Origin of the sequence: Cedecea davisae DSM 4568 (assembly GCF_000412335.2) — a bacterium.
Lineage (GTDB): Bacteria > Pseudomonadota > Gammaproteobacteria > Enterobacterales > Enterobacteriaceae > Cedecea > Cedecea davisae.
On record NZ_KE161030.1, the window covers coordinates 1630240 to 1687028 of the forward strand.

General features: G+C 53.4%; 57 protein-coding genes, 1 pseudogene and 1 other annotated feature (1 of these 59 running past the window's edge). Of the genes and pseudogenes, 42 read left to right on the forward strand and 16 right to left on the reverse strand.

Translation table 11 applies throughout. The features are described from left to right. Positions 1–316 (forward strand): annotated as a pseudogene (locus HMPREF0201_RS07655) (CDP-alcohol phosphatidyltransferase family protein); the annotation flags it as partial. A gap of 346 nt (positions 317–662) precedes the next feature. On the opposite strand, the gene HMPREF0201_RS07660 reads toward HMPREF0201_RS07655, so the two are convergent. The 7 genes from HMPREF0201_RS07660 to xthA form a co-directional block, all read right to left on the reverse strand. Further along, positions 663–1952, reverse strand: a complete 1290-nt coding sequence (locus HMPREF0201_RS07660) for a sulfurtransferase (RefSeq protein WP_016535975.1) — start codon at positions 1950–1952, stop codon at positions 663–665. A gap of 84 nt (positions 1953–2036) precedes the next feature. Continuing rightward, a complete protein-coding gene (locus tag HMPREF0201_RS07665) occupies positions 2037–2660 on the reverse strand; it encodes an ATP-binding cassette domain-containing protein (RefSeq protein WP_016535976.1) in 624 nt (207 codons plus the stop codon). Beyond that, positions 2660–4234: an ABC transporter permease gene (locus tag HMPREF0201_RS07670; RefSeq protein ID WP_016535977.1), complete on the reverse strand. Its 1575-nt coding sequence runs from the start codon at positions 4232–4234 to the stop codon at positions 2660–2662. The genes HMPREF0201_RS07665 and HMPREF0201_RS07670 overlap by 1 nt, the downstream gene beginning before the upstream one ends. Beyond that, on the reverse strand, positions 4231–5355 hold the full coding sequence (locus HMPREF0201_RS07675) for an ABC transporter substrate-binding protein (RefSeq protein ID WP_055696352.1): 1125 nt from the start codon (positions 5353–5355) through the stop codon (positions 4231–4233). Before HMPREF0201_RS07675 ends, HMPREF0201_RS07670 begins: the two co-directional genes overlap by 4 nt. An 84-nt stretch (positions 5356–5439) precedes the next feature. Continuing rightward, complete coding sequence (locus HMPREF0201_RS07680) at positions 5440–6102, reverse strand: TVP38/TMEM64 family protein (RefSeq protein WP_016535979.1); 663 nt, start codon at positions 6100–6102, stop codon at positions 5440–5442. A gap of 203 nt (positions 6103–6305) precedes the next feature. After that, positions 6306–6974, reverse strand: coding sequence for a TVP38/TMEM64 family protein (locus tag HMPREF0201_RS07685; protein ID WP_016535980.1), 669 nt, complete (start codon positions 6972–6974; stop codon positions 6306–6308). A 78-nt stretch (positions 6975–7052) separates the two neighbouring features. Further along, the gene (gene xthA, locus HMPREF0201_RS07690; protein ID WP_016535981.1) at positions 7053–7859 is read right to left on the reverse strand and encodes an exodeoxyribonuclease III; all 807 of its coding nucleotides are present in this window, start codon (positions 7857–7859) and stop codon (positions 7053–7055) included. Between the two features lie 444 nt (positions 7860–8303). Here xthA and astC point away from each other — a divergent pair, with 444 nt between their 5' ends. From astC to hutH, 8 genes are all read left to right on the forward strand, one after another. Next, a complete protein-coding gene (gene astC, locus HMPREF0201_RS07695) occupies positions 8304–9524 on the forward strand; it encodes a succinylornithine/acetylornithine transaminase (RefSeq protein WP_016535984.1) in 1221 nt (406 codons plus the stop codon). Continuing rightward, positions 9521–10555 (forward strand): arginine N-succinyltransferase, encoded by a 1035-nt coding sequence (astA, locus tag HMPREF0201_RS07700; protein ID WP_016535985.1) that lies wholly within the window; start codon positions 9521–9523, stop codon positions 10553–10555. Before astC ends, astA begins: the two co-directional genes overlap by 4 nt. Next, the gene (gene astD, locus HMPREF0201_RS07705) at positions 10552–12030 is read left to right on the forward strand and encodes a succinylglutamate-semialdehyde dehydrogenase (RefSeq protein ID WP_016535986.1); all 1479 of its coding nucleotides are present in this window, start codon (positions 10552–10554) and stop codon (positions 12028–12030) included. Before astA ends, astD begins: the two co-directional genes overlap by 4 nt. Then, positions 12027–13358, forward strand: coding sequence for an N-succinylarginine dihydrolase (gene astB, locus HMPREF0201_RS07710; RefSeq protein ID WP_016535987.1), 1332 nt, complete (start codon positions 12027–12029; stop codon positions 13356–13358). Before astD ends, astB begins: the two co-directional genes overlap by 4 nt. Before the next feature lie 11 nt (positions 13359–13369). Beyond that, entirely contained in the window at positions 13370–14335 is a 966-nt protein-coding gene (astE, locus tag HMPREF0201_RS07715; protein WP_016535988.1) for a succinylglutamate desuccinylase, read from the forward strand. Positions 14336–14673: 338 nt separating this feature from the next. Beyond that, the gene (spy, locus tag HMPREF0201_RS07720; RefSeq protein WP_016535989.1) at positions 14674–15159 is read left to right on the forward strand and encodes an ATP-independent periplasmic protein-refolding chaperone Spy; all 486 of its coding nucleotides are present in this window, start codon (positions 14674–14676) and stop codon (positions 15157–15159) included. A gap of 336 nt (positions 15160–15495) precedes the next feature. Next, positions 15496–16041 (forward strand): environmental stress-induced protein Ves, encoded by a 546-nt coding sequence (ves, locus tag HMPREF0201_RS07725; RefSeq protein ID WP_016535991.1) that lies wholly within the window; start codon positions 15496–15498, stop codon positions 16039–16041. Between the two features lie 206 nt (positions 16042–16247). After that, entirely contained in the window at positions 16248–17792 is a 1545-nt protein-coding gene (hutH, locus tag HMPREF0201_RS07730) for a histidine ammonia-lyase (protein WP_016535992.1), read from the forward strand. Positions 17793–17823: 31 nt separating this feature from the next. On the opposite strand, the gene cho is transcribed toward hutH, so the two are convergent. The 3 genes from cho to nadE form a co-directional block, all read right to left on the reverse strand. Beyond that, positions 17824–18687, reverse strand: a complete 864-nt coding sequence (gene cho / locus HMPREF0201_RS07735) for an excinuclease Cho (RefSeq protein WP_039898101.1) — start codon at positions 18685–18687, stop codon at positions 17824–17826. Positions 18688–18753: 66 nt separating this feature from the next. Beyond that, the gene (gene yddG, locus HMPREF0201_RS07740) at positions 18754–19644 is read right to left on the reverse strand and encodes an aromatic amino acid DMT transporter YddG (RefSeq protein WP_016535995.1); all 891 of its coding nucleotides are present in this window, start codon (positions 19642–19644) and stop codon (positions 18754–18756) included. Between the two features lie 66 nt (positions 19645–19710). Next, positions 19711–20538 carry an ammonia-dependent NAD(+) synthetase gene (gene nadE / locus HMPREF0201_RS07745; RefSeq protein ID WP_016535996.1) on the reverse strand — a complete coding sequence of 276 codons (828 nt, stop codon included), beginning with the start codon at positions 20536–20538 and terminating at the stop codon, positions 19711–19713. 267 nt (positions 20539–20805) lie between these two features. Between nadE and osmE the strand changes: the two genes are divergently transcribed. Both osmE and cedA read left to right on the forward strand, forming a co-directional pair. Next, positions 20806–21147 carry an osmotically-inducible lipoprotein OsmE gene (gene osmE, locus HMPREF0201_RS07750; RefSeq protein ID WP_039899236.1) on the forward strand — a complete coding sequence of 114 codons (342 nt, stop codon included), beginning with the start codon at positions 20806–20808 and terminating at the stop codon, positions 21145–21147. Positions 21148–21318: 171 nt separating this feature from the next. Next, positions 21319–21555 carry a cell division activator CedA gene (gene cedA / locus HMPREF0201_RS07755; protein ID WP_016535998.1) on the forward strand — a complete coding sequence of 79 codons (237 nt, stop codon included), beginning with the start codon at positions 21319–21321 and terminating at the stop codon, positions 21553–21555. A gap of 46 nt (positions 21556–21601) precedes the next feature. Here the strand turns inward: cedA and HMPREF0201_RS07760 are convergent, their stop codons facing one another. The 3 genes from HMPREF0201_RS07760 to hxpB form a co-directional block, all read right to left on the reverse strand. Beyond that, positions 21602–22993, reverse strand: coding sequence for an L-cystine transporter (locus HMPREF0201_RS07760; RefSeq protein WP_016535999.1), 1392 nt, complete (start codon positions 22991–22993; stop codon positions 21602–21604). 132 nt (positions 22994–23125) lie between these two features. Further along, complete coding sequence (locus tag HMPREF0201_RS07765) at positions 23126–23716, reverse strand: metal-dependent hydrolase (protein WP_016536000.1); 591 nt, start codon at positions 23714–23716, stop codon at positions 23126–23128. A 118-nt stretch (positions 23717–23834) separates the two neighbouring features. Further along, positions 23835–24503, reverse strand: a complete 669-nt coding sequence (gene hxpB, locus HMPREF0201_RS07770; protein WP_016536001.1) for a hexitol phosphatase HxpB — start codon at positions 24501–24503, stop codon at positions 23835–23837. A gap of 168 nt (positions 24504–24671) precedes the next feature. Here hxpB and HMPREF0201_RS07775 point away from each other — a divergent pair, with 168 nt between their 5' ends. Continuing rightward, on the forward strand, positions 24672–25208 hold the full coding sequence (locus HMPREF0201_RS07775) for a YniB family protein (protein WP_016536002.1): 537 nt from the start codon (positions 24672–24674) through the stop codon (positions 25206–25208). Positions 25209–25243: 35 nt separating this feature from the next. On the opposite strand, the gene HMPREF0201_RS07780 is transcribed toward HMPREF0201_RS07775, so the two are convergent. The 3 genes from HMPREF0201_RS07780 to pfkB all read right to left on the reverse strand — a co-directional run bounded on the left by HMPREF0201_RS07780 (position 25244) and on the right by pfkB (position 27516). Then, positions 25244–26104: a fructosamine kinase family protein gene (locus HMPREF0201_RS07780; protein ID WP_016536003.1), complete on the reverse strand. Its 861-nt coding sequence runs from the start codon at positions 26102–26104 to the stop codon at positions 25244–25246. Positions 26105–26212: 108 nt separating this feature from the next. Then, positions 26213–26497, reverse strand: a complete 285-nt coding sequence (gene ghoS / locus HMPREF0201_RS07785; RefSeq protein WP_039898102.1) for a type V toxin-antitoxin system endoribonuclease antitoxin GhoS — start codon at positions 26495–26497, stop codon at positions 26213–26215. Between the two features lie 89 nt (positions 26498–26586). Next, the gene (gene pfkB / locus HMPREF0201_RS07790; RefSeq protein WP_016536005.1) at positions 26587–27516 is read right to left on the reverse strand and encodes a 6-phosphofructokinase II; all 930 of its coding nucleotides are present in this window, start codon (positions 27514–27516) and stop codon (positions 26587–26589) included. 293 nt (positions 27517–27809) lie between these two features. Here pfkB and HMPREF0201_RS07795 point away from each other — a divergent pair, with 293 nt between their 5' ends. The 30 genes from HMPREF0201_RS07795 to pheS all read left to right on the forward strand — a co-directional run. Next, positions 27810–28568, forward strand: a complete 759-nt coding sequence (locus tag HMPREF0201_RS07795; protein ID WP_016536006.1) for a DUF481 domain-containing protein — start codon at positions 27810–27812, stop codon at positions 28566–28568. A gap of 2738 nt (positions 28569–31306) precedes the next feature. Beyond that, a complete protein-coding gene (locus tag HMPREF0201_RS07805) occupies positions 31307–31837 on the forward strand; it encodes a fimbrial protein (protein WP_016536011.1) in 531 nt (176 codons plus the stop codon). Positions 31838–31966: 129 nt separating this feature from the next. After that, entirely contained in the window at positions 31967–32530 is a 564-nt protein-coding gene (locus HMPREF0201_RS07810; RefSeq protein ID WP_016536012.1) for a fimbrial protein, read from the forward strand. Between the two features lie 54 nt (positions 32531–32584). After that, on the forward strand, positions 32585–35113 hold the full coding sequence (locus HMPREF0201_RS07815) for an outer membrane usher protein (protein WP_016536013.1): 2529 nt from the start codon (positions 32585–32587) through the stop codon (positions 35111–35113). Between the two features lie 119 nt (positions 35114–35232). Then, a complete protein-coding gene (locus tag HMPREF0201_RS07820) occupies positions 35233–36003 on the forward strand; it encodes a fimbria/pilus periplasmic chaperone (RefSeq protein ID WP_016536014.1) in 771 nt (256 codons plus the stop codon). A 63-nt stretch (positions 36004–36066) separates the two neighbouring features. Continuing rightward, positions 36067–36714, forward strand: coding sequence for a fimbrial protein (locus HMPREF0201_RS07825; RefSeq protein ID WP_147293932.1), 648 nt, complete (start codon positions 36067–36069; stop codon positions 36712–36714). 11 nt (positions 36715–36725) lie between these two features. Next, on the forward strand, positions 36726–37304 hold the full coding sequence (locus HMPREF0201_RS07830) for a fimbrial protein (RefSeq protein ID WP_016536016.1): 579 nt from the start codon (positions 36726–36728) through the stop codon (positions 37302–37304). Between the two features lie 65 nt (positions 37305–37369). Further along, positions 37370–37963 (forward strand): fimbrial protein, encoded by a 594-nt coding sequence (locus tag HMPREF0201_RS07835; protein ID WP_147293931.1) that lies wholly within the window; start codon positions 37370–37372, stop codon positions 37961–37963. A 21-nt stretch (positions 37964–37984) separates the two neighbouring features. After that, positions 37985–38509: a fimbrial protein gene (locus HMPREF0201_RS07840; RefSeq protein ID WP_167344787.1), complete on the forward strand. Its 525-nt coding sequence runs from the start codon at positions 37985–37987 to the stop codon at positions 38507–38509. A gap of 237 nt (positions 38510–38746) precedes the next feature. Next, the gene (locus HMPREF0201_RS07845) at positions 38747–39688 is read left to right on the forward strand and encodes a hypothetical protein (RefSeq protein WP_016536019.1); all 942 of its coding nucleotides are present in this window, start codon (positions 38747–38749) and stop codon (positions 39686–39688) included. Positions 39689–39772: 84 nt separating this feature from the next. Continuing rightward, positions 39773–40051, forward strand: a complete 279-nt coding sequence (locus tag HMPREF0201_RS07850; RefSeq protein ID WP_016536020.1) for a hypothetical protein — start codon at positions 39773–39775, stop codon at positions 40049–40051. After that, complete coding sequence (locus HMPREF0201_RS07855) at positions 40048–41892, forward strand: PglL family O-oligosaccharyltransferase (RefSeq protein WP_016536021.1); 1845 nt, start codon at positions 40048–40050, stop codon at positions 41890–41892. Before HMPREF0201_RS07850 ends, HMPREF0201_RS07855 begins: the two co-directional genes overlap by 4 nt. Continuing rightward, positions 41889–42269 (forward strand): cupin domain-containing protein, encoded by a 381-nt coding sequence (locus HMPREF0201_RS07860; protein WP_016536022.1) that lies wholly within the window; start codon positions 41889–41891, stop codon positions 42267–42269. The genes HMPREF0201_RS07855 and HMPREF0201_RS07860 overlap by 4 nt, the downstream gene beginning before the upstream one ends. Further along, on the forward strand, positions 42269–43030 hold the full coding sequence (locus tag HMPREF0201_RS07865) for a glycosyltransferase family 2 protein (protein ID WP_016536023.1): 762 nt from the start codon (positions 42269–42271) through the stop codon (positions 43028–43030). The genes HMPREF0201_RS07860 and HMPREF0201_RS07865 overlap by 1 nt, the downstream gene beginning before the upstream one ends. Continuing rightward, positions 43027–44766 carry a hypothetical protein gene (locus tag HMPREF0201_RS07870; protein WP_016536024.1) on the forward strand — a complete coding sequence of 580 codons (1740 nt, stop codon included), beginning with the start codon at positions 43027–43029 and terminating at the stop codon, positions 44764–44766. Before HMPREF0201_RS07865 ends, HMPREF0201_RS07870 begins: the two co-directional genes overlap by 4 nt. Further along, positions 44753–45226 (forward strand): hypothetical protein, encoded by a 474-nt coding sequence (locus HMPREF0201_RS07875; protein ID WP_016536025.1) that lies wholly within the window; start codon positions 44753–44755, stop codon positions 45224–45226. Before HMPREF0201_RS07870 ends, HMPREF0201_RS07875 begins: the two co-directional genes overlap by 14 nt. After that, positions 45226–46242 carry a WavE lipopolysaccharide synthesis family protein gene (locus HMPREF0201_RS07880; protein ID WP_016536026.1) on the forward strand — a complete coding sequence of 339 codons (1017 nt, stop codon included), beginning with the start codon at positions 45226–45228 and terminating at the stop codon, positions 46240–46242. Before HMPREF0201_RS07875 ends, HMPREF0201_RS07880 begins: the two co-directional genes overlap by 1 nt. A gap of 10 nt (positions 46243–46252) precedes the next feature. Further along, positions 46253–47071 carry an ABC transporter permease gene (locus HMPREF0201_RS07885; protein ID WP_016536027.1) on the forward strand — a complete coding sequence of 273 codons (819 nt, stop codon included), beginning with the start codon at positions 46253–46255 and terminating at the stop codon, positions 47069–47071. Continuing rightward, complete coding sequence (locus HMPREF0201_RS07890) at positions 47068–47781, forward strand: ABC transporter ATP-binding protein (RefSeq protein WP_016536028.1); 714 nt, start codon at positions 47068–47070, stop codon at positions 47779–47781. Before HMPREF0201_RS07885 ends, HMPREF0201_RS07890 begins: the two co-directional genes overlap by 4 nt. 16 nt (positions 47782–47797) lie before the next feature. Further along, entirely contained in the window at positions 47798–48430 is a 633-nt protein-coding gene (locus tag HMPREF0201_RS07895) for a PI-PLC domain-containing protein (protein WP_016536029.1), read from the forward strand. After that, positions 48427–49059, forward strand: a complete 633-nt coding sequence (locus HMPREF0201_RS07900) for an HAD family hydrolase (protein ID WP_016536030.1) — start codon at positions 48427–48429, stop codon at positions 49057–49059. Before HMPREF0201_RS07895 ends, HMPREF0201_RS07900 begins: the two co-directional genes overlap by 4 nt. Further along, complete coding sequence (locus HMPREF0201_RS07905; RefSeq protein ID WP_016536031.1) at positions 49056–49532, forward strand: hypothetical protein; 477 nt, start codon at positions 49056–49058, stop codon at positions 49530–49532. Before HMPREF0201_RS07900 ends, HMPREF0201_RS07905 begins: the two co-directional genes overlap by 4 nt. Further along, positions 49525–50241, forward strand: a complete 717-nt coding sequence (locus HMPREF0201_RS07910) for a LuxR C-terminal-related transcriptional regulator (RefSeq protein WP_016536032.1) — start codon at positions 49525–49527, stop codon at positions 50239–50241. The genes HMPREF0201_RS07905 and HMPREF0201_RS07910 overlap by 8 nt, the downstream gene beginning before the upstream one ends. A 134-nt stretch (positions 50242–50375) precedes the next feature. Then, on the forward strand, positions 50376–51914 hold the full coding sequence (locus tag HMPREF0201_RS07915) for an SgrR family transcriptional regulator (protein ID WP_016536033.1): 1539 nt from the start codon (positions 50376–50378) through the stop codon (positions 51912–51914). 938 nt (positions 51915–52852) lie between these two features. Then, the gene (gene thrS, locus HMPREF0201_RS07920) at positions 52853–54781 is read left to right on the forward strand and encodes a threonine--tRNA ligase (protein WP_039898108.1); all 1929 of its coding nucleotides are present in this window, start codon (positions 52853–52855) and stop codon (positions 54779–54781) included. A 3-nt stretch (positions 54782–54784) separates the two neighbouring features. After that, complete coding sequence (gene infC, locus HMPREF0201_RS07925) at positions 54785–55327, forward strand: translation initiation factor IF-3 (protein WP_071704088.1); 543 nt, start codon at positions 54785–54787, stop codon at positions 55325–55327. 92 nt (positions 55328–55419) lie between these two features. Then, positions 55420–55617, forward strand: a complete 198-nt coding sequence (rpmI, locus tag HMPREF0201_RS07930; protein WP_006118955.1) for a 50S ribosomal protein L35 — start codon at positions 55420–55422, stop codon at positions 55615–55617. Between the two features lie 46 nt (positions 55618–55663). After that, on the forward strand, positions 55664–56020 hold the full coding sequence (gene rplT / locus HMPREF0201_RS07935) for a 50S ribosomal protein L20 (protein WP_000124850.1): 357 nt from the start codon (positions 55664–55666) through the stop codon (positions 56018–56020). A gap of 118 nt (positions 56021–56138) precedes the next feature. Continuing rightward, positions 56139–56262 (forward strand) — a sequence feature (Phe leader region). Beyond that, complete coding sequence (gene pheM, locus HMPREF0201_RS23015; RefSeq protein WP_106120997.1) at positions 56144–56188, forward strand: pheST operon leader peptide PheM; 45 nt, start codon at positions 56144–56146, stop codon at positions 56186–56188. (Overlaps the previous feature by 45 nt.) Before the next feature lie 60 nt (positions 56263–56322). Continuing rightward, positions 56323–56789: the 5' end (the start) of a phenylalanine--tRNA ligase subunit alpha gene (pheS, locus tag HMPREF0201_RS07940; protein WP_016536038.1), read on the forward strand. Its footprint extends 517 nt past the window's final position; only the first 467 of its 984 coding nucleotides appear in the window; it begins with the start codon at positions 56323–56325; its stop codon lies beyond the right edge, outside the window.

Below are 56789 nucleotides of genomic sequence, written 5' to 3' on the forward strand. Positions count from 1 at the left end.
TGGTTTTATCCTCGCAGATCCGGTGCAAAGTGCGCTGGCGGGTGCATGGCTGCTGTTTGCGTTCATCGGCACCGGCAGCAGCTTCCTCGCCTTTGCCGCGCTGGCGCAAAAACACAACATCGCCAACCCCGGTTACGCCCATAAATCATTTTACTACCTTGGCGGGCTGACCGAAGGCAGCGAAACCATTCTGCTGTTTGTGCTGAGCTGCCTGTTCCCCGGCTGGTTTACCCTACTGGCGTGGGTATTTGGCGCACTATGCTGGCTGACGACGCTGAACCGCATCTGGGGTGGCTATCGGACGTTGAAGCGGTAAACCTCCGTTTTATCTCCCAGCCCTGGGTCGGCTGAGATGCGTTCCCGACGCTCACAGCCTCCGCCCGCTCCCGGCGTCCGGACCCTGGTCAGTCGGAGAGAAAACGGAGGCGATTTAAGCCGGAACAACGGCCACGCTTTTGTCTCTCAGCCACATTCAAACCCCACGTCGCGTTAAATCTAAAAGCCACGATCTTGTTCCCGGCGCCGGGGGCTGTCAGGGGGAATGGCGTATTTCCCCCTGACACGTTCACCGTTCGCGGCAGTGACAGAGATAATCTGCTGTGCGGGTGAACGGAACAACTGCGGGCTGACAGATTTCCCTCTGATAGAGGGTAGAGTGAAGGTTACTCTGGCTTACGTTCCCCGCTAACCACCGGGTTTTTAGGATCGGCGCTCCATTCATACCAGCCGCCGTCGTACAGGCTGACGTTCTTCCAGCCCATTGCCCGGGCATACATCAGCGTTTCTGAGGCGCGCCAGCCGGTGCCGCAGTAGAAGGAAACCTGCTGCTCCGGTGTGATATTCCACTCTTTCCACATCGCCGCTATGTCGCTCCCGGTGCGCATTGTGCCGTCCGGGTTGTGGAAATCTTCCATATGCGTGGAGTCCGAACCCGCGTGGCCCCAGCGTGCGCCGGCAATTTCACCTTTTGGTTTGATGTAGCTGTAGCCGCTGGTGGTGCCGATAAACTCAGGCCAGGAACGAATGCTGACCAGCGAGGCATCTTTGCGGTGTAGCAGGGCTCGGGCCTGTTCCATGTCCAGCACCAGCTGCGGCTGGCCGGGGATGGCGGCCCCGAAATCAGGTGCCGGTTCGACCTTCTCAGGCAGTCCGCGTTCAACCGGTAAATCAGCCGCGCTCCAGGTCGTCCAGCCGCCGTCCAGCAGGCGAACATCTTTCACCCCGGCGTAAAGCATGATCACCGCTACTCGCGCCGCGGCGTAGACATCGCGCCCGTACAAAATCACCGTTGTGTCGTGGCGGATGCCGTGTTTTGCCAGCATCTCTTTGAGTTTCTGGTCAGAAACTTTGTTCCACAGCGGCTCGCTTTCCACCTCTTCGGTATTGATATAGTCCGCGCCCGGAATATGGCTGAGCAGGTATTTCTTCGGCTTGCCCCAGCCCGCTTCTATAACCTTCCAGTCCCCAGCTGGAGCGGCAGTAACCGGCTTTTTATTCTGTAAATCATGGAGCCACCGGGGGTAAACCAGCTGTTCAAAATGTGCCAATTTTTGCAGGCGGGAAGGCTCTTTCAGGCCATCTGCGAGCATCGCAACGTGGCTGAAGCCCAGTTTTTCGAGGCGGTTTTTTACCGCCTGAGCGTTATCGCCGTAAAGTGCAATGAGGCCGGTTTTATCCAGCTGATGCTGTTTCACCCACTGCCCGAGCTGCTCATCGTTCATCAGCGTAAGCCAGCTGGCTGAAAGATTGAGCGCGGCCGGTTCATGCCCGCCCGTGCCGTTAAGCGACTGAGGCCAGCCGTTGTAAAACGCGCTCGGGCGCGTATCGATAACGGTGCCGTTTTCAGCTTTTACGCTGGCGAAGTTAAGGCTGGATGGCATAGCGGCGGCGAAGGAACATTGTGACAGCCCGGCAAGCAGCAGGGCGGTGGTTAACTGAGAAACACGTTTCATCTAATAACCTGAAGGATAGCAAAAGAGACGCCATTCTATTCACCCCCGGTTCTGGCTTCTTTGCGATATCTCATGTTCGGTTCCTTAAAGCCGGATAACCTGGCTGCCCGCTGGGATATCCTGAGGATCGTGGGTGACCAGCACCACCGGCAGCCCCAGACGTTCGGCTTCCTGCCAGACAAATTGCCGGAATGACTGGCGTAGCGGCAAGTCCAGCCGGGAAAATGGCTCATCCAGCAGCAGCGCTTGTGGCTCGGCCAGTAACGTGCGCAGCAGGCTTATTCGTGAACGTTCGCCGCCGGAAAGCGTAGCCGGATCTCTGCGTTGATAGTTTTCCAGGCCAGCACTCTCCAGCGCCTTTGCCACCAGGCTTTGCCGGTGCAAGCGCCCCCTTGCGGCTGCCGGAAGCGCCATCATTAAATTTTGCTCGACGTTAAGATGCGGAAACAGCAGCGCATCCTGAAACAATATCCCCGTGCGGCGGCGTTCAACCGGGAGCGTCTCTATCCTGCGCTGGTTTAGTAGCAGCGTTCCGCTGGCGCTAAAGGGTGGGTGTAAATCCCCGACCATCCAGTTTAAAAATGTTGATTTCCCGGAGCCGGACGGCCCCATCAGGGTGACGACTTCGCCTGCGGCGACCGTAAAACTGATGCTCCCGAGCAGCGGAAAACCGTCTTTAAAAATGGAGCAATCTTGCACGCTGAGCATTAGCGTAATCCTTTTCGATAGAAACCGGCCAGGCGGCTTAGCTGGGCCGTGGCGATAAATACCAGCAGCGGAAGCAGGGTTTGCAGCAGCGCCTGGATAGCAAATTGCTGCGGATCGCCGCCGCTGCTGAGTGCTACGGCTTCGGTAGTCGTCGTGGTAAAGCGCCCCGCGCCCGCATACAGCGTGGGGAGATATTGTGCGATGCTTACCGAGAAGCCTACCGCCAGAGCCGCCAGCAGGGGGCGAATCAGCAGGGGGATTTTTATCAGGCACAATATTTTGCCGCGTGACCAGCCAAAAGTTCTCGCCGTAAGCACTGAACGAGCGTCTATGCCCTGCCAGGCGGGGCGGAGAATAATCAAAGTATAGGGCACGACCCAGAGAAGATGGCTCCAGATAAGCGCGCCCGGGCTGCCTTCCAGCCTCAGCCTGAGCAGCAGCTGATATTGCCCTGCGGCCAGAGGGAGCGCGGGAAGCAACAAAGGAAGCAGCAGCCAAAAATCATGGTGCCGCTCGCCACCTTCCAGCCACAGCAGCACGATAATGACCGCAAGCAGGGCGCTGACCAGCCCGGTAAAAAGGCTGGTAATGAGCGGCGAAAGCGCGGCCTGCTGCCAGCCGCCCAGGGAAAAGGCTTCGGGGAACAGCGCCGGGTAAAACCATCCTTCCGCGCAGGACCATACGGCTAAAATAGCGGCGGCACACAGCCCGATGAGCGATAAGGTTCGGGCTAAGGTCCGGGCGAAACAATTGAGACTGAAATCACTACGCCGCCCGGAGAAATGCGCGCCGGTTTGCCTGACCAGGCTCCACAGTAAGCGCCCGCCAAAAATAAAACCGCCCAGCAACAGCAGTAAAATGCAGGATGCCGCCAGGCCCATTGCCTGCCGTTGGGTATCGCTGTCGGTCAGCCATTGCCAGGCCAGCACGGCGAAGGTCGGCGGATTATCGGGGCCGAGTATCAGCGCGACGTCGACAACCGAAAGGCTATAAGCCGTAATTGCCACCAGCGCCCAGCCAAGCCGGGGTAACAGCTGCGGCACCAGCACCCGCAGGCGCGATTGCAGCTCGCCGTAGCCGAGGGAGCGGGCGACGGTTAGCTGCTGGCTTATCCGCTGCGCTCCGAGCTGAGCGCCCGCAAACCACAGCAGAAACCAGGCTTCTTTCAACGCCAGCATCAGCCCCAGGCCCACGCCGTAATTATCCGCTGGCAGGGAGAGGCCGAGCGCCCTTGGCAGCCAGCCGCCATCCGCAAACAGAAAGTAAAAGCCGCTGGCAAAAGCTACGTGGGGAAAGGCCAGCAGCGGCGGGAGGCGGCGAAGATAGCGTTGCCAACGCTCTCCCGGATAGAGGCCGCACAGAATAATTAGCGCCAGCAGCAGCGCCCCGGAAACGCTAATTAAAGTTGAGACAAGCGTTGTCTCCAGCGCCTCGGGCCACTGGGAGTCGCGCCATAAAGCCAGCCATATTTCGCCCGCCAGCAGCGGTTTCGCCATCAAAACGAATCCGGGCAACAGCGGCATAAATACGATGCCAGCCGCCAGCCATGCCGCGCAGGCAAAGCCCTTTTTCATCGGGAACCGTAACGCCGGAGCCAGGCCTGCTCAATCGCCGTCACCCAGGCTGCATGAGGTTCAGCGAGGAACGGCACCGGGCGCTGGCTGCGCGGTGCCAGTTTTTCCAGCTGTGTTTTTTGGGCGGCGGGCAGGCTGCTGCTATCCAGCACGCTCGCGTCCCCCCAAACGGCGGGATCGGCCTTGCGGATTTGGGCTTCCGGCGACATCAGAAAATTCGCCACTACCTGAGCGCCCGCTTTGGCGCTGCTGTTGGCCGGAATAGCAACAAAATGCACGTTCCCCAGCATGCCGTTGTTAAAGCCAAACGAGCGCGCAGAAGCCGGGAGCTGGCGGCGGCCGATCAGGTTGTCAACGTGGGCCGGGTTGAAGGTCAGGGAAAACAGAAGCTCGCCGTCGGCCAGCATGCGATCCATCCTGGCCGGGGTTGGCGGGAAGCTTTTTCCTTCGCGCCACAGGTAAGGGTGAAGCTGGTCGAGATAGTGCCAGAGCGGGGCGGTAACCTGCTCAAAAGTCGCCGGATCGGGCGCGGCCTTCAGCGTATCGGGCGTTTTGGTCAGCACAATCAGCAGTTGCTCCAGGAACGCGGTGCCGGTGAAATCCGGCGGACGTGGGTAGCTGATTTTCCCTGGATTAGCTTTGGCAAACGCCAGTAGTTGTAAGGGCGTTTGCGGGAAAGCGGGCGTGCGCTGTTCGTCGCCGATAAACATCAGTTGGGCGCTGCCCCAGGGGGCTTCTGAGCCGTCAACCGCGACGGAGAAATCTTCCCGCACCGGTTTTTTGCTGTCCACATAGCGCCAGTTGGGCAGGGTTTCGGCCCAGTTTTCGCTGAGCAAGCCCGCCTGCTTGAGCACGCTAAAGTTTTCGCCGTTCACCCAAAGCAGGTCTACCGAGCCACCGTTTTTTCTTCCGGCGGCGGCCTCGCTCTGAATGCGCCTCACCGCATCTGCGGCGTCCGCCAGCTTGACGATTTTAAGGTTCACGCCGTAGTGGGTTTTTACCTCAGCTTTTACCCAATCCAGATAGCTGTTTACGGCGGGGTCACCGCCCCAGGCATTGAAGTAAACCGTCTGGCCATTTGCCTGCTGGCTGAGGTTTTGCCAGCTGCCTTGCCCGGCCATAGCTCCGAAGCTGGTCAGCGTCAGGGCGAGGAGTAAGGCTCTTATTCCAGGAGCAAAAAGTTGCAAGATAAAGTCCTCAGTACGTTATTTAGCGGTTCGCTTTACCAGCCAGCGCGAAGCCAACGGCAGCAGACCGAGCAGGGTGAACATCAGCATCATGCCCGGAGAGACAATATCCCGCAGGCTCTCAATCTGGCTAAGCTGCCTGCCGGTATTGATATACACCACGATGGCGGGGAGCATGCCCAGCAGGCTGATAAAGGCATAGCGCGTGATGCTAATCGGCGTCAGCCCCATTAATAAGTTCACCAGTACAAAAGGGAAAACCGGCGTCAGCCGCAGCGCAAAGAGATAATGCCCGCCGTCGCGTTCCACCCCCTGACTCACTCTCTCCATCATGCGCGAAAAGCGCCTCTGCACCCAGTCGCGCAGCAGGTAGCGGCTTAGCAGCATGGCTACTGTCGCGCCGCAGGTTGCCGCCGTTGCGACGAGCAGTGTACCGAACGCCAGGCCGAATAATGCTCCGCCCATCAGCGTGAGCAGCGTTGCGCCGGGGATAGAAAATGCCGCAATAAGAAAATAGCTGATGAAGAAAGCGCTCGCCGCCAGAATGGGATGTTCGGCATGCCACAGCGTGAGCTGAGCCTGAGAGTGCTGAAGCGCCGCCAGGCTTAGGGTTCCGGGAGGCAGCCAGACCAGAAACAACGCCACAACAAGCACCAGCAGCAGGAAGATGATTTTACGCACGCGTCGTCCTTGCTTCTCGCCCGATGGTATCCATTTTTATCTTCTCTGTACTTTAAAGGCAGGGAGTATAGCGGAGTGTTTGAGGGGTTGAGGAGGCATGGTTTTCACAACTTTCCCGCTTCTTGAGTTATGTCATGAAGCGGGCAAAAAGCGGATACAGGATTATACATTTCTGCACGCACGCCTGCGCTCAGCCCGGGCGTTTAGTTTGCTTTGGACATTTGTTTAATCAGCCAGTGGGAGACCAGCGGCAGCAGGCCAATCAGGGCAAAAAGCAGCAGAATACCGGGAGATAAAATATCCCGCAGGCTCTCTATCTGGCTAAGCTGGCGGCCGGTGCTGATGTAAAGCACGATGGACGGCAGCAGCCCGAGAAGGGTGATAATAGCGAAGCGGGCGGCGGAGATAGGCGTCAGCCCCATCGCCAGATTAATGATTGAAAAAGGCAGTACCGGCACCAGCCGCAGGGCAAACAGATAGTGCGTAATATTGCTTTTTAAACCCTGGTTCAGCTTTGCCATCGTCGTTGAAAACCGGGTTTGCACCCAGTCATGCAGAAAATAGCGGCTCAGCAACATGGCAACGGTTGCGCCGCTTGCCGCCGCGGTCGCCACCAGAGCTGTCCCTTCTATCAGGCCAAACAGCGCGCCGCCCATCAGAGTCATTATCCGGGTGCCGGGAACGGAAAGGGCGGAAATCAGGAAGTAGCCGAGGAAAAAGGCGCTCATCACCAGCGCCGGGCGCTCGGCATGCCAGAGCGCGAGCCGGGCGTGATATTTTTGCAGCGTTGCCAGGCTGAGCGTGCCCGGCGGCAGCATAATGAACAGCAAGAGCAGCAGCGTGGCCAGCAGCAAAAACAGGAATTTACGCATTCTGTTCGCTCCTCGTCAGGGTAATAAACCGCATCTTGCTGTCCTTTTCAGGTGACCATTTGAGCTTTAGTATTCCTCTTACAGCTTAAACTGCGCCCAAACAGGCGCGTGGTCGGACGGTTTTTCCATGCCGCGGATCTCGTAATCAATGCCGGTTGCCACGCAGTGCGGTGCCAGTCCCTTGCTTGCCAGCAGCAGGTCGATACGCAGGCCGCGGTTATCGTCAAAGCCTTTTGAGCGGTAGTCAAACCACGAGAATTTATCCTGTGCTTCCGGGTTCGCGTGGCGATAAGTATCTACCAGCCCCCAGCCGAGCAGGCGTGCCATCCACTCGCGTTCTTCCGGCAGGAACGAGCATTTGCCGGTACGCAGCCAGCGTTTGCGGCTCTCTTCGCCGATACCGATATCCAGATCCGTTGGGCTAATGTTCACATCACCCATAATCAATACCGGATTTTCCGGGTTTAACTCGGTTTGCAGGAAGTTTTGCAGATCCTGATAAAACTTAGCTTTGGCCGGGAATTTGGTCTCATGATCGCGGCTTTCACCCTGCGGGAAGTAGCCGTTGATAACGGTAAGGTTGCCAAACGGCGACGGGATTTCCGCCATGATAATGCGGCGCTGGGCGTCTTCTGCATCGCCGGGGAAGCCTTTGCGCACCGAAATTGGTTTTTCTTTGGTCAGGAGCGCTACGCCATAGTGGCCTTTCTGGCCGTGATAAAAGACGTGATAGCCGAGCTTAGCCACGTCTTCCAGCGGGAACATATCGTCATGCACTTTGGTTTCCTGCAGACCGATAACGTCCGGCTGATGCTGTTCCACGATGGCTTCAAGCTGATGCGGACGGGCGCGCAGGCCGTTGATATTAAAAGAGACAAATTTCATAGTCGCTGCCAGGTTGTCAGGTTAATTGTTGCAGGATGGTAGCAGAAAACGGCGCGTGTTGCTGCGTTGTGGGCAATCGCTGTCATAGGCGCGCAGGGTGAGCGAAAATAAAGCAACAATTGCACCAAAATTGATCCATATGCGCAAAAAGGGGGCGAAAACGGCAGGCAAATCCCGAAGGCGATCACAATTCCAGCATTATATTTTACCACTGCATAATATTTCGTGTTTTCGTGTCGCGATTCAGGCGTCACGTTAAAACTATGCACTTTCTATTCATTTTTTATGAATAACGCTAATTCCTAACTCCTTGATTTTTCGTTTCACCCCTCGGTTTATGCAATTTTAGCGCTGGCTGGCACGAAGCCTGCAATCTACATTTACAGCGCAAACACTCAATTATTTAACATTTAATAAACTTTTTGTTTACCGTGAGGGGTCACTATGTCGCAGTCAATTACACGCCAAAATTTCGACGAATGGATGATGCCGGTTTACGCCCCTGCGCCTTTTATTCCGGTACGCGGCGAGGGTTCCACGTTGTGGGATCAGCAGGGTAAAGACTACATCGACTTCGCGGGCGGTATTGCGGTTAACGCCCTGGGGCACGCTAATCCAGAATTGCGTAAAGCGCTGGAAAGCCAGGCGGCGAAGTTCTGGCATACCGGCAACGGCTACACCAATGAGCCGGTTCTGAAGCTAGCTAAACAGCTTATCGACGCGACATTTGCCGACAAAGTGTTCTTCTGCAACTCCGGAGCAGAGGCTAACGAAGCCGCGCTGAAGCTGGCTCGTAAATACGCGCATGACAACTTCGGGGCGCAAAAGAGCGGCATCGTAGCGTTCAAAAATGCGTTCCATGGCCGCACTTTGTTTACCGTTACCGCCGGCGGGCAGCCTGCATACTCCCAGGACTTTGCGCCATTGCCGCCGCAAATCAACCATGCGGTATTTAACGATCTACAATCCGCCCGCGATCTGATTAATGATGATACCTGCGCGGTGATCGTGGAGCCGATGCAGGGAGAGGGCGGCGTAGTACCTGCCACGCCTGAGTTCCTTCAGGGGCTGCGCGAACTGTGTGACAAACACAATGCGGTACTGATTTTTGATGAGGTGCAAACCGGCGTGGGCCGCACCGGCTCGCTGTACGCGTACATGCATTACGGCGTAACCCCTGACGTGCTTTCTACCGCGAAAGCGCTCGGCGGCGGCTTCCCGATAGGCGCTTTGCTGGCGGGTGAGCGTTTTGCCAAAGTGATGACCGTGGGCACCCACGGCACCACGTATGGCGGCAACCCGCTGGCGTCTGCCGTGGCGGGTCGCGTGCTGGAAATCATCAATACGCCTGAAGTTCTGAACGGCGTGAAGCAGCGCCACGAATGGTTTGTGGAACGCCTGAATCACATTAATCAGAAACATCAGCTGTTCAGCGAAGTGCGCGGTCTGGGCTTGTTAATCGGCTGCGCGCTGCGGCAGGAACACGCCGGTAAAGCTAAACTTATTTTGCAGGCCGCCGCGCAGGAAGGTCTGATGATGTTGATAGCCGGAGCCAACGTGCTGCGTTTTGCCCCGGCGTTAACCGTCAGCGAGGCGGAAGTTCAGCTCGGTCTGGATCGCTTTGAACGTGCCTGCGAACGCTTCCTTGCGGGAGTCTCATCATGATGGTTATCCGCCCGGTTGAAAGAGGCGATCTGTCGGGGCTGCTTGCGCTTGCCGGGAAGACCGGCGGCGGGCTGACCTCGCTGCCCGCCGATGAAAAAACGCTGGCCGACCGAATCGAACGCTCGCTGCAAACCTGGCAGGGCGGGCTGCCGAAAGGAGACCAGGGCTATGTTTTTGTGCTGGAGGATTCCGCCAGCGGCCAGGTGGTCGGCATCTGTGCGATTGAAGTTGCCGTCGGGCTTAATGACCCCTGGTACAACTACCGGGTCGGCACGCTGGTGCATGCCTCTAAAGAACTGAATATCTACAACGCGCTGCCGACGCTGTTTCTGAGCCACGACCATACCGGGAGCAGCGAGCTATGCACGCTGTTTCTCGACCCGGCATGGCGCAAAGAGGGCAACGGCTACCTGCTGTCTAAATCGCGTTTTCTGTTTATGGCCGCCTTCCGTGAGCGGTTTAACGAGAAAGTGGTCGCCGAGATGCGCGGCGTGATTGACGAGCACGGGCATTCCCCCTTCTGGGAAAGCCTTGGCAACCGCTTCTTCTCGATGGAGTTTGCCCGCGCCGACTATCTGTGCGGCACCGGGCAGAAAGCTTTTATTGCCGAGCTGATGCCGAAGCATCCGATTTATACCGACTTTCTGTCTAAAGAAGCGCAGGCGGTTATTGGTCAGGTGCATCCTCAGACTGCACCAGCCCGGACCGTGCTTGAGGCCGAAGGGTTCCGCTACCGCAACTATGTCGACATTTTCGACGGCGGCCCGACGCTTGAGTGCGATATCGACCGCGTGCGTGCCATCCGCAAAAGCCGTCTGCAAACACTCGCTATCGGCCAGCCCGCGACGGACGAACTGCCGCTTTGCCTGGTTGCCAACGAAAATTACCACCAGTTCCGCGTGATGCTGATTAAGGCCGATCCGAAAGGCGAGAAACTGGTGATTGATGCCGCCACCGCCGATGCGCTGAAGTGCGCAAGCGGTGACACCGTACGCGTGGTGCGCCTGTGCCCCGAGGAGAAAAAAGTATGACTAACTGGATCAATGGACATTGGGTTCCCGGACGCGGCGAAGCTTTATTAAAACACAACCCGGTAAACGGCTCGCTGCTGTGGGAAGGGCTGGTGGCCGATAAGGCGCAGGTGGATGAAGCCTGTAAAGCGGCGCGAGCGGCTTTCCCCGGCTGGGCAAAACGCCCGTTTGCCGAGCGCCAGGCGATTGTTGAGCGCTTTGCTTCGCTGCTGGAAGCTAATAAAGAGGCGCTGGCCGAAACCATTGCCCAGGAAACCGGCAAACCACGCTGGGAAGCGGCTACTGAAGCTACGGCGATGGTGAATAAAATCGCTATCTCGATTAAATCGTATAATACGCGCACCGGCGAAACTCACTCCACCCTGCCGGACGGAGCGGCAACGCTGCGCCACCGTCCGCACGGCGTGCTGGCTGTTTTTGGCCCTTACAATCTGCCGGGGCACCTGCCGAACGGTCATATCGTGCCGGGGCTGCTGGCCGGGAATACCATTATCTTTAAGCCGAGCGAGCTGACGCCGCGTATTGGCGAGCAGGTGATGAAACTTTGGGAAGAGGCGGGCATACCTGCCGGGGTGCTGAACCTGGTGCAGGGCGGGCGTGAAACCGGGCAGGCGCTCTCCGCCCAGACGGATCTTGACGGCCTGCTGTTTACCGGCAGCGCGGGCACCGGCTACCAGCTTCACCGCCAGTTTGCCGGGCAGCCTGAGAAGATCCTCGCCCTGGAAATGGGCGGCAACAACCCGCTGATCGTTGAAGATCCTCAGGACATCGACGGCGCCGTTCATGTTGCTATCCAGTCTGCATTTATTACCGCCGGGCAGCGCTGCACCTGCGCCCGCCGTCTGCTGGTGAAGCAGGGCGCTCAGGGCGATGAATTTATTCGCCGGCTGGTAGAAGTTTCAGCCCGCCTTCAGCCGGGCGAGTGGGATGCCATGCCGCAGCCGTTTATCGGCGGGCTGATTTCGGTACAGGCCGCAGAGCGCGTGCTGACAGCCTGGCAGGAGCATCTGGCGCGCGGCGGAAAACCGCTGCTCGAACCCAAAATGATGCGCCCCGGCACCTCGTTGCTGACGCCCGGCATCGTCGATCTTAGCGGCGTGGCTAACGTGCCGGATGAAGAAGTCTTTGGTCCGCTGCTGGCGATCTACCGCTATGAGAGCTTTGACGACGCCATCCGCATGGCTAACAACACCCGTTTTGGCCTGGCAAGCGGGCTGATTTCGCCTTCGCGCGAGCAGTTCGACCAGCTGCTGCTGGAGGCTCGTGCCGGGATTGTGAACTGGAATAAACCGCTGACCGGGGCGGCCAGTACCGCACCGTTTGGCGGAGTCGGGGCTTCCGGCAACCACCGGGCAAGTGCCTGGTATGCGGCAGATTACTGCGCCTGGCCGATGGCTTCCCTGGAGAGCACCGGCTTCCCGCTGCCGCAAACGCTTAGCCCGGGGCTGGATTTTAGCCGCGAGGAGCAGCCATGAAGAAAGCGCGTGAAGCCAATTTCGACGGACTGGTGGGCCTGACCCACCATTACGCCGGGCTGTCGTTTGGGAATGAAGCCTCCACGAAGCACCAGTTTCGCGTTTCTAATCCGAAGCTGGCGGCGAAGCAGGGGCTATTGAAAATGAAGGCGCTGGCGGATGCCGGTTATCCGCAGGGCGTGATTGCCCCGCAGGAACGGCCAAACGTTGGCGTGCTGCGCCAGATTGGCTTTAGCGGCAGCGATGAGCAGGTAGTAGAGCGGGCGGCTCGCCAGGCTCCGCAGTTGCTGTCTGCCGCCAGTTCGGCTTCTTCTATGTGGGTGGCGAATGCCGCCACCGTTGCGCCCTCCGCCGATACGCTCGACGGCAAAGTACACCTGACTGTTGCCAACCTTAATAATAAATTCCACCGCGCCAGCGAAGCGCCCACGACGGAAAACGTGCTGCGTGCGATGTTCCGGGACGGCAGGCATTTTAGCGTTCACGCCGCGTTGCCCCAGGTTGCGCTGTTCGGCGATGAGGGGGCGGCAAACCATAACCGCTTCGGCGGGGAATACGGCGAACCCGGCACGCAGCTGTTTGTTTACGGGCGCGAGGCGATGCAGAGCGGCCACGCTCCTGCTCGCTACCCGGCTCGCCAGACTTTAGAGGCCAGCCAGGCGGTAGCGCGTTTAAATCAGGTGCGGCCGGAGCAGGTTATTTTTGCCCAACAGAACCCGGCGGTTATCGACCAGGGCGTGTTTCACAATGACGTGATTGCGGTTTCGAACCGGCAGGTGTTGTTCTGCCATCAGCAGGCGTTTGTTGAGCAGCAGCAGCTTTATCGCCAACTGGGTGACAAAGTGCCGGGCTTTTGCGCCATTGAAGTTCCGACGAGCAAGGTTTCAGTTGCCGATGCGGTAGCCACTTATCTATTTAACAGCCAATTGCTCAGCCGCGATGACGGCGGTATGACGCTGGTGTTGCCGGAAGAGTCACGCCAGCATCCGGGCGTCTGGCGCTACCTTAATGAGCTGCTCCTGGCCGATAACCCGATTAGCGAGCTGAAGGTTTTTGACCTGCGTGAAAGTATGGCTAACGGCGGCGGTCCTGCCTGCCTGCGCCTGCGCGTGGTGCTGACCGAACAGGAACTGGCGGCGGTGAACCCGGCGGTGATGATGAACGACACGCTATTTATGACGCTCAACGGTTGGGTCGACCGCTGGTATCGCGATCGGCTAACTCAGGCAGATTTAGCCGACCCTCAGCTACTATTTGAAGGCCGCGAGGCGCTTGACGAGCTGACGCGGATCCTCGACTTAGGCCCGGTATACCCATTCCAGCAGTAGACGGAGGCACAATGATGGATTTTCTGGCGCAGACCCTGGAAGGGAAAGCGCCTAAACAGAGCGAGGGGGCAAATGCGCACCTGAGCTGGCGCTGGTGGGACGAGGGGATATTGACCCTGACGCCGCACCGGCAAACCGGCAAAGCGCTGGTGCTCTCGGCCGGCATTCACGGGAATGAAACCGCCCCGGTAGAAATTCTTGCCCAACTGGTGGATGCCCTGCTGGCGGGTGAACTGCCGCTGGAGTGGCGGCTGATGGTTATTCTCGGCAACCCGGCGGCGCTGCGCGTGGATAAACGCTATACCCACAGCGATATGAACCGCATGTTCGGCGGGCGCTGGCAGCAGTTCCCGGAAAGCGTGGAAACCCAGCGTGCCGCCAGGCTTGAGCACGCGCTTGAGCAATTCTGGTCGCGAAGCGAGGAGCAAACCCGCTGGCATCTCGATATGCATACCGCCATCCGCAGCTCGTACCATCCGCGTTTTGGCGTGCTGCCGTCGCGGCCGCTGCCGTACGGTGAAGATTTTCTGCACTGGCTGGGCTGCGCAGGGCTACAGGCGCTGGTCTTTCACCAGAAGCCCGGAGGCACGTTCAGCCACTTTAGCAGCGAGCACTTCGGGGCTCTGAGCTGCACGCTGGAACTGGGCAAGGCGCAGCCGTTTGGCGCAAATGACCTGAGCCAGTTTGCGGTTACCAAAGATGCTCTGGCGGCTTTATTGAGCGGAGGAGAGCAACCTGCAATGGAAGCGGAGCCGCTGCGTTACCGGGTGGTGCAGCAGTTAACGCGGCTTTCAGACCACTTTGTGCTGCACATGTCCAGGCAGACGCAGAACTTCACCGCATTCCCACGCGGTACGCTGCTGGCGGAAGACGGCGATAAGCGCTTTGTGGTGAATGAAGATAAAGAGTTCGTATTATTTCCCAATCCTGACGTTGCCCCGGGCCTGCGTGCCGGATTGATGCTTCAGGAAATTTAATATTTAAGCAGCTCTTCATTGCCGGGCTGCTTAATCTTTTTGTGTTATTTTAATATTTACAGAAGATTCCTGGAATGCTGCTTTATTCAGCGAGTGGATTGCTGTACACTTTCTTCATATTATCTTTAAAATCAGCGCGTTGTTATATTTTGTTTCAATAATCCCCGCCTTATTCCTTATTTTCTCCATAATTGATGCATTCTTGTTTTATACCCTTGCAATGATTTACCGATGGCATCGCTTCCTTGACGATAAGGCTCGTAAACTCATTCTCGTCAACACGGCGATGCATCTCACTGCGGGTCGTAAATTTAATTAAGAGAGAGAAGGTTAATATTATGCGTAAATTAACAGCACTGTTCGTCGCTTCTACTTTAGCTCTGGGCGCCGCTAACCTGGCTCACGCAGCAGACACCACTCCGGCTACCGACGCTAAAACCGATGCGCCGATGATGCACCATAAAATGATGCGCGGCCCGATGCATGAAATGATGTTCAAAGACCTGAACCTGACCGACGCGCAGAAACAGCAAATTAAAGACATTATGAAAGAGCAGCGCGGCAACATGCAGCGTCCGTCGGTTGAAGAACGCCGCGCAATGCATGACGTGATTGCCAGCGACAGCTTCGACCAGGCCAAAGCTCAGGCTCAGATAGATAAAATGGCCGAGCAGAATAAAACCCGCATGCTGGCCCACATGCAGACTCAGAATAAGATCTACAACATTCTGACCCCGGAACAGAAAAAACAATTTAATGCCAATTTTGAGAAGCGTCTGACAGAACGCCCGACTCACGAAGGTAAAATGCCAGCAGCTCAGTAAGCCTGAGCGAATAAATTAAGACCGCCGGTCCTGTTCACAATAGCGATGTACGCTGTGGACAGGACCGGCGGTTTTCTCATTTCTGCAACATGAGGAGAAAATTGCAGGCTGCTCCGCAGTTTTTTTAGCCCGAACCTGACGATGAAAAATTTGCATTGATCCGCAGGAAAAAAATCGCTAAATCATTGCTACCAAAAATAAAAATGAAACCAGGCGCGGCGTTTTTTTGTGCGGCCTGGGCAGGTGTCATCTAAGGCTACAGCTACGGACACACTCTGCCGATAACAATGATTCAGGGCTAATTGCGCAGGCGATGCGCGAACTTCAGGAGTGGTGATGGAATTCTTTGATATACGGAAAGTGCCGGTCAGTTTATGGCGCAACGGCGCCGGGGAAACCCGGGAGATTTGCTGCTTTCCGCCCGCAACCCGGGATTTCAACTGGCGAGCCAGTATCGCGTCCCTGGCTAACAGCGGAGACTTTCCGGTGTTCCCGCAGGTTGACCGGGTAATGACGCTGCTTGAAGGCAGCGAAGTGGTGCTGGATGCCGGTAAGGCTTTTCGCCATACGCTAAAGCGCTACCAGCCGTTTACCTTTGCCGGTGACCAGCAGGTCAAGGCCGAGGTGACGCGCGGGATGTCGATGGATTTTAATATTATGACCCACCGCGACCGCTGCCGGGCGAAAGTTCGGGTTGCCGACCGCACCTTTACCACCTTCGGCACGCGGGGCGGCGTGGTCTACGTGCTGAGCGGGGAATGGCAGCTTGAAGATAAGCTGTTGTCGCCGGATCAGGGGGCCTGGTGGCAGCAGGGCACCCATACGCTGCGGTTGTTAAAAAATGAAGGGCAACTGCTGTTTAGCGAAATTACCTACCTGTAAATCCTGAGTTTTCTTCTTTTTCTGGCCCGGAAACAGCCGCCGGGCTATGGCCTGTTCTTTAGTTGCGAATAAATTTCACAAGCGCGATCCTGCTCACCGTTCGATAAAAAAGTCCTATGACCAACTGGCGGATTTTTTGGTTTATTAGTTAGCTTGTATATACAAATACATACAGAACAGACTTTTCGACGCCACAGGATGCTGACATGTCAACGCAAAAGAAGTTATCCAGCCTTACCCCCGGTTCCGTTTCGCTAGCGATGCTGCGTGAAATTTACCATGGCACCGTGCTGCTGCGGCTTGACCCCGGCGCGGTAGCGGCCGTTGAGCGGGCGCTTGGCACGGTAGAGGCCATCGTTGCGCACGGAGATGTTGTGTACGGCATCAATACCGGCTTTGGCAAACTGGCGCAAACCACTATCGCCGCCGATAACCTTGCCGAATTACAGCGCAACCTGGTGCTTTCCCACAGCGTCGGTCTCGGCGAGCCGCTGCCGGACGATGTTGTGCGCCTGGTGATGGCCGGCAAAATAATCAGCCTGGCGCGCGGGCATTCGGGCGTACGCATGCTGCTTATCGACAGCCTGATTGCGCTGTTCAACGCGGGCGTGATGCCGGTTATCCCTGAAAAAGGCTCGGTTGGTGCATCCGGCGACCTCGCTCCGCTGGCGCATCTGTCGCTGATGCTGCTCGGCGAGGGCAATGTGCGGGTCAATGGCGAAGAAATTCCGGCTACCGAAGGGCTTAAGCTTGCTGGCGTTGAACCGCTGGTGCTTGGGCCGAAAGAGGGGCTGGCGCTGCTGAACGGGACTCAGGTTTCCACCGCTCTGGCTTTACGCGGGCTGTTTGAAGGCGAAAAATCTTTTGCCGCCGGGCTGGTGGCGGGCGCGTTGTCGCTCGAAGCCATTAAAGGTTCGGTGAAGCCGTTTGACGCACGTATTCATCAGGCTCGCGGTCAGGCCGGGCAGATAGATGTTGCGGCGGCGGTGAGCGAACTGCTTGCCGGGAGTGAGATTGTTGACTCGCACCAGCATTGCGGGCGAGTGCAGGATCCGTATTCCATCCGCTGCGTCCCGCAGGTGATGGGAGCCTGCCTCGACAACCTGCGCCATGCCGCGCGTATTTTGCAGATTGAGGCGAATGCCGCTTCCGATAATCCGCTGGTCTTCAGCGATACCGGAGAGGTGATTTCCGGCGGTAACTTCCACGCCGAGCCGGTGGCTTTTGCCGCCGACATTATTGCCCTGGCGGTTGCGGAGATCGGCGCTATTTCCGAGCGGCGTCTCGCGCTGCTGCTGGACACCGGGCTCTCCGGCCTGCCGCCGTTCCTGGTGAAAGAGGGCGGGATTAACTCCGGCTTTATGATTGCCCAGGTCACCGCAGCCGCGTTGGCTTCCGAAAACAAATCCCTTGCTCACCCCGGCAGCGTTGACAGCCTGCCGACCTCCGCCAACCAGGAAGACCATGTTTCAATGGCGACCTATGCGGCGCGCCGCCTGGGAGCGATGTGCTTTAACACCGCAGCGGTGGTTGGTATTGAGGCGATGGCTGCCGCCCAGGGCATTGAGTTTTACCGGCCGCTGCGCAGTTCGCCGCAGCTGGAGAAGGTGTTTGGTGAGATACGCGAGCGCGTTGCCTTCCTGGAAAAAGATCGCCTCCTGGCACCGGATATCGAGCAAATGCGCCTCTGGGGCGCCAGTGATAACTGGCCTGAGATGATCACCCGCCTGCTGCCTTCTTCGTCGGCGTAAAGTTTAGCGCGCCTCTCTTCCCCGGGAGGCGCTAACCCAGCTCGATGACTTCGTATTCCCCGCTCAGCATCAGCTTGCAGAGAATTTTGTAGCCGTCATTATCGAAACCGTCCGGCGGCTGCCGCAGCGTTCTTGCCTGCTCAAGCTGTTCGACGGACCCCAGATAAAACCAGTGATCGATGATGTGATACTGCGTCAGCTCCGGGCCGCTCTCCACGATAGCCACGGCCTGCTTCCACGGCCAGCAAATCAGCCTTACCTGCTCAAGCGCCATCAGCAGCCGTGAGTGATGATCCTCATGCGTTTCCCTCCCGCAGCAGGCTCCGGCGCAGCGTTTTAGCGCCGAGCGAAAGCAGGCTCTCCCTTTGCTTAGCGGCTCCAGCCCAAGCAGCCCGTAGCAAAGCTGATGTTCGTCGGCCAACTGCTGGAGGATCTGAAGTGCCGCTCTGCGGTTGGCGTACAGCCCGTAAAGGCCAGGCTGGCGAGAGAAATCAACATCTTTGGCATAAACCACCTGAGGGATATCGCCCTGCAAAGAAAGGGAGCAAAGCTGGCGGTTACGGCGCAGGCGCTTGTTGAACAGCGGCTGCTGCTCTTTGATCATCCTTGCTTCGAGCAGCAGCGCTCCCAGTTCTCCCGCGGTGCGCGTAAAGGTTATGCGGCGCGACTGGCGCAGAAGGGGCGCTTCATCCGGGGTGCGGAAGTGGGACATCACGCGGGTGCGAATGTTGACGCTTTTACCGATGTAGAGCGGCATAACGTCGCTCTCGCCGTGGAAAACATAGACTCCCGGCTGCCTGGGCAGGCCGTCAAGCCATGGCCTGAGGTGTTCCGGATATTCATAGACCGCCGCGGCTTCGAACTCCAGCCGCGGCGAATTTGCTCGCCTTACCACATCTGACTCCTGAGTGCTGTTTATATGTCCAGTATAGCAGCGGGTAAGGCGAGGGGGAAATAGCCGTTAGCCGTAACGGCGGGTAGCGAGCCAGCAGAGCAGCGAGCCGCCCACAACCATCAGCACGCCCTGCCAGAAGGCAAAGCCAGGATGCAGGCCCAGCCAGAGCGTTGCCAGCAGGGCAGAGAGCACCGGCGTGAAGTAGGAGGCGGTAGCCAGCAGGGTCATATTCCCGCGCTGAATGCCGTAGTTCCAGGCGGAGTAGGCAACGGCGGTAGAAATGCCCATAAACAGCAGTTGCCCGCTACCCGACAGGGTGAAGTGCATGGGGGGCTGGGCGGTGAAAATAAACTTAACCCACAGCACAACGGCGGTTGCGCAGAAAAACAGGCTGACGCCGCTTTTCCCTTCGCTCCAGCGGCGGGTCAGGTTGCAGTAGAGCGCCCAGACAATGGCTGCGGCAAAGGCCAGCCCGTAAGCCAGCGGATTATCCTGAATATTGTGCCACATGGTTATCGGCGACCAGTCGCCGTCGCCCTTCATGACCTGAACAATTCCGGCAAGGGAGAGCGCCAGCCCCGGCCACAGCCAGAGATTACTGCGCTGGCCGTTGATAAACAGCGCGAAGAAGACGGTCAGGCACGGCCAGAGGTAGTTGATCATGCCCAGCTCAAGAGATTGGGCGCGGGTATGGGCCAGGCCTATTGAGAGCGCCAGGCTGATTTCATAGCCAACAAATAAAGCGCCGCCAACCCAGAGATACCGAAGCGGCAGGTCGCGAATGTTGGGTAAGCCGCGCACAATGCACAGGCAGACCGAACTGACGGTGTACAGCAGCGCCGCGCCGCCGACCGGGCCAAAATGTTCGCTGATGCTGCGCAGCAGGCCTACGGAGGTGCTCCAGAGCAAAATCGCGACCAGGCCGATAACCGTGGCCCGCTGCGGTGAGTTTTCCATGCTAATCCCGTAAAAAAGGCGGCAAATTGCCGCCCTGATGATTTATCTAAACTGAGTCTGAGGCGACTATTTCTTCCAGAAGTCGTCGAACACGGTAATCGGAGGGCGGCGTTTATGCTCGGTTTTCAGATACCAGCCTTCGATAATTTTGGCGGTCTCCGCGGGCAGCGTTTTGCCTTCCAGATAGTCGTCAATTTGCTGGTAAGTTACGCCCAGAGCGGCTTCGTCCGGCAGAGAAGGGCGGTCGTCTTCCAGGTCAGCGGTTGGCGCTTTCAGGTAAAGGTGTTCCGGGCAGCCCAGCGTTTTTAACAGCTGTTTCCCCTGGCGCTTATTCAGGCGGAAGATTGGATTAATGTCGGTGCCGCCGTCGCCGTATTTGGTGAAGAAGCCGGTCACCGCTTCGGCCGCGTGGTCGGTGCCGACAACAACGCCTTTGCTCATCCCGGCGATGCTGTATTGAGCTTTCATGCGCTCGCGGGCTTTTTCGTTGCCGCGCACAAAGTCGCTAAGCTCAATACCCGCCTCACGCAGCGCCTGCTCGCTGGCAAGTACCGAGCCTTTAATGTTTACCGTCAGCACGCGGTCGGGCTGGATAAAGGTAATCGCGTCCTGGCAATCCTGCTCGTCGGCCTGCACGCCAAACGGCAGGCGCACGGCGATAAACTGATAGCTCTCGTCGCCGGTCTCTTCGCGCAGTTCGCTGATGGCCAGCTGGCACAGTTTGCCGGTCAGGGTTGAGTCCTGGCCACCGCTGATCCCCAGCACCAGAGATTTAATGAACGGGAAAGTTTTAAGATATGTTTTCAGGAAATCGACGCTGACGCGGATCTCCCGGGCGGCGTCTACCTGCGGCTTAACGCCCAGTGCCTGAATAATCTCTTGTTGCAGAGCCATTTAACCCCTCCGATTACCGAGTGCCCGCAACGCGCAGGCAGAAAATTTTGCTGCCTTAAAACTTACCCTGTTGCGGTTAAAACGACAAGGCTCAAAGGGTTAGGCACGCCTCGGGCGGCGACTTTTAGCGCAAACCAGCGGTTAATCTCGTGGATACTCCATTTGTCCGAATTTCAGATCATTAACGGTAACAAGTTGAAAAATGTTCTTTAATATTCCAGGCTTATCTAACACGCAGGATCAACACGTTGATTGATGAGGATGATTATGAATAATAAATTTGCAGGTTTTTTAGGCGCGGCAGCAGTAATGACTATGTTGGCAGGGTGTACGGCTTACGATCGTACCAAAGATCTGGTCACCGAGCCGGTGGTAAAAGATGTTAAAAAGGGCATGACCCGTGCTCAGGTACAGCAGATTGCCGGGAAGCCTTCTTCCGAAGTGACGATGATCCACGCCAAAGGCACCTGCCAGACTTATATTCTTGGCCAGCGTAACGGTAAAGCGGAAACCTACTTTGTCGCGCTGGATGACGCAGGCCGCGTGATGAACTCTGGCTACCAGAGCTGCGCCGAATACGATACTGACCCGCAGGCACCAAAAGCTTAATGCACAATTGAATACCGGCCCGGTCGCTTTTGCCACCGGGCTTTTTTATGGCCCAAATATTTTGCCTGACGGCGTGGGTGTGGAAAGGGCTGAGATCGGGGGCGACGAGCCGACATGAAATCCGCTATTATGGGGATGTTGTTAACTAATCTTCTTTGAATTTCGTAGCCTATGAAACCACTTCGCCAACCGAATACTCGCCCGATAATTACCTACAAGCCTCGCGTGGAACCGGCACCGCCCGCTCATGCCTGGCGCGTGGATGGCTTCAAAGATGTCTATCTGCTGCGCGGGCAGTACATCGCGTTTGTGCTTTTGGGGGACGCCTTCCGCCAGTCGCCGCCGTTTACGCTGCCGGAGTCGGCGCAGCGCTGGGCAACGCAGGTTCGCCAGGAAAACGAAGTATAAAAAAAGGCCGCTAAGAATAGCGGCCTTTTTTTATACTTACGGTGGATTAGCGGTGGGCTAATTCCACTTCTTCATCGCTGTTCAGGATCTCTTTATCAGTCTGCTTCATCAGCTGGCTGGTGATTGTCCCGGCGGTCATCGAGCCGCTTACGTTCAGGGCGGTACGGCCCATGTCGATAAGAGGTTCAACGGAAATAAGCAGCGCGACCAGCGTGACCGGCAGGCCCATAGCAGGCAGGACGATAAGCGCGGCGAAGGTTGCACCGCCGCCCACGCCGGCAACGCCCGCGGAGCTAACGGTGACGATGCCCACCAGGGTCGCAATCCATACCGGGTCAAACGGGTTGATGCCAACGGTTGGCGCAACCATCACGGCCAGCATAGCAGGGTAGAGACCGGCACAGCCGTTCTGCCCGATGGTGGCGCCGAAGGAGGCGGAGAAGCTGGCGATGGACTCCGGCACGCCAAGACGGCGGGTCTGCGCTTCAACGTTCAGCGGAATGCTGGCGGCGCTGGAGCGGCTGGTGAAGGCGAAGGTCAGCACCGGCCAGACTTTACGGAAGTATTTCACCGGGCTAACGCCGTTGAACGCCAGCAGAACCGCGTGGACGCCAAACATAATCGCCAGGCCAAGGTAGGAAGCAACAACGAAGCTGCCCAGCTTGATGATGTCCTGCAGGTTGGAACCGGCGACCACTTTGGTCATCAGCGCCAGCACGCCGTATGGCGTCAGCTGCATCACCAGGCGAACCAGCTTCATCACCCAGCTTTGCAGTGTGTCGATGGCTACCAGTACGCGCTCGCCTTTCGGGGCATCATCTTTCAGCAGCTTCAGGGCGGCCACGCCGAGGAAAGCGGCGAAGATAACGATGCTGATAATAGACGTCGGGCTTGCGCCGGTCAGGTCAGCAAACGGGTTCTTCGGCACGAAGGAGAGAATAAGCTGCGGTACGGTCAGGTCGGCAACTTTGCCGATGTAGTTCGACTGAATGGCTGCCAGGCGTGCGCTTTCCGCATTGCCCTGCACCAGGCCTTCAGCCGTCAGGCCAAACAGGTTGGTGACCAGCACGCCGACCAGAGCGGCAATCAGAGTGGTAAACAGCAGCGTCCCGATGCTCAGGATACTGATTTTACCCAGCGAAGAGGCGTTATGCAGCTTGGCTACCGCGCTCAGAATGGAGGCGAACACCAGCGGCATGACGATCATTTGCAGCAGCTGGACGTAGCCGTTACCGACGACGTTAAACCACTGAATGGAATCTTTCAGAACCGCACTTTCGGAACCATAAATGGTGTGCAGCGCCAGGCCGAAGACCACGCCGAGTACCAGACCGGCCAGCACTTTTTTGGCCAGGCTCCATTGTTTGTGGCGGGTTTGCGCCAGCAGCAATAGCAAAACAACGAACACCACAATGTTCGCTATCAGTGGAAAATTCATCCCCGTATCTCCTGATTTATTGTCATACAGCCGCTGTTACGCCGCCGTTATGTTGCAAAGCGTAACAGACTCCGCAGCACTGTCTTATATCCAAAAAGAATTGATTATTACCAAATGATGTTTCGGGGTTAATTAATGCTCAGCCTGGTGATTTAACAAGCTATAAAAGCTCATTTGTAAGGAATTTATCATTTGTGAGGACCAGCGCACTGCACCGTTTTCGGGCATGTTCTGCGGCATCCACACCGCGAAGCCAAACAGCGCCATGCAGAGCACGCGCTCCAGCTGGTTGCCTTTTTGCGGCCTGACGACGGGGAAACGAAAGCGCCAGCGACACGGCCAGAGCAGCGGCACTCCGGCGGGCGTCAGCATGTCGGCGATAATGTGGCTCAGGTAACCCAGCACCATGCCCTGAATAGCATCCGCCGGGATAACCCACGTTTCCGGTACTTTCAGGTAACACAGCGCCAGCCCGGCAAAGACGGCGAACAGGCTGTGGGTGAAGCCTCGATGCCCGCACATGCGCGCCACGGGCTTAGAGATCCACTTCAGCCGCTGGCCAAGAAAGGATTTGGGGTGGTCGATATCGGGGAGCAGGCAGGTCAGGATCGCGGACGGCACAATGTGCCACCAGTCGCCCTGGGCAAGTACGGGCGTAAGCTCGGCGTTTTTGGCAAATACTGCACAGGCAATAGAAAAAAGCAGGTGGCCTTCCGCCGTCATGATACAACCCGAATAAAAACTGTCGATTCATCCAGTATAGGGTTTTTGTACAGTATTCGGAAGAGGTGACGCTGTAACATTTTGTCAGCAAAATGGGCGGCCTGAGCCGCCCTGAGGCTTAGCCTTTGAGGTGTTTTTCGTTCAGCTCGACCAGAGAAGAGAGTTTTGCATCAGCCAGGCACCAGCGCGGGTCCGCGCGGTTTTCTTCAGCCGGAACCACTATCGAGCGCATGCGTGCGGCTTTAGTGGCTATCATGCCGTTAACCGAGTCCTCCAGCGTGACGCATGAAAGCGGGTCAACGCCAAGCTTTGCCGCCGCGTCCAGGTAAACCTGCGGGTGCGGTTTACTGTACGGAAGATGCTCGGCGGAGGCGATAGCGTCGAAATACTGGCGCAGGTCGAACATTTCCAGCACTTTTTCCAGCATATGCAGCGGGGAGGCGGAGGCCAGGCCCACTTTGAGACCGAGTGCTTTACAGCGTTTAACCGCTTCTACAACGCCCGGCAAAAGCGGACGCTGCTCATCGACTAATGCGATGGCGCGTTCGATAACGAGTGCGGTGACTTCTTCTTTTGACGGCCCGCTCCACGGCTGGCGTGAGAACCAAAGGTCTACCACTAAATCGATGCGCAGCCCTAGGGTGTCCGGCAGCTCATTGCGGCGCGTGATATCAACGCCAATACTTTGCAGGGTATCCAATTCCGCACGATCCCAAAGCGGTTCCGAATCAATCAGTAGCCCATCCATATCAAAAATTGCCGCGAGGATCTGGCGCGTATCGGCCATAAAATGACTCCTTTCCGTTCGTCTTGAATAAATGATTGTGTATCTTTAGCCGGAAACAATACCTGAAGCCACCGCTTTTGCGAATTTCGCCCGCAAAGCTCAGGCGAAATAGCGCCATACAGGGTAGACTTTGTGGGTATAACGTTACGTCCTAAAAAAGGGGAGTGCATGACGTATCAACAGGCTGGACGCATTGCGATTTTGAAACGGGTTGCGGGATGGGTGATTTTTATCCCGGCGCTGCTTTCTACCGTGATTTCGGTTCTGAAGTTTATGTATCAACACAGCGAAAAACAGCCCGGCATTGATGCCGTGATGCTGGATTTTTTCCATGTGATGATTGAGATGATGCGTTTTAACACGCCGTTCCTGAATTTATTCTGGTACAACTCGCCGCAGCCGGACTTCCACGCTCAGGCGAACGTGTTTTTCTGGCTTATTTACGCTTTGATTTTCATCGGGCTGGCGCTACAGGATTCCGGCGCACGTATGAGCCGCCAGGCAAAATACCTGCGTGAAGGCGTTCAGGATCAGCTGATTCTTGAGCAGGCTAAGGGGCCGGATGGATTGAATAAAGCGCAGCTGGACGCGAAAATTGTTGTGCCTCACCACACCATTCTGCTGCAAATTTTCCCGCTCTACGTGTTGCCGGTTATCGTCATTGTTGCCGGTTACTTCTGCTTTAAGCTGCTCGGCTTCCTTTAAGACTGGCGGCCACTCCGCGCAGGAGTGGCCATCTTTTACGCCGCTAAAACCCGCTCAAGCGCTTTTTGCGCCGTGACCAGATGCTGGCCGCCGAACAAAATAGCGCGGTTGAGCAGAGTATAGAGCTGGTAGATGGGCTGGCGCTCGAGGAAGCCCGACGGCAGCGGTGAAACCGACTGATAGCCATCGTAGATTTGCGGCGGCTGGTCGTTATGCAGCGGCAGCATCGCCAGGTCACACTCTCTGTCGCCCCAGTAGCAGGCCGGATCGTAAATAAACGGCCCGTCCGGACCCAGCGCGCAGTTTCCTGACCAGAGGTCGCCGTGCAGCAGGGAAGGCTGGGGCTGATGAGAGGCCAGCGCCTGCTGAACAAAGTCGACAATCAGGTCAATATCGCCGTAGTCGATGCCTTTTTCCGCCGCCATCTCCAGCTGCCAGCCAATACGCTGTTCGGCGAAGAAGGTTGACCAGCGGCGCTGCCAGGCGTTGGGCTGCGGGGTGGTGGAAAGATCGTTGTCAAAATCGAGGCCGAACTGCGGCTGGTCGCTCCACTGGTGAAGTTTTGCCAGCTGCTGGCCGAGAAGAAAGGCATTGTGGGCATCAAGCGGTTTGCAGGGCAGGTATTCCAGCAGCAGGAAACTGTAATCTCTGTCGCTGCCCAGCCCCCAGACTTTTGGCACCCGCACCGTTTTACTGCGCGAGAGCAGCTCCAACTGGTCGGCTTCGGCGGTAAAGATGGGCAGGAGTTCGCGATCATCGCATTTGACGAAAATCTCATGCCCGGCGTAGTGAATGCGCCAGGCCGCATGGATTTCTCCACCGGGTAGCTCGGTGCGGCGTTCAATTTCTGCCTCACCCAGTTGCTCACTTAATAAATGACGGATGGCTTGCCACATGACTTTTCTCCCCAGGTTAGCTGGTAGACACTACAATCAATAGCTTATCGCCGTTTGCCGGGGCAAAACAGGCGCTAACGCACAATCCCGGCCTGCCATAAGTAAAATTTACGACTTTTGTTTCTGCCATATTTCCCAGCGGGTGATGGCCACCTCAGGCTCTTTACCCAGCGCCACGTTGCCTAATCCTCTGGCGAGTTCCTTAACCTGCTGCTCGTCTAAAGTGCTGGTCAGGCCAAAGTTGCCGGGGCCGAGTTCATGCACTTTCCCGTCGTCATCGGTGAGGGTGAGGGTGAAGCCGCCGAGCGTTAACTGATTATTCAGTTCGTTGATTTCGGTTAGCCCCTGTTGCTCAAATTTTACCGTCACCACATAGCGTTCTACGTCACTCATAGTCACTCCATTGTTATCCTGAAGGTTTAGCATAGTTCATGCTGTTGGAATGCGGAGCGTTGTGCGGCTCCGCATGATGCTGATGAAAATTAGCTTTTCAGGTAGCGATAGATATTTTGCGTATTTTCCAGCGAGCAAAGGCGGGTGCCTTTATTTAGCGTCGCGGCGCTCCCGGCCGCAACGCCATAGCGCACGATGTCGAGTAATGAAGCGTTTTCAGCGAGCTTCAGCGTCATGGCGCCGACCATGCTGTCTCCCGCGCCTACGGTGCTTTGGCTTTTTACCGGCGGGGGCACAACATGCACGCAGTCCTGCGCGTCCACTCCCAGCGCGCCCTGCGGCCCAAGAGAAACCACAACACGTTTCGCCTGGCCGCTGTTTACTATCTGCTGTGCGGCTTTACGCACATCATCCGGCTGGGTGAGTTCGCGCCCCACGAGGGCGCTCAGCTCTTTCTGATTAGGCTTAACCAGTTCGATATTGCCAAGGGCAAGCGTGGCTTTTAACGCCTCGCCCGAGCTGTCCACGATGCAGCGGATCCCTTTATCCTGCGCGGCTTTCACTAACCGGCAAAGTTTTTCTACCTCAACGCCCGGCGGCAGGCTACCGCTAATCACCAGAATATCGCCGCTGCGGATGGAGAGCGCTTTTTCCTCCAGGCGGTGAAACTCATCATCGGTTAATGCGGCACCCGGCATCACGAAGCGATACTGTTCGCCGGTTGATTGGGTATGAACGTGGAGATTCTGGCGCGTCCAGTCTCCGGACTCGACCGTATCGACGGCAACCTTCTCCCGGAGCAATAATTCGCTGAGGTGCTGCCCGGTTGCTCCTCCGACCGGAAAAATTGCCGTTGCGTGACCTCCAAGATGCGCAATGGCGCGCGCAACGTTGATGCCGCCGCCGCCCGGCTCAAAGACCGGCGAGCTGCAACGGAGTTTTCCTTCAGGGTAAATCTGGTCAGTGACGGTTGCGCTGTCCAGAGAAGGGGCGAGCGTTAATGTGTAGATAGCTGTCATATCTGCTCCTTTTTTTAGCCATTATCCTAAAGCGTAGCACCGAAGCGGCGGCTTAAATGTTAATTAAAATCATGATTTATCGAATGATTATGCTAAATCCACAATCTTCGTATCCTTATGAAAATAAAAGTATTTTCAGAGCCCTCTTAGATAAAAAATGAAATAAGAATCCATTGCTATGTTAATCGGGAGTTTTTATAATTTGTAACCTTTCCGGGCGGTCTCAGATTTGACCTCCGGGGAAAGATTCCGGAACCTTGATGGTTTCTTTTTTGTGTTGTGCGGATTAATAAATGAAGCTTTTAAAGACAGTACCGGTTGCACTTTTACTCACCGGTGGAGCGTTCTTTAGCCACTTTGCGGTGGCAGATGACTCAGTATTTACTGTCATGGATGACCCGACTACCGCGAAGAAACCCTTCGAAGGTAATTTGAATGCAGGCTATCTTGCGCAGGCAGGCAACACCAAAAGTTCCAACTTGACTGCTAACACCAATATGACCTGGTACAACACCGCTACCGCGTGGTCAATTTGGGGTAACGCCAGTAACACCTCTTCCAATGACGTGCGCTCTTCTGAGAAATACTCGGCGGGCGGGCGTGGTCGTTACAACATGACCGACTATGACTATGTATTTGGTCAGGCAAGCTGGCTGACCGACCGTTACAACGGCTACCATGCGCGCGATGTCTTTACCGCGGGTTATGGTCGCCAGTTGCTGAACGGCCCGGTTCACAGCCTGCGTGTGGAATTCGGTCCAGGCGTTCGTTATGACGAATTTACCGATGGTGAGCACGAGACTCAGGCGCTGGGTTATGCGTCTGCGACTTATAACTGGCAGCTGACCGACAACGCTAAGTTTATTCAGGGCGTTTCGGTGCTGGGCAGCGACGACACTACGGTCAACTCTGAAACGGCTCTCGACGTAGCTATCAGCGAGCATTTTGGCCTGAAAGTGGGCTATAACGTGACCTGGAACTCCGATCCGCCGTCAACGGCGCCAAACCATACCGACAGACGTACGCAAATTACGCTCGGGTATAAAATGTAATATTAAGAAGCCGGATAATATCCGGCTTTTTTTATCCCGCATTTGTGTTTCCGCTGTTTATTTCTTCTGTTATTCACATTAAATTAACCATTTCAGTTCATTTATTATAAATTTTTATATCATTAATTCTTCATTAAGAATGAAGTCTTTATTATTTCGGCCTCACAGAATAAAAAACCGGTAAATACGGTCTGATTGACGGGCTTTGAAGTATTTTTCTGTTGCCCGACGGTTTTACAAGATCTTGTGGTAAATAAAAAACCTTTCAAAAATAAATATAAATTCAATTAAAACATGGCGTTATCTCTATGCTATCTGATGTTTCTCGTCGTTTGACTCCCCGGAGGTCTGATGTGAAAATCACGCCCACTTCCATCGGCGTGCGTCATTGAGGCTTCTTTTAGCGTTCTGGTCTAACCCCGTCATCTGAAGCCGCTGGTATTAAAACGAACCAGGCCGAAATATTAAGGGGTTTACTTATGTTTATACGCTTAAATTTATTTGGGCGAGGATCTCGTGGGCGCAAATCAGGCCCTGGGCTGAGTTATGTTCTTTCCGGCATGTTTTTTTTCGGACTCTTTTTTGTAAGTAACGCTGCATTCGCCCAGCAGCTAGGGCTTCCAGGGGTTGTTACTTTTATTACGGCGGGTGAAGCTGGTACTTCTTGGTGTGAGGGTCAAGGTACGAATGTCGAGGATTCCTCAGGGGCCACTGACGTGGGTCATGCGTGTGTTCCAAAAGGTGCCGATCCGTGGCTTATGAATGCTGGAACGGGCGTATCATATTTTTCTTCGTTTTCGAATCTGCTGATTGGATTATACGCCCCCGTCAAAGATACTTACGTTGCGCGCCTGTGGATCTGTGATGCCAGCGGCGGTCCTGGCGAATGCACTATGGGTCAAAGCGTTGAGCATTTTGATGCCGCTACTGCTGTAGCGTTAGACTCCAGTAAAACTATCGAGGATCAGGTACCCAGGTGGGGGGGGGGTAGCGAAAAAGGTGCTGAATTACTCTTTCAATGCCTGCCTTACTCTGATGGGCTCGGATGGTGTTCACTGGAAGGGCGCTCCTGGCACTGTGGTCAGGACATGCTCGGATGCCAATACGTTACCCGATACGCCAGCCTTGTGCTACATCAATTACGGTACCCCGCTGGACGTTTATCTGGGCACCACAGAGCGAAGAGATATTGCGACGGCGCCGAGCAAAGGCTCGGGAAGTAAGTACAAGGCTCCCGTGCTGTGTACCCGGGACTCGAGGGTTGATGTCGTGACGCGGTTCGAATTTGAGCCCATTGTGGTAAATGGGGTTGAGCTGGTTAAAACCACAGCCAGTAATACCGGAGTGGCCATTTTTTATAACGGTACACTGGTCGATACAACTACACGGATTAACGAGAGTTTCGAACAGGGGACCACAGATACCGAATATGAGTTCCAACTTATCCGCGACCCTAATGTGTCCGTGGGTGAGGTGACAACGGGCGATTTTACCGCAGTTGCGACAGTAATAATGACTCTACAGTAAGTTTTACTCAATCTATTGGGGCACGCCGCATGCCCCATCGTAGTTTTTAACCCTCTGCTTTCTAATGACGGGCCTCAAAAGCAAACAATATGCTTTGTTCCTGAGGCCCGGCTTCAATTGCTCAATATCTCCTTTTTAGCTGCGTCTGAACGACTCTGTCACGCGCTTAGCTACCCGATTCTCATCTCATGTTTCTGTTCAATATCGCCGACCGACCGGGGCTGAACTCGTTCTGGATAAGAGGCTATTGCATCTTGTGTGGACGTGGTTCTGCTTGCTGCATGGCGGCTGGCGTTTCTGCTTGTGAGTAACAAGAAGCGGGCTGTCACCTTGACGATCAAAAATTAATGCGGCTGGTATCTTGCCCGAATGCTTGTTGGTGGCTTTTGGAAGGACGAAATATAAAGCTTTATTCAGCGTTGATTTTAATTTTTCTTTCTCAATGCGACGGAATAATAATCAATAGCATTCTAATTATTATCTTGCTATTTTATTATCTTGTAAAGATGACCTCTTTATTCTCTTTGAGTTTAATTATCTTTTTATTGGCTCGCGAATATTTTTTATATATAACCATCACACCCTGGTTACATACTTATGACATTTACGGTTTCAATTTTGTTACTATCTCTATTTTTTTATAAATTTCATTTGGTTGTATTCATTTGGTGGTCACCATGTTGCGCATAGGATTTATCCTCTTTTTGTTGCAATATGGTTGTCTTTGTCGTCTTTATTGGTGACAAATTTTGGATTATTTTTGTATTTTAGTTTTATATGCTTTTTTATGTCGGTATTGAAGTGTTATAAACCGGATATTGATGTTGGATATGGCCTTTTGGTGATGGATATTACCGTGGCCTGACCTTTCTTATCTCAAAAGTGAATGGATAAAGGTCCTTTATTTTTATATAAATCCTTTTAAAACATAGTGTTATGATTTTTTTATGCATTTTTTGGCTTTATTTGACTGAATGATTCTTAAGGTTGAGAATACGTCTGCTTTGGCATCTAAGGGAATGGATTGTTTATCGGGGTTAGCCCTGGTTGTTTTATTTTGATTCTGACTTTTCTGAGCTTTTTAATGGCTGTGGACGTCATTTAACTTAATTATTCAACCGTCTCGGTTTAAGTTCTTTTATTTGCCTGAGCTCCACCGGAGGTGACTGAATATCTCCGTAGATAAAATATCGGTAAAACAGGAAATAAAAATGAATATGAAGAAAATTGTTCTTGCGATGGCTATGTCTTCCGCAATGATTGCTGGCGCTAATGCTGCAGACCAGGGACACGGTAAAATTACTTTTGAAGGGACCGTTATCGAAGCCGCTTGTTCTATCAATCCTGACAGCCTGGATCAGACCGTTTCTTTAGGTTCTATCGCTCGTCACCAGTTGCTCTCTGGCGGTAAATCTACCCCGCGTGACTTCAGCATCAAACTTGAAGATTGCGATGCCAAAATTGGTTCTAACGCCGAGGTTACCTTTAACGGTCCTGCTGGCGATCAGGGTGAAGGTCTGGACAAAACGTTTGCTACTACAGGTGTTGCCGCGGGTACCGTTGGCGTTGTTATCACCCAGGCAGGCGGCGTTATTGTTGAGCCTAACAAACCAGCAACAGCGATTGCGCTGAATGACGGTGAAAATGAGCTGGCATTCCAGGCTTATGCCCAGGGTGGTACCACGACTGTTGCCACCGGTGCGTTCTCCGCGACCGCTAACTTCGTGATGAACTACAAGTAAAAAATGGCGGCCTGGTTCTGCTACTGACGCTGTCCGTGTAGAGCAAGGTTACTTTTCAAACCCCCAGAATATTTGATATCCGGGGGTTTGAAAGTCGGTCAGAGAGCCCCCTATAAGAGTATTCGCAGCATGTCTGATAGAACCTTAAAGGCGATGAAGATGCTTTATCTGCTCGCTGCGGTGGCTTTGGTCGGAGGGGCATTTATCTCAGGTGCCGCGGCGGCCGAAGTCAAGGAGCATGGCATTGTCACCATGCAGGGCAGCATCATAGACACCGCATGTGCCATTGATATGGCCAGCCTGTACCAGCATATCGAGATGCCGCCGTTGCCCGTCGGGCAAATTATCCGTGACGGATTTGGAACTGGCGTCCCTTTCAGCATCCATTTGTCAGACTGCACGTTACATCACCAGAACCCTGCCTTACCCGACTGGAGCACCTTTCAGGTGACGTTTGACGGTCCGGTAACCAATGACGGGTTATTTGGCGTTCAGGGCCGGGCTGAAGGGATTGGCTTGAGAATTACCGATGAGCGCGGTGCCGTTGCCCAGCCGGGGTATCCCATGGCTCTCCGGGATCTCCAGACCGGGGATATGAACCTGAATTTTACCCTGAACCTGGCCGGCAACCACGAACGTTTACGTTCGGGGGACTACCGTACCACTATTCGATTTAAGCTCGATTACTATTGAGGAGGTGCCGGTATGTCATTCTTTAGGCGAACACCTCTTTTGGTGGAAACGTATATGTCTGAATTGCCCCTTTCTGCGAAGAGAAACCGCCTGCGCCCGCTGGTATTAAATATTTTGCTGGCGTTGAGTCTCGGGCAGTTGGGGTTGCCAGCCCATGCGGTCGAGCCTATTCAATTCAATACCGAAGTTCTGGATCTCAAAGACCGTTCACAGATTGATTTGAGTCAATTTTCCCAGGCTGGCTATGTTATGCCTGGAACCTATAGCCTGGCTTTGCAAATCAACACCAGCTCGCTGCCGGAACAGGCCGTACGTTTTTTAGTTCCCGATGATGACGCAAACGGCAGCCTTGCCTGCCTGACGCCAGAAATCGTGCCGATATTGAACCTTAGGCACGATGCTGAAGGGCAGCTAACCTGGTGGCACCACAATGAATGTCTCAACCCGGCCTCACTGCCGGGAATGACCATTGAGGGCGATATGGGGGCCGGGGTGTTGCATGTAAACATTCCGCAAGCCTATCAAGAATATACTGCGGAGAACTGGGATCCCCCGGCTCGCTGGGATGAAGGCGTTGCTGGTCTGCTTTTCGACTACAGCCTGAATGGCCAGGACATTAAACAGCAGGGAGAATCAGGCAGCGAGAGTCGTTCCCTCTCCGGTAACGGGGTTGCGGGAGCAAACTTCGGGCCATGGCGGCTGCGTGCGGACTGGCAGGCAGAATATAACCATGGCTCGGGGGACGGTGGCGTCGAGCGGAACTGGACATGGAACCGCTATTACATGTACCGCGCGATTAAAGCGTTACGGGCGCAGCTTATGCTGGGTGAGAATTATCTTAACTCCGGTATGTTTGATAGCTTTCGCTATACCGGCGCAAGCCTGGTTTCCGATGACGGTATGTTGCCCCCTAACCTGCGTGGCTATGCGCCTGAAGTGACCGGCGTGGCAAAAACGAATGCAAGAGTCACCATTAGCCAGAGCGGGAGGGTTATTTACGAAACCACCGTGGCTGCTGGTCCGTTCCGTATTCAGGATTTGAATAATACCGTTAGCGGTAAGCTTGACGTGAAAATCCAGGAGTCGGATGGTAGCGTCCAGACCTTCGAGTTAGATACGGCGACCATTCCCTACCTGACGCGCCCTGGCGTTATCCGCTACAAATTTGCCAGCGGCAAACCCTCTAATTATGGGCACCATGGGCAGGGGCAGGGATTTGCTACCGGCGAGTTTTCTATGGGGATCAGCAACGGCTGGTCAGCCTTTGGCGGTCTGCTTGCCGCCGGGGATTATAATGCGCTTGCGGTGGGCATAGGTCGTGACCTGCTGGAGTTCGGTGCTATGTCTTTTGATATCACCCAGTCACGGGCTAAATACCCAAACGGCAATACCCTTCAGGGGGGCTCATACCGCCTAAGCTACTCCAAACGTTTTGATGCCACGGACAGCCAGGTGACATTTGCGGGCTACCGCTTTTCTGAGCGTAACTTCAGAAGTATGTCTCAGTACCTTAATGAGAGATATCAGAACAGCTATAGCGGCGGCAATAGTAAGGAATTTTATACCCTGAATTTCAACCAGCAAATCCGCGCGCTGAATATGACCGCCTATCTGAACTACGGGCATCAGACCTATTGGGATCGATCTCCCAGCGACACTTATACCTTATCGGTTTCTCGTTACTTTGATTTTTGGAAGTTCAAAAATGCAAGCGTGAACTTTTCAGCGTTCCGGACGAAGAAAGACGGCATTAATGACGATGGTATGTATGTCAGTATTTCCGTGCCTTGGGGTGAGAGCGGTTCGTTGAGTTACGACACTCAGGCCGAACGAGGCGGCGGCAGCAGCCATAACCTGGGGTACAGCGACCGTATAGGCGAGCGGGATAACTATCGAATTTCGGCAGGCGTGGGCCAGGATAAAAGTAAAAGAGTAAGTGGCTATTTATCCCACCAGGCGAGCCTGGCTGAAATCAATGCTTCGGCGAGTTATGAACGTAACAACTACACCTCCCTGGCGGTATCGATGAAGGGAGGGGTGACCGGTACTGCTAATGGGGTCGCGCTGCATCGCAGCGGTATGCCGGGGGGAACACGAATGATGGTGGACACCGGTGGCGCCAGCAATGTGCCGGTTCGCGGTGTGGGCTCGTCAACTTATACCAACATGTTTGGTAAAGCGGTTGTCAGCGATGTCAGCAGCTATTACCGCAACAGCCTTAACGTCGATCTGAACGAACTTGGTAATAACGTTGAGGCGACGCGCTCGGTGGTTGAAGGAACCTTAACTGAAGGGGCTATTGGTTACCGCAAGTTCGGCATTATTGAAGGGCAAAAGGGCATGGCTGTTATTCGTCTTGTCGACGGCAGCTCCCCGCCTTTCGGTTCCGTTGTGATGAATGCCAATAGCGATCAAACCGGAATGGTCAGTGAAGAAGGAAACGTCTGGCTGTCAGGGATGAATCCTGATGAGCGGATGGTAGTGAAATGGAACGGGGCAGATCAATGTGGATTCACGCTGCCGTCGGCCATCCCGGAGGGAAGTCTTTTGCTGCCTTGCTTGCCGGTAATCCATAAAAGTTAGTCCGATGAGCGTGCCGTCGAAGTGTTAACGGGCGTCAGCAGGTTTTTAATGTTTGATAATGGCCAGCCCGAGAAGGGCTGGCAGATAAAAAGTTTTAACTCGGAGAAATAGAGTACGCCATGGTTAATGTAAAACGCATATCAGCAAAGTTCACCGCTATTCAGGTGACCACGGTAACATTAATGCTTTCAACCTTGCTGGCATCCCAGGGGGCTGGCGCGGCTATTAGTCTGGACCGAACCCGTGTGATTCTGGACGGTGAAGCCAGGTCCGTTACCCTGACCGTGACCAATAAAAATAAGGCGCTTCCTTATTTAGCTCAGACATGGATCGAGGATGAGCAGGGGAACAAAATTCAGAAGCCGCTGCTGGCTTTGCCTCCTTTGCAGCGTGTGGAGCCCGGTGCTAAAGGGCAAATTAAGGTGCAGGTTGCCTCGGATATGGAAAAACTGCCCCAGGACAAAGAAAGCGTTTTCTATTTCAACGTCCGGGAGATCCCGCCTAAGTCCACCAAGGCCAACTCATTGCAGATAGCTTTGCAGACGCGAGTGAAACTCTTCTATCGCCCGGCTGCTATCCATCTGGATCAGAACAGTAAGCCCTGGGAGCAAATAACGCTTACCCGTCAGGGAGATAAGTATGTTGTTCATAACCCAACGCCTTATTTCGTCACGTTAACGGCCGTTTCACCTTCTGCGGCAGGCAGTAAAGTGGCTGGTTTTATCCCCGTGATGCTTAGTCCTAAGGCGGACGTCACATTAACGGGCAGCGCTAAAGCTATGGGGAACTCCCCGGTACTGACCTATATCAATGATTATGGTGGTCACCCGCGCCTTGCGTTTGGCTGTGCCGGGAGCGTTTGTAGCGTGAAAAGCTCGCTAGCCGGGTAAGTTGGTTTTTGGGCTGAAGCGGCGCGTTAGCTCTCGGCGATTGGCGTGTGCGAGGCGGTAACATTGAGCAATATAGACATGCACAAAACAGAGAAAAGTAGGGCGGTGCGGCAAAAAAATGGAGTGATTTCCCCTCGTGGCTTAGCGGCAGCGTTAATGTTTGCGTGTGCGGCGTCTTTCCATGCTTCGGCCTCATTACCTGATAACTGGGAAGTGGAAGGTGCGCACGGCGAGTTAGCCGTGGAGGGAAGGCTGCTGGAAGGCGCTTGCTCTTTGGATATGAAGTCCATCTGGCAGGATGTTGAGCTCGGTACGGTTTCTACTGCCGGGCTGATTCATCCCGGGGATACCGGTGAGCCGACTCATTTTACCGTTGTGTTGCACGATTGCATTCGCATGCGCGGAAATGAACAGGACTGGCAAACTGACGAGCATACCTGGGATCCTTTTCAGCCGGTGCTGACGCTTTCATTTGATGCTGGCCACGTGAGTCACAGCGACCTGATCCAGGTGGCTGGTCTGGATGGAATTGGGCTAAGAATCAGTGATGTAAAACATCATGATATTGAGTTGGGGCATAGAATCTCACCGCAGTTTTTGAGCGTTGGTGATAATACGCTGGAATTTACCATCACGCCCGAGAGAACATCGGCACCTTTATTGACGGGGCATTTCCGGGCAGTGGTGAATTTTCAACTGAGTTATGACTGAGGCCGGGCACGATGAATGGGCAAAAATATCTTTCCTGCACGCTGAAACAAGCAAGGTGCGCGGTCGCAGCGGTGAAAAATGGCTCACTATGCTTTTTTCTGCTGGCGATGGCGATAACGAATACTGCATTAGCAGCGGATAATGTTGAGATAAAAGGTGAGTTAGTTACAGAACCTTGCTCATTATCCCCGGAGAGTGAACTTATCCCTCTGGATTTTAAAAATGTTGTGAGCAAGTATCTTTACATCAACGGACGTACTTTGGGAATGCCGTTCATCATTAAGCTCGTTGACTGTGATACCAGTCTGGGAAATACGGCTATGGTGGCATTTACCGGGAGCGAAGGCGTGCTGCCGGGGCTAATGGTGCCCGACGACGGAGACACGCACGGTATTGCTTTTGGCATTGAAACCCGTGAGGGGCAACCCGTCCCCTTTAATAAACTGAGCCCGGTTTTTGAACTTAGCGATGGCGAAACCGAGATGAATTTACAGGGGTACATTCAGGCAGAGCCTGACGCTTTAAAAAATGAAAGTGTTTTACTTGGCCCTTTTATTGGTACGGCAACTTTCGAAATAAACTATCCGTAGCCTATTTTATTGATAAGCAGAGCGTATTATTTGTGGTAACGGGGCCTCTGCACACAGGAAATATTATGAATATTAGAAAGCAAAAAAACTGTTTGCGCAGAGGCTTATGCCAATTGCTGACAATGACCTGTTTGTCAATGTCTGTCATCCCTCCGACAGCGGCAACAATTGGTGTTCCCGGGGAAGAATATAAAATGACTATGAATATGAGAGGGACGATTACTGCTTCGGGAACATGCAAATTTAAAGAAAGGCTCACGCCGATAGATTTTGGTGAAGTGTACTACAGCGCAATGAGCGGCAGTAATACGCTTAAAGATGTTGCCACCAAGGAACTTGATGCCGTAATGGATTGTTCCGAAGATTATTTTGGCGCTACAAATATGGTATTAACCCCGGGTAAAGGAACGGTTGATTACCAGGGAACTAAACTCATGCAGGTTGTTGATGATAGCAAAGGGACGGTAAGTAAGGATCTGGCGATTCGCCTGCTGGTCAATTCAGTTTCTCAAAACATAGGTGAAGATTTTGCCGTTGATATTACACAACCTTCAGGGCCAAAACTGGAAGTTGAACTGGTTCAAATTGGCAACGGAAAGAGTTTTGTCAGCGGCGCAACTTTCAGCGCTACGGCAACGTTGACGCTGAACTTCCTCTAATAAATGGGGCATATAAAAGTGATGAACAGTGAGAATTGGGGGCGAATTAAATCAGCGATGCAAGCTTTTTTAGTTGCCACAGCTGTGTTGCCCATTTTTAGTCATGCAACTCAAATGGGTGATACCAAGGACTTTACCTTTAAGGGAAGGTTGCATGAGATGATTGCTTGCTCCATAGATAATGGCAACCAGATTATCGTCGATTTTAAAAATGTCGGCATTTCAAAGGTGGATAGCGGTATCTATATAAAACCGATAGAGTTTAAACTTGACTGCGGAAGCGCAACGTCAAGCAATACTATTATTATGTCGTTTACTACCGCTTCGGTGGCGCCCGCGGATAAAAGTGCGATGCAGACCAGTGCGCCTGGATTATGGGCTAAAATTCTTAAAGACAGCATGCCCTATGAATTGGGTACTGAATTTAAAATTTTAGATCCTGATAATCCGCCCAAGTTCGAGGTTTTATTAGCAAAAGACCCGGCAGTTGATTTGCAGGAAGCTTCTTTTTCGGTTACCGGAACGTTGCTGGCAGAGTATATGTGACAACATTATTACTTTTCGCTTGTGCGGGAAATGAACATAGTTAATGCAGAGCTTTTTCTGCCTTTGGCTTTTGCATTGTCGAGTAAATAATTATTCAAATGCTGCCCGGCTTTGTATCTGAGTATTAATTGCGGCTGGCTGATGTGCAGGCAGTGCGGTGCTTTTAATAATTTAAAGTAATCTTCACAATAATATTATTTTTGATTTTATTTGATAAAAATTATTTGAGTTAATGCCATGTTTAAAAATAAATTATATCCAGGTTTGCGTGTTGCAGGCTTAGCCGCCGCATTGTTATTCCCGTCTCTTACATGGTGCGCCGCCTCAACGGCGCATATAGCCAAGAATGATGTTAAAAGCGCGGAACCCGCTTCTGCGACTAAAGAGAGCGTTAAGCCGGAACAGCATACGGATGCGAGACCCCTGTCCGAATATGGCGTGAGCGGTATGGTGCTGGAGGCTCAGAATCACCGGCTGCAGGACGATCTTGATAAGTTGTATCAGGAACGCCGTGATTTAAATAGCAAGCTATCTGAGATGCAAAAGGCACAGGACGCCCTCAAGGCTGCGGCGGAAGAGAACGCGCAGCCTCCGGTATCTGACGATCAAAAAATGGCCTACGTTGCTGGGCTATCGCTGACCTCCGGCATTCAGGGGAGGCTAGATAGCTGGACGGCACTAGGAATAAAGGTTGACTCCGTCTGGCTGGACAGGGGGCTGCGAGATGGTCTGGACTCACGTCAAAGCCTGAAGCCTGAAGAGGTTGACTCCGCCTGGCAGAGTTTTAGCAGCCTGATTCAAATCGCCGTGGATGAAGAAATGAAGGCCGGCAAAGAGAGCATTATAAAAAAACTTAATGGTCGAACTCCCGCGCTCGAAAAAAACGGCATGACTTTTCTGGTGCTGAAAAAGGGGAAACCGGTAGACGATAAAAATGCTCCGGTAAAACTTGCCCTGCGCGAGCAGATTCTCGGTGGTCGGGTGGTGAGCGAGGTGCCCTCTTTAATCCTCTCTTCTGAAGATGAAATGCCTGCTGTGGTTCGCAATGCATTACCTCTAATGGGAGCCGGTGGCTCCGTTGCGGCCTATGCGTTGGCCAAATCTGTCTATGGCCAGCTGCCTCTGCCAACCGATGTTCAGCCTTTTACCGTGCTTGAGTACCGCATTACCAGACTATAGAGCTCGTTTGGTTGTGAGGGGGGGGCGTGCCCGCCGGGTTAGAGCTCATTCTGGCCGAATAACGATGAGAAAGGCGTACAGATAATGATGCGAACAAAAAGGTCGGTTAACGAAAACCAGCTCGACGATCCGATGTATCGACTTGGCGTGCTGGAAAATGCCGTTATCAACTACGGCGGCGGGATAGTGCATCTCCAGGAGCGAGTACTCAAAGCGGCGAAGCCATTATGGCTTAGCGACCCCGAGACCGCGCGGCTGCTCGAGGATGTCGCCCGCTATCTGCGGGATATCACCTTTGCCGGGGAGCTAGATTTGGAGCATATGCAGACGGACATAGCTAAACGAAAGGCTGACTTTAAATGATGTATTTACCTTTGCGAGCCTTCTCTCGCTACTTTAAAAGGGCGATTCCGGATTGCGCCATAGTGGGAATGCTTGCCCTGCTATTGAGCGTTTTATTAATTATTCCCTGGCCAACTTTGCCGGGAACGGGATTGCTGCTAACGATAAATTTGATTACCTGGATTTGGGTTGGCCTGTGCGGCCTGGGCCTTTGCACGACATTATTGCGCCGTCGTCTTCAGGGCGGACAAGTGGCAAAGCTGGTATTTACCGGTGCGCTGCTGATGAGCTTGCCCCTGATGTGGACCTCAGAAACTTTTCGTTCGAATGCCTTTGACAGGATTGCCGGGTTGTGGGGGATGGCCGTTTTTTTATGCCTTCTTTTACAGGTTCCGGCTCGCGGCGATTTGCGCCGCCGTATCTACGCGACGATCGTCTTCGCCGGCCTGATTCAGGTTGGCCTGAGCGTCTGGCAGCTTCTGTTTCCCGCTTCGGCTCAGGTCTGGATGGGTTATGACATCAATCTTATGGCCAGCCGCCCGGCGGGCAGCCTGAGTCAGGCTAATCAGCTTGGCTCTTTTGTCGCTACAGCTTTGGCCTGCTCGGTCTTGTTGGGTACCGGAAGCCTAAAGCGTAAACGCTATCTGCATATTTTAAATGGTCTGAGTACGTTATTGCTGAGCGCCGGGGTTATTTTGACGCAATCCCGTGCAATGCAGGCAGCCTCGGTACTGGCGGTGGTTGTTTTGCTGGTGCTCAACACCAATGCCGTGCGTAACGTCGGGATATGGCTGATCGCAGGTGTAATTACCGGCTCGTTACTTTTCCCCGCGTTGCAGTCGATGCGGCAGGCCGCTGATGCAGAAGCCACCAATACACAACCGGTTGATTACCAGGCTCGCCTGAAGTGGAACCGTGCTCACTCCAATAACGAGCGGTTTGTGATGATGCAGGCCACTACGACAATGGATCGTCACCATATTTTCGCTGGCGAAGGGTTGGGGAGTTTTGAGGTTCTGTTCCCGAAAATCCTGTCCCAAAATGGCGTGAATAATCCCTTTCCGCTGACGGTAAGCCACCCGCATAACGAAATTCTTTACGCCTGGTTCGAAGGCGGGATTGTTGCGGTGATGGGCCTGTTTGCGTGGCTTTATGTTGGCTTTATGCCTTTCCAGCGCTTGTTGGCCAGCGGTTGGCGACGTTTAGTCGGTCGTGGGGCTTTTGGCAGCCTGGCCGGGCGGACAGTTGCCGCCCGCGGTGCCGTTATTATACCGCTTATCGCCCATACCATGAGTGAGTTTCCTCTGTATCAGTCCGCTACTCATGCCGTCCTGCTGGTGGTTCTCGTTTGGCTGGCTTTGCCCGTTCGGGCGGCGCGCCCGGCGGCGTCATCTTCTGTTTTTGCGGGATTTGGCCTGCGCGTGGCGCTGACCTCCACCGTGGCTCTGCTAAGCCTGGCTGTCATCGTATTTATGGCTACAGGGTTAAGCACCGCGTCGCAGCTCAGGGATGCCGAATCTTTTGAAATGATGGATTCCACCGCGCTGTTGGAGGTGATGAATCCCTGGTCTCAGCCCGACCGCTTGCTCTTTGACCGGGCGGTGACCGAATTGATGGTGTTTAGCCAGACTCATGATCGGGCCTCTCTCGACCGCTTCCAGGCAATGGCTGAAAACTGGCTTGGACGCCATAACGACGCAAACCTCACCTGGAGCCTTGTGCGTATCGCCCGGCTACACGGAAATGAGTTGCGTGAAGAGTATTGGCGCCATCGCGGCTGCCTTAGTTTTAGCCAGGATCAGCGCTTTCAGTGTCAGGGTTCCGCGAGTGTGGGTTCAACGTTATTACGGAGTAAAAAATGACAACACATATGGAGACCGTTGCGTCGCCACTTTCGCTGTCTGGCGGCGTTAAACGTGACCGGCTGGAGAAAATGACCGGGGGCTGGTTCGTGGGGGCTTTTACTCCTGTAGCCCATAGCACTCCGGATGTTGAAGTCGCAATGCAGCATTTTGCCGCAGGCTATGTGGGAGCCTCCCATCATCACAAAGTGGCAACAGAGGTCACTTTACTTATTTCCGGGCGCGCTCGCATGGCCGGAATGGAGATGGTCGCGGGGGACATACTGACATTATCGCCGGGTGTTTCCTCCTCTTTCGAAGCTATAGAAGACTGCGTGACCGTAGTGGTGAAACACCCGGGCGCGCTGAATGACAAATACCTTGATGAGAAAGTCTGATGCTTAATATCGTTATCCCAATGGCAGGCCTTGGAAGCCGTTTTGCGCAGGCTGGTTTTACCGATCCTAAGCCTTTTATCCCGGTAGGTGGATTGCCGATGGTTGAATTGGTTATCCGTAATTTAAGACCTTCTCGCCCACATCGATTTATCTTCATTTGCCAGCAGACGCATCTCGATCGCTATGATTTTTATCGTCGTTTGCAGGCTATTGCCCCCGGCTGCGAAGTTATTGGTCTTTCTGGCGTGACGGAAGGCGCCGCTTGTTCGGTACTGGCAGCTTCTTCACTTATTAATAACGACGACCCTTTGATGGTGGCAAATTCAGACCAGTGGGTTGATGTTGATATTGATAGCTATTTAAGCGTCATGGAGGAACGGCAGTTAGACGGCCTGATTATGACCTTTACTGCCGTCGATTCCAAATGGTCTTACGTTCTGCGCGATACGCAAAATCGGGTCTGCAAAGTAGTGGAGAAAGAAGTGGTTTCTGATGAAGCCACCGTGGGTATTTATAACTTCCGACGCGGGCGTGATTTCTGCCGCCTGGCGGAGGAAATGATCGAACGTGATGAGCGCAGCATGGGCGAATTTTACGTCGCACCGGTTTATACCCATCTTTATCAGCAGGGGTTTACCCGCATCGATACCTGCCAAATTGGGGCGGGAATGTATGGCCTTGGTACGCCGGCCGATCTCGCTACCTTTATGGGCAGTGCTGTTCTGGACAAAGCCCTGAATAGCGGTCGGGCTGCAATATGAACATCATCGCTCTTGCACATATCCATGCCCTGAAATATCCGGGCTGCTATAGCTTGTTTGATCCCGCAAGCCTGAAGGTTGCCGACCCGGATAATACGACGGTTATTACCTTTGCCGGAAGCAGCTTGCCTGCACGTAGAATGTCCGCGCTGGACAGGCTGGACGTTGCGCCTGAAGGCGACATTGTGCTGTCGTATTTCGATAGTTCTCCTCTCGGGCCCCAGCTTCTCTGGGATGCTGCACACCGCCTGCCTGTCGGCAAAACGCTCTATTTACAAGCGTCCGACGAAGTGGCGGAGATCCTCTCGCGTTCCTACTACCGCGATGCATTTTGTGAGACGGCGAGAACGTCCTCTGGCGTACGTTCTTTTACTAAGACAGGCGCGCTCATGGCCGAGGCCGACCGTGGGCTGGATGCATGGAGTTTCTGCATTCCAACCGGCAACGGCGACCCGGCTTTGTTAAATGACTGCGTGGCAAGAATACTGGCGCTGAATATCCCGCAATTCGAGATTATTCTCTGCGGCCGCCCAAGAGAGGATTTCCTCTACTGGCAGCAGGTGCGCATCGTTGGTGAGGATATTTCTGCTCCGCCGGTGCATATCACCCGCAAAAAAAACGTGCTGGCTCAGGAAGCTCATTACCCGAACCTCTGCATTTTGCATGACCGGGTTTTACTGCCGCTTAATTTTTATCAAGCGGTACGGCAGTTCGGAGATGATTACCCGTTTGTAGGTTTTCAGTCCTTCTGGTTTGCCGATAAATGGCAGGCCGTACCCCGGCGCTACTCGGACACGGATGTGGCTACGGTGCTGCCGGATATAAACTTCCGCGCAGGCCGCGTGGAGCGAAAAAATCGACGCTTATTTGAGTCGATGCGTCAGTCATACAGGCATCCTGAACGGGCCAGCTTTGGGCGTGAATATTTAACCGGCAGTTTATATCTCTGCAAAAAATCCGTCTGGGCGCATCTTCCACAAAATGAAGACCTCTACTGGCAGGAATACGAAGATGTCGAGCAGGGTTTGTGCGCCGCCGCCGCAGGGATTCCTTCACGTATTAATCCCTATAGCCTGACCTCGAGTAATTTTTATCGCAGCGTTTTTCATTGTCTTGGTCGGACTTTGTGCATGAAAAAGAACGGGCGAGTCACTCTCCAGCGTGCCCCACAGGAACTATGGGGTTTTCCGCGTCGCCCTCATCTTGGTATCTCTCAGGCAACGGCCGTGGCTCGTTTATCCGAGTTCGCACACCGTTATATCGGTGACGATAGCCTGGTACGCCAGAGCAAATCTTTAATTGGAGTACGACGTTATATTCTTATTGCCCGACTGTTATGGGCAGCAAAAGGCGATACCACAAATCTTGTTGATGATTGGCATAGCCTTGTGCTTTGCGAACCTGCTATTCCGCAGGACAAAGAGTACCTCCAGTCGGTACTGGATAGCATCGCCGGTAACGCGCGCAAAAAAATCAACTGGTTACGCCATCCATCCCTAAGCCGGCAGCTTTACAACAACCCTTTTAGTTCACCTTTTTTATCTGATGACGGCAAACCGGTATTCGCGGGGCCGCCGCTCCGCGCTATTGGCAGCCTGATAAGTGCAGTTTGGCTCAAGTATGGCTGTAGCCACACCGCCATTCGCCTTCCGTTGTTTGAATTATGGCGTCTGCTTATTTCCTGTAATGACGTATCGCATACGAATAACTCGGGGGTTAGCCATGAAAAAGGCTGATATCCGCGTGGTAACCGGTACTGAGGGAGAGGTCATTGACTGGCTGAATGGAGTGAATGCGCTGCCTGAACTTCCTGCCCTGGCAGACGTTACTTGCCTGTGGTTCACGCTTAACAATGAGGCTTCGCCGGTTCATGAAAAGCTTCATGCTAGTGGTGTTCAGACTGTGGTTATCCTGCATCAGGATGGCTGGTTTACGCCGCCTGAAAATATAGAGCCAGCGCTAAGTCGTTACATTCTTCAGGCTCGATGCCTCGAGCAGCCACTCTGGCTCGTGCTGTCTGGCGGCGATTTAGCGGGTAGCAAGCAGGCCTGGGAAGAAAAGCAGGCATTTGTTACGCACGGCAGGCCCCCGCTGTTCCGACTGCAGGCGCTGGTTCTCGCAACTAGCCTGGTTTATGGCGAGCAGGCCAGAAAAGTGTTAAGGCCGCTCCTACTCCTGGTCCGCAGGAGGAAGTAATGCAAAGCTTAAGTATTGTTTTGCAAGGGCCGCTGGGTGATGCGGGGGAGCTGCCCCGGACTACCTGGAAATACATTCTGCGAACGCGGCGGACATTCCCTCTCGCCGAACTCATTGTATCTGGCTGGAAAACCAGCCCTGAGCGTGATGCTCAACTGCAGGCCCAACTGGCCGGGCAGAACATCATCCTGGTCTTAAGCGATGATCCTGGCCCGGTTGTGGGTTACGACCGTGGCGGAAAATATGTCACCAATGTGAATAGGCAATTGATCTCAAGCCGCACCGGGCTTGCTGCGGCTACGCGTCCGCTGGCAATCAAGATGCGTATCGACAGCTACCTGTATTCACGCAAGCTTGTCAGGTTATTGACCAGCCGCGTGCTGGCACTGGATGGCCTCGATCGTGACGGCCGTTACACGGTTTTCCAGTCCAGAGTTATCAACTTGAATCTGTACGCCCGCGATGCTCGAGGGAGTATCCCGATTCTGTTTCATCCGGGCGATATCATGCTGGCCGGTAAAACGGCAGACGTGCGCTCCTTTTTTGCCGCACCTCTGGCCCACCACGATGACCTGTTCCACCCTACGGGCATCGCAGGTCTCTGGAGCGCGTGGCGCTATGTCTCCGAGCAATACTACTGGATCCACGCGATAGCTAAAGCCAGGGGAGTCAAGGTGTTTGAGGGCAATACTGCTTATACAGCTGCTTTGCGCGACTGCTCGGAAAGATATTATCTGGCTAATTTTATTCCTTACAGCCCACGGCAGCTGGGTTTTCGCTGGCCAAAATACTGGCGTAGCTACCCGCTGCGCGGGTTATTCAGCGTTTATACCCAACGCCGCTGGCTGCGGCTTCACCACCGGGTCCACGGGCAATCAACCCCTCTGACGCCAATGCTATTGCTGGATATGGCAGGCACTCTGATTTGGCGAGCCTGTTACCGACTAAGGGCAAGAATAGTGCGTGTTCCGCATATTCGTAGAGTGCTGCTTGCACTTTTTTCTCATCGTAAATAGGAACCGGGAAATGAAAGGTTTTATCTCCCACGCCCGCAGCACTAGTTCGCTGGCTGAACTATGGCAGTCCAGGCATTTGATAAGCCAGCTTGTGCTGCGTGATTTTTCGGTGCGCTACCGCCAGACCTGGCTTGGGTGGCTGTGGGCGCTTCTCAATCCGCTGCTGCAACTCGGAATGTACTACGGCGTATTCGGCATCATCGTTCGTTTCAATCCGCCGGAATATAACGTGCCCTATGCCTGGGTGCTGCTGAGCGGGCTTGCTCTGTGGATGCTGTTTGCCAATACGGCTAACGCCGTCGGTGAGGTGTTGCTTAATAACCTTGAGTTAGTAAAGAAAATCTATTTCCCGCGCATTGGTCTGACGCTTGCGGGAATGGGCATTAGCGTGATTGATTTTCTGCTACTGCTGTTCTGGGTATGCGTGTTATTGCCGCTCTGTGGTGTGCGTTTCCCGGTGGTGCATCTTCCTCTTTTGCTATTGTGCGGCGTCATGGTCGCGCTGCTAGGGTGGGGGCTGGGTTGCCTGATGGCGCTAGCCCAGCTACGTTTTCGTGATTTTCGCCATATTATTCCGTTGATGATCCAGGGGCTCTTTTACCTGACTCCTGTAGTCTGGACCCCGGGTCTATTGCCTAAAAATTTATATCATCTGATGGCACTAAATCCGTTATATGGCCTGGTCGGACTGTTTCGTTTTGCCTTATTAGGTGGTCAGCCTCCTTCTGCCTTTTCTATTTCTATCAGCGTGGGATTAACACTATTTGTTGCCGTAGTGGGCTATGGCTGTTTTATTCGTTATGAATCACAGGTAATGGACAGAGAATGATTACTTTCGAGAAGGTTACGAAAAATTATTCCGCGAGTTACGCCCAGGGTAATAGCCTGCGTACGGCATTCAGTTTTCGCCGCGCTGCGCCAATTCCGGCGTTCACGGCAATTAATGATGTCAGCTTTACCATTAAAGCGGGAGAGTCCGTTGGCGTGTTAGGCCGTAACGGCGCGGGCAAGTCTACGTTACTCAAACTATTGACCCGGGTGACTCGTCCGAGCGCTGGTTGCATTAATGTTGGCGGGAGTATGTCGTCACTGCTTGAAGTTGGGGCGGGGTTCCATCACGACTTGAGCGGGAGAGAGAATATCTTTCTGGCAGGCAGCATATTAGGTATGTCCCACAAGGCAATTCATCAGCATCTTGATGAAATAATAGCCTTTTCAGAACTGGAGTCGTTTCTTGCTCAGCCGGTACGCACCTATTCGTCGGGGATGTTTTTGCGTCTTGCCTTTTCCGTGGGCATTCACCTGGATAGCGATATCCTGGCTATTGATGAGGCTCTGGCAGTCGGGGACAAAAGCTTCCGCGAGAAATGTTTTGCCAAAATCAACGAGTTTAAAGCCCGGGGAGGCACCCTGGTGCTGGTTAGCCATGATGAGAACCAACTGCGTAAAACGTGTGAACGCGGAATTCTGCTTAAGCACGGAACCTTACTATTTGACGGTGACATAAACACCGCCCTCGAACATTACAATTTAATTTAATGGGCAAGGAGTCTATATGCAGATTTTAGCACACCGGGGTGCCTGGTCGTCCCGTGATGAACAAAATACCGCTCCGATATTATATAAAGCATTAACCAGCGATTGGGGAATAGAAACTGATATTCGTGACCTCAATGGTGAATTAGTTGTAAGTCATGATATGCCGCGTGACGGAGTATTAACCGTAGCACAGTTTCTTGATGATTATATTGCATCAAAAGCTGACGCTATGCTGGCACTAAATATTAAATCTGATGGCTTAACCATCCGTTTAAAACAGCTGCTTGATGAGCGGAATATCACCCAATATTTTTGCTTCGATATGTCAGTGCCCGACACGATGCCTTACCTGGCTGCCGGAATGAACGTTGCCGCCCGCCTCAGCGAGTATGAACCTGAGGGGCCGTTAAGCGAAAGGTCTCAGGTGCTGTGGGTGGATGGTTTTTATGGTCTGGAAATCAGTATCGCCCAACTGGAAAAATGGTTGTGTGCGGGCAAGCAAGTGTGCCTGGTTTCGCCAGAGTTACATGGGAGAGACAACGCTGCCCTTTGGGATCAACTGGCAGCGATGCCGCTTTCGTTACGTAAAGATCCTCATGTAATGCTGTGCACCGACAGCCCACTCAAAGCGCAGGAGTTGCTGGGATGAGCCGTATTCGCGGAGTTATTTTTGATATGGATGGGGTGCTGATTGACGCGAAAGAGTGGCATTACGACGCGTTGAATCAGGCTCTCGCTTTATTTGGGTTAACGATTACCCGAGCTGAACATGAGGGCGAATTTGACGGCCTGCCGACCAGGGAAAAACTTGACCGCTTAACGGCGCGGTATGGTTTGCCTGCCTCGCTGCATACGTTCATCAATGAGATGAAGCAGATATACACTTTGCAGCTTATCAACCAAAACTGTTGGCCGGTGTACGAACACCAGCTTGCGCTATCCCGTCTTAAGCAGCACGGCTACAGGCTGGCCGTTGCTTCAAACTCTGTACGCGGCAGCATCGATAACATGCTGTCACGGGCAAAATTGCTTGATTATCTACAGTTTACCCTTTCAAACGAGGATGTTAGCCGGGGTAAACCGGATCCGGAAATTTATCTAAAAGCGCAGCTTTGTTTGGGGCTTAAACCGCAGGAATGCGTGATTGTTGAAGATAATCCGCACGGCATTGCGGCCGCAAGAGCATCCGGTGCGCACGTAATGGAAGTTGCAGGGCCCTCAGAGGTGACCTGGAACCGACTCCGGAATTTTATCGCGAAGTGTGAGGAAGCAGCATGAAACCTTTATTGCTAATCATGACCTCTATGCCGCCGAAAGGGCAATGGCCTGAGTGGAATACGGTGTGGTGTGCTCCTTCACTGCTTCAGCGTGCAGAGTCGGATGCGGATCAGGTCATTATTTTGCCCGGGACAAAAATTCCGCCGCTCTGCCAGGGGCTGCTGGTGGGAGAGGGTTGGCCTCTGGCGGTACCCGTGGCGCTGATAACTGAGCAAAAGGCGTCTCTTCCTTTGCCCGACGCGGACTGTGCCAGAGCCGATCTCAGCGCCCCGGATGTTGGAATGCTTTATTTCCCGCGCCGTGAGCAGTTTGTCATCTGTGCTCAAAATGCTATTCGCACGCATAACCCGTTGCAAGGGCCCGTAACGCTGCAAGATTGTTGGCATCAGGCTTCCATTATGGGGATGCTTTCACCGGAGGATGAGTGCGGGCTGACACGTGATGTATTGGATGTAGAGGCCGGATATGTGTGAGCATAAAGGCAGTATTCTGTCACCGGCTGGGCAGGCCAATGTGGTGATATGGGGTGAATATGCGGCTGCAACCGGTATCCGCTTTATCCTTGAGGAGCTTTATCCGAATGAAACGATTGCTTATGTGTCATCTCCGGACGAAATAAAAGATGAAATTGGCCTCAATACCCGCCTGCTTATTGGGGTAGGGCAAAGTCTGCTGCACGGACTTCATGCCATACTGGATACCGCCATGAAGTATCCGAAAGTCACTCAGTTGTTGATAACCGCTGCGCAGGGGCAGTTGCTTACACTGCTGGCACCAGGGATACCTGTATTACAGATAAAAAGTCCTATCAATGAAGTGGTTGCATTTCTGAAAAAACGACCGTTGGGGCGAAATTCGTCGCCTATTAATGAGGGTTTTCTAAGGTTAACCCAGCGCCAGCAGGAAGTTTTTTATCTCCTGATTTATGGAAAAGATACCGCGACTATCGGGCGCTATTTAGGAATGTCGGTAAAAGTAGTCAGTAATACTAAAATGATGATAATGAAGAAGATGAACATTGAACATCGCGGGGAGATGCTCATCTTATGCTCTATGCTATCGAGATTGCCTCAGCAACAATGGCGTCAGCTTGTTAAATATCGTGTCTCTCCGTTGAGCATATACAAAACAACGATAAAGCATTTCAATAATCATTCTCTGTACTCCGAAATGTCAGCTTAGATTGACCTTTTTCTACCTTTTCATACTTTAAAAGAGCCTTTGGGGGGGTGCTATGGCATCCACGTACTGTCAGAAAACATTACTAAAAAAGACTAGGGTAAACTCTGGTGAGATGTTAATGGAGTTGATGTTTCATGGAAAAAGATAATAAAAGAGAGGCTCACTCTCTGCAGGAGGAACGCTTAAAACGGCAGTATAAGCGCCTGTTGTGGCGCTGGCAGACGCAGGCGGTGGAGGTTAGCCTCCCTGAAGTTGCTGCGGTGCTTGTCTGTACTCCACGGTATGCCCGCGTATTGCTCCACGCCATGATTGAGCGGAAATGGCTAACCTGGGCATCACGCCCGGGCAGGGGAGCAAAAGGGCGACTCCATTGCCGGGTAAATGAATGGGGGCTTGACTCCGCACAACAGGATGAGCAAGCGGAATCATTCGTTACGCACCATAGCCTCGCTAGTGCTAACGGGCGCGGTACTCGGGTGGTAATACCTTTCTATCGTCCTGTGGAAAAAATTACCCCTTCCGACCACACGGGGAGAGTGGAACGTCATTTAATTATGATGGTTCATGCGGGGCTGACCAGGCTTAACGAGCATGGCATCCCGGAGCCAGACCTTGCGCATACCGTTGAAAGCAGGAATAACCATACGGTATGGATTTTCCATCTGCGATCGGGGCTTATTTGGCACAATGGCGAACGAGTCCAGGCGGAGCAACTTCTTCAGTCTCTGAAACATCATCTTGTAAGGCCTGCTTTCCAGCATGTGATTTCAGTGGCCCTGGCAGGAGAAGATGCCATCGTACTCACATTGGCTCGTTCCGATGCTTTACTTGCGCATCGCCTTGCAAATACGGTTCATGCTTTATCACATCCCTGCGGGGCTGAAATTGGCCTTGGCGCATTTGCGGTCAGGCATCATGATGATGAGCATATTATTCTTAATCGCTTTATGGAGTATCACGGCCTGCGCCCGCTGGTTCAGGAAGTTGAATACAGAATCATGGCCCGTTTACCTAAACATAAGTGGACGACGGTAACGGTGACTCAGCCCGAAGAGAGCGTGGAGGCGGCCGACCAGATCCATGTTTCGGGTGATTCCTCCGGGTTTGTCTTCCTTGCGTTTAATGAACGCAAAGGAGGGTTAAGCAAAGCCCAGCAGGATCTTATCCGGGGGCTGGCTCGGATAGCCGTTAGTGCGCTGGATGGAGTGGAGGGGATGCAGGCCGTGGACAGTGAGTTTGCCTGCGCAGCGCCGCGCCAGGCGATGGAACCCGATGTGAAGCTTCCTGCCACGTTAACTCTGGTCTATTTCTGGGCTCCGGAAACAGAACAGCTTATGAAACAACTGGTCCGCCAGCTATCCTATTGGCAGTGTCGCCTGATTCTCCAGCCGGTGGATGCTAATCACTGGTTCTTAACCTCGGGATGGGAGGACTGGGATATTGGCGTCTCAGATCTTCGCTTCGGTAAGTCGAAGTGGTTCTCGCCGGAAGAGCGTTTTTGTCACTCTTTAATGATGCAGAGATTTATGCCGGAACCGACCCTGCAACGGCTAATGAGAATACAAGAAAGGATGGGTAAGGATGCTGAACGTTACCCGGAACGCTCACATAAATTGATGCGGTTTTTGATTGATAAGTCTTTCCTGTTCCCTTTGTTTAGTTTTAGTTTCTAGGTTAAGTCGACGCCCCAGATCCGCGGAGTGGAAGTGACTTCGCAGGGGTGGCCCGACCTGACTCGATTGTGGATTCAGGGGAAGTGAAAATAGTATGGAATGATACACATTATGACTAGTTGCTAGTGCAGTGTTTTATTGTGGTCAATTAAATAAAGGGTGCAAATGGCGCCCCTTATTTATGGTTCTGGTGAATTACATAAAGCTAATAGCGAATGACAAAAATATCGTTGATGATTGCGATAATTTATTTTTTGTTTGTTCCATTTGTTTAGATAAAATACTGGCATGGCTTCAGACTTAAGGTCTTCATCGGGGAGATAATAAAAAAGCTGTTGTTCGGACGCGATATGATAGTTGCTAAATGTGAAGTAATACCTGATTGGGAATTCTGTACTTTTCCATATTCAATTGAAATGGCCCCAAAAGAGGATGACAACTACAACGCTAGCCTCGGTAAGGAGCTTGAATACAGCATGAGCCAGAGGTTCCGATACCAACGGACCTCCCGCAGTTTTTAATTATTTCTTATAAATTTCATACGGTACCACTTGATATTTTCTTAATTCATGGCTGCTGTTACTAATAGATTACGTTATCTGGACTTGTCATCGTTTGCTATTAAGTCAAAGAATTTATTGAGCGGAACAACTCTCTTTCCTCTGTGCTGTACACGAATAAAGTGGGGAGGAAGCTTGCGATGAGATGCCATCTGTACGTCAGCATTTTTTCTTGCTTTATAACAACATCAATGCCGTGTACTATTGTGCTGCGTAGTTAGGGAGCAGGAGAGGGTACTTCGGGGACAATGTTCTTCCGGACGTACACAGTTTGCAGAGTGAAGCATTCAACTCACCTCAACTCTCTGATTAATCTAAACTTCAATAGAACTGTATGTGATCTTTCGTGTGGGTCACCACTGCAGATAAGGACATAACATGCCTGTTATTACTCTTCCTGATGGCAGCCAACGCCATTACGACAAACCCGTTAGCCCGATGGATGTTGCGCTGGATATTGGTCCAGGCCTCGCGAAAGCGTGTATTGCCGGTCGCGTAGACGGTGAACTGGTTGACGCTTCCGATATTATCGACCACGATGCGAAGCTCGCCATCATCACGGCAAAAGACGAAGCCGGTCTGGAAATTCTGCGCCACTCTTGTGCTCACCTGCTGGGTCATGCCATCAAGCAGCTGTGGCCGCACACCAAAATGGCGATTGGCCCGGTTATCGACAACGGTTTCTACTACGACGTTGACCTTGACCACACCCTGACGCAGGAAGATCTTGAGCTGCTCGAAAAGCGTATGCATGAGCTGGCCGAGAAAGATTATGACGTCATTAAGAAGAAGGTGAGCTGGCAGGAAGCGCGTGAGACTTTTGTAAACCGCGGTGAAAACTACAAAGTTGCCATTCTTGATGAAAATATCAGCCATGATGACAAACCCGGTTTGTATCATCATGAAGAATACGTGGATATGTGCCGCGGGCCACACGTACCGAACATGCGTTTCTGCCATCACTTCAAGCTGCAGAAAACCTCCGGTGCTTACTGGCGTGGCGACAGTAACAATAAGATGTTGCAGCGTATCTACGGCACCGCCTGGGCGGATAAAAAGCAGCTGAATGCCTATCTGCAACGCCTGGAAGAAGCGTCCAAACGCGACCACCGTAAAATCGGCAAGCAGCTTGACCTGTACCATATGCAGGAAGAAGCGCCGGGTATGGTGTTCTGGCACAACGACGGCTGGACTATCTTCCGTGAACTGGAAGTATTTGTTCGCTCCAAGCTGAAAGAGTACCAGTACCAGGAAGTGAAAGGCCCGTTCATGATGGACCGTGTGCTGTGGGAAAAAACCGGCCACTGGGACAACTACAAAGATGCGATGTTTACCACGTCTTCCGAGAACCGTGAATACTGCATCAAACCGATGAACTGCCCGGGTCACGTGCAGATCTTCAACCAGGGCCTGAAGTCTTACCGCGACCTGCCGCTGCGCATGGCCGAATTCGGTAGCTGCCACCGCAACGAGCCTTCGGGTGCGCTGCACGGCCTGATGCGCGTGCGCGGATTTACTCAGGACGATGCCCACGTCTTCTGTACTGAAGAACAGGTTCGTGATGAAGTAAACAGCTGCATCCGTATGGTGTACGATATGTACAGCACCTTCGGTTTTGAAAAAATCGTCGTCAAGCTGTCTACCCGTCCGGAAAAACGCATCGGCAGCGACGAAATGTGGGATCGCGCGGAAGCGGATCTGGCCGTTGCGCTGCAGGAAAACAATATCCCGTTTGACTATCAGCCGGGTGAGGGTGCATTCTACGGCCCTAAAATTGAATTTACCCTGTACGACTGCCTTGATCGTGCCTGGCAGTGTGGTACCGTGCAGCTTGACTTCTCCCTCCCAACTCGCTTGAACGCCTCTTATATCGGCGAAAATAACGAGCGTTTGGTGCCGGTAATGATTCACCGCGCCATTTTGGGCTCAATGGAACGCTTTATCGGTATTCTGACCGAAGAGTTCGCCGGGTTCTTCCCAACATGGCTGGCTCCGGTGCAGGCTGTGGTGATGAATATCACCGATGGCCAGGCCGATTACGTTAACGAATTGACTCGTAAACTCCAAAATGCGGGCATTCGCGTAAAAGCAGACTTGAGAAATGAGAAGATAGGCTTTAAAATCCGTGAACACACGTTACGTCGTGTCCCTTATATGTTGGTTTGTGGCGATAAAGAGGTCGAAGCAGGCAAAGTTGCCGTTCGTACCCGCCGCGGTAAAGACCTGGGGAGCATGGACGTCAACGAATTGATTGAAAAGCTGCAGCAAGAGATTCGCAGCCGCAATCTTCATCAACTGGAGGAATAAAGTATTAAAGGCGGAAAAAGAGTTCAACCGGCGCGTCCTAATCGCATTAACAGAGAGATTCGTGCCACTGAGGTTCGTCTGACCGGTATAGATGGCGAGCAGATTGGTATTGTCAGTCTGAATGAAGCTTTAGAAAAAGCCGAAGAGGCAGGGGTTGATTTAGTTGAAATCAGTCCAAATGCCGAACCGCCTGTTTGCCGCATCATGGACTACGGCAAGTTCCTCTACGAGAAAAGCAAATCTTCTAAGGAACAGAAGAAGAAGCAAAAAGTTATTCAGGTTAAGGAAATTAAATTCCGACCTGGCACCGATGATGGCGACTACCAGGTAAAACTCCGCAGCCTGGTTCGCTTTCTGGAAGAAGGAGATAAAGCCAAGATCACACTGCGTTTCCGCGGTCGTGAGATGGCTCACCAACAGATTGGTATGGAAGTGCTTAACCGCGTCCGTGACGATCTGAGTGAACTGGCAGTGGTCGAATCCTTCCCTACGAAGATCGAAGGCCGCCAGATGATCATGGTGCTTGCTCCTAAGAAGAAACAGTAAGGCCATCAAGTAACATGCCGCGGGGCTCCGGCCCTGCGGATTTTTGTTCGCCTACTGGTTCGTTTTATTAACAATGCGAAGTGGAAATTGAAATGCCAAAGATTAAAACAGTACGCGGCGCCGCTAAGCGCTTCAAAAAGACTGCTTCTGGCGGTTTTAAGCGTAAGCACGCTAACCTGCGTCACATTCTGACTAAGAAGTCTACTAAGCGTAAACGTCATCTGCGTCCGAAAGGCATGGTCTCCAAAGGGGATCTGGGCCTGGTAGTCGCTTGCCTGCCGTACGCATAAGTAAACTTTTTTTAATTAATTCAGAATATAGAAACAGGAGAGCTAAATGGCTCGCGTAAAACGTGGTGTAATCGCACGTGCTCGTCACAAAAAAATCCTCAAACAAGCTAAAGGCTACTATGGTGCGCGTTCTCGCGTATACCGCGTTGCCTTCCAGGCTGTTATCAAAGCTGGTCAGTACGCTTACCGCGACCGTCGTCAACGTAAACGTCAGTTCCGCCAGCTGTGGATTGCACGTATCAACGCTGCAGCTCGTCAGAACGGTATCTCTTACAGCAAATTCATCAACGGCCTGAAAAAAGCCTCTGTTGAAATCGACCGTAAGATCCTGGCTGACATCGCAGTATTCGACAAAGTGGCATTCACTGCCCTGGTCGAAAAAGCGAAAGCAGCTCTGGCTTAAGCCAGTTAAGAGAGGGAGCTTGCTCCCTCTTTTTATATACAAGATAATCAATTTATTGACTTTTAGCGCCCGGGCTCGTTCAATACCCGAAGCGAAAACCGTCGAAATAAGGTAACTGCAAGCATGAATGCTGCTATTTTCCGCTTCTTTTTTTACTTTAGCGCCTGACTCAGGGGGCTTTGCGCGTAAGAAAAGAAACGAAAAACAGCGCCGAAAGCCTCCTGTCCGGAGGCTTTTTTTTTGCGTTTCGTTTTCGAATCAGACCAACCACCCCGGCAGTTTGCCGGCATAAGAGGAATACCATGCCACATCTCGCAGAGCTGGTTGCCAGTGCAAAAGCAGCCATAAACGATGCCCAGGATGTTGCCGCGTTAGATGTTGTACGCGTCGAATATTTAGGGAAGAAGGGCCACCTGACCCTCCAGATGACGACCCTGCGTGAACTGCCGCCGGAAGAACGTCCGGCAGCTGGCGCGGTCATCAACGAAGCTAAAGAGCAGGTTCAGGAAGCCCTGAACGCCCGCAAAGCCGCGCTGGAAAGCGCAGAGTTGAATAAACGCCTGGCCGCGGAAACCATCGACGTTTCTCTGCCTGGCCGCCGTATCGAAAATGGCGGTCTGCACCCTGTGACCCGTACTATCGACCGTATCGAAAGCTTCTTTGGCGAGCTGGGCTTTACCGTGGCGACCGGTCCGGAAATCGAAGATGACTACCACAACTTCGACGCGCTGAATATTCCCGGGCACCACCCGGCTCGTGCTGACCACGA

Coding starts and splice junctions, on each gene's coding strand:
- HMPREF0201_RS07660 (WP_016535975.1), bottom strand. CDS start 1,952: ATGAAACGTGTTTCTCAGTTAACCACCGCCCTGCTGCTTGCCGGGCTG.
- HMPREF0201_RS07665 (WP_016535976.1), bottom strand. CDS start 2,660: ATGCTCAGCGTGCAAGATTGCTCCATTTTTAAAGACGGTTTTCCGCTG.
- HMPREF0201_RS07670 (WP_016535977.1), bottom strand. CDS start 4,234: ATGAAAAAGGGCTTTGCCTGCGCGGCATGGCTGGCGGCTGGCATCGTA.
- HMPREF0201_RS07675 (WP_055696352.1), bottom strand. CDS start 5,355: ATGGCCGGGCAAGGCAGCTGGCAAAACCTCAGCCAGCAGGCAAATGGC.
- HMPREF0201_RS07685 (WP_016535980.1), bottom strand. CDS start 6,974: ATGCGTAAATTCCTGTTTTTGCTGCTGGCCACGCTGCTGCTCTTGCTG.
- xthA (WP_016535981.1), bottom strand. CDS start 7,859: ATGAAATTTGTCTCTTTTAATATCAACGGCCTGCGCGCCCGTCCGCAT.
- astC (WP_016535984.1), top strand. CDS start 8,304: ATGTCGCAGTCAATTACACGCCAAAATTTCGACGAATGGATGATGCCG.
- astA (WP_016535985.1), top strand. CDS start 9,521: ATGATGGTTATCCGCCCGGTTGAAAGAGGCGATCTGTCGGGGCTGCTT.
- astD (WP_016535986.1), top strand. CDS start 10,552: ATGACTAACTGGATCAATGGACATTGGGTTCCCGGACGCGGCGAAGCT.
- astB (WP_016535987.1), top strand. CDS start 12,027: ATGAAGAAAGCGCGTGAAGCCAATTTCGACGGACTGGTGGGCCTGACC.
- astE (WP_016535988.1), top strand. CDS start 13,370: ATGATGGATTTTCTGGCGCAGACCCTGGAAGGGAAAGCGCCTAAACAG.
- spy (WP_016535989.1), top strand. CDS start 14,674: ATGCGTAAATTAACAGCACTGTTCGTCGCTTCTACTTTAGCTCTGGGC.
- ves (WP_016535991.1), top strand. CDS start 15,496: ATGGAATTCTTTGATATACGGAAAGTGCCGGTCAGTTTATGGCGCAAC.
- hutH (WP_016535992.1), top strand. CDS start 16,248: ATGTCAACGCAAAAGAAGTTATCCAGCCTTACCCCCGGTTCCGTTTCG.
- yddG (WP_016535995.1), bottom strand. CDS start 19,644: ATGGAAAACTCACCGCAGCGGGCCACGGTTATCGGCCTGGTCGCGATT.
- nadE (WP_016535996.1), bottom strand. CDS start 20,538: ATGGCTCTGCAACAAGAGATTATTCAGGCACTGGGCGTTAAGCCGCAG.
- osmE (WP_039899236.1), top strand. CDS start 20,806: ATGAATAATAAATTTGCAGGTTTTTTAGGCGCGGCAGCAGTAATGACT.
- cedA (WP_016535998.1), top strand. CDS start 21,319: ATGAAACCACTTCGCCAACCGAATACTCGCCCGATAATTACCTACAAG.
- HMPREF0201_RS07760 (WP_016535999.1), bottom strand. CDS start 22,993: ATGAATTTTCCACTGATAGCGAACATTGTGGTGTTCGTTGTTTTGCTA.
- HMPREF0201_RS07765 (WP_016536000.1), bottom strand. CDS start 23,716: ATGACGGCGGAAGGCCACCTGCTTTTTTCTATTGCCTGTGCAGTATTT.
- hxpB (WP_016536001.1), bottom strand. CDS start 24,503: ATGGCCGATACGCGCCAGATCCTCGCGGCAATTTTTGATATGGATGGG.
- HMPREF0201_RS07775 (WP_016536002.1), top strand. CDS start 24,672: ATGACGTATCAACAGGCTGGACGCATTGCGATTTTGAAACGGGTTGCG.
- HMPREF0201_RS07780 (WP_016536003.1), bottom strand. CDS start 26,104: ATGTGGCAAGCCATCCGTCATTTATTAAGTGAGCAACTGGGTGAGGCA.
- ghoS (WP_039898102.1), bottom strand. CDS start 26,497: ATGAGTGACGTAGAACGCTATGTGGTGACGGTAAAATTTGAGCAACAG.
- pfkB (WP_016536005.1), bottom strand. CDS start 27,516: ATGACAGCTATCTACACATTAACGCTCGCCCCTTCTCTGGACAGCGCA.
- HMPREF0201_RS07795 (WP_016536006.1), top strand. CDS start 27,810: ATGAAGCTTTTAAAGACAGTACCGGTTGCACTTTTACTCACCGGTGGA.
- HMPREF0201_RS07805 (WP_016536011.1), top strand. CDS start 31,307: ATGAATATGAAGAAAATTGTTCTTGCGATGGCTATGTCTTCCGCAATG.
- HMPREF0201_RS07810 (WP_016536012.1), top strand. CDS start 31,967: ATGTCTGATAGAACCTTAAAGGCGATGAAGATGCTTTATCTGCTCGCT.
- HMPREF0201_RS07815 (WP_016536013.1), top strand. CDS start 32,585: ATGTCTGAATTGCCCCTTTCTGCGAAGAGAAACCGCCTGCGCCCGCTG.
- HMPREF0201_RS07820 (WP_016536014.1), top strand. CDS start 35,233: ATGGTTAATGTAAAACGCATATCAGCAAAGTTCACCGCTATTCAGGTG.
- HMPREF0201_RS07830 (WP_016536016.1), top strand. CDS start 36,726: ATGAATGGGCAAAAATATCTTTCCTGCACGCTGAAACAAGCAAGGTGC.
- HMPREF0201_RS07835 (WP_147293931.1), top strand. CDS start 37,370: ATGAATATTAGAAAGCAAAAAAACTGTTTGCGCAGAGGCTTATGCCAA.
- HMPREF0201_RS07840 (WP_167344787.1), top strand. CDS start 37,985: ATGAACAGTGAGAATTGGGGGCGAATTAAATCAGCGATGCAAGCTTTT.
- HMPREF0201_RS07845 (WP_016536019.1), top strand. CDS start 38,747: ATGTTTAAAAATAAATTATATCCAGGTTTGCGTGTTGCAGGCTTAGCC.
- HMPREF0201_RS07850 (WP_016536020.1), top strand. CDS start 39,773: ATGATGCGAACAAAAAGGTCGGTTAACGAAAACCAGCTCGACGATCCG.
- HMPREF0201_RS07855 (WP_016536021.1), top strand. CDS start 40,048: ATGATGTATTTACCTTTGCGAGCCTTCTCTCGCTACTTTAAAAGGGCG.
- HMPREF0201_RS07860 (WP_016536022.1), top strand. CDS start 41,889: ATGACAACACATATGGAGACCGTTGCGTCGCCACTTTCGCTGTCTGGC.
- HMPREF0201_RS07865 (WP_016536023.1), top strand. CDS start 42,269: ATGCTTAATATCGTTATCCCAATGGCAGGCCTTGGAAGCCGTTTTGCG.
- HMPREF0201_RS07870 (WP_016536024.1), top strand. CDS start 43,027: ATGAACATCATCGCTCTTGCACATATCCATGCCCTGAAATATCCGGGC.
- HMPREF0201_RS07875 (WP_016536025.1), top strand. CDS start 44,753: ATGAAAAAGGCTGATATCCGCGTGGTAACCGGTACTGAGGGAGAGGTC.
- HMPREF0201_RS07880 (WP_016536026.1), top strand. CDS start 45,226: ATGCAAAGCTTAAGTATTGTTTTGCAAGGGCCGCTGGGTGATGCGGGG.
- HMPREF0201_RS07885 (WP_016536027.1), top strand. CDS start 46,253: ATGAAAGGTTTTATCTCCCACGCCCGCAGCACTAGTTCGCTGGCTGAA.
- HMPREF0201_RS07890 (WP_016536028.1), top strand. CDS start 47,068: ATGATTACTTTCGAGAAGGTTACGAAAAATTATTCCGCGAGTTACGCC.
- HMPREF0201_RS07895 (WP_016536029.1), top strand. CDS start 47,798: ATGCAGATTTTAGCACACCGGGGTGCCTGGTCGTCCCGTGATGAACAA.
- HMPREF0201_RS07900 (WP_016536030.1), top strand. CDS start 48,427: ATGAGCCGTATTCGCGGAGTTATTTTTGATATGGATGGGGTGCTGATT.
- HMPREF0201_RS07905 (WP_016536031.1), top strand. CDS start 49,056: ATGAAACCTTTATTGCTAATCATGACCTCTATGCCGCCGAAAGGGCAA.
- HMPREF0201_RS07910 (WP_016536032.1), top strand. CDS start 49,525: ATGTGTGAGCATAAAGGCAGTATTCTGTCACCGGCTGGGCAGGCCAAT.
- HMPREF0201_RS07915 (WP_016536033.1), top strand. CDS start 50,376: ATGGAAAAAGATAATAAAAGAGAGGCTCACTCTCTGCAGGAGGAACGC.
- thrS (WP_039898108.1), top strand. CDS start 52,853: ATGCCTGTTATTACTCTTCCTGATGGCAGCCAACGCCATTACGACAAA.
- rpmI (WP_006118955.1), top strand. CDS start 55,420: ATGCCAAAGATTAAAACAGTACGCGGCGCCGCTAAGCGCTTCAAAAAG.
- rplT (WP_000124850.1), top strand. CDS start 55,664: ATGGCTCGCGTAAAACGTGGTGTAATCGCACGTGCTCGTCACAAAAAA.